This is a genomic window from Faecalicatena contorta (genome assembly GCF_003149105.1).
Taxonomy (GTDB): domain Bacteria; phylum Bacillota; class Clostridia; order Lachnospirales; family Lachnospiraceae; genus Muricomes; species Muricomes contortus_C.
The window spans coordinates 392,360-450,030 of the sequence record NZ_QGDS01000003.1; the positions used below are offsets into that span (position 1 = coordinate 392,360).

The 57,671-nt window shown below is 42.3% G+C and carries 48 protein-coding genes, 1 pseudogene and 1 riboswitch (1 of these 50 cut by a window edge); of the genes and pseudogenes, 10 read left to right on the forward strand and 39 right to left on the reverse strand.

What is annotated here, in order from left to right:
- Positions 1 to 11: 11 nt before the first annotated feature.
- From A8805_RS07590 to A8805_RS22095, 3 genes are all read right to left on the reverse strand, one after another.
- Entirely contained in the window at positions 12 to 842 is an 831-nt protein-coding gene (locus A8805_RS07590; RefSeq protein ID WP_109709598.1) for a PHP-associated domain-containing protein, read from the reverse strand.
- A gap of 98 nt (positions 843 to 940) precedes the next feature.
- Positions 941 to 1,720, reverse strand: coding sequence for a DUF4203 domain-containing protein (locus A8805_RS07595; RefSeq protein ID WP_109709600.1), 780 nt, complete (start codon positions 1,718 to 1,720; stop codon positions 941 to 943).
- Between the two features lie 665 nt (positions 1,721 to 2,385).
- On the reverse strand, positions 2,386 to 2,526 hold the full coding sequence (locus A8805_RS22095) for a hypothetical protein (RefSeq protein WP_181392764.1): 141 nt from the start codon (positions 2,524 to 2,526) through the stop codon (positions 2,386 to 2,388).
- A gap of 285 nt (positions 2,527 to 2,811) precedes the next feature.
- Here A8805_RS22095 and asnA point away from each other — a divergent pair, with 285 nt between their 5' ends.
- Positions 2,812 to 3,822, forward strand: a complete 1,011-nt coding sequence (gene asnA / locus A8805_RS07600) for an aspartate--ammonia ligase (protein ID WP_109709603.1) — start codon at positions 2,812 to 2,814, stop codon at positions 3,820 to 3,822.
- 262 nt (positions 3,823 to 4,084) lie between these two features.
- On the opposite strand, the gene A8805_RS07605 is transcribed toward asnA, so the two are convergent.
- From A8805_RS07605 to A8805_RS07705, 21 genes are all read right to left on the reverse strand, one after another.
- Positions 4,085 to 5,071 (reverse strand): inorganic phosphate transporter, encoded by a 987-nt coding sequence (locus A8805_RS07605; RefSeq protein WP_109709605.1) that lies wholly within the window; start codon positions 5,069 to 5,071, stop codon positions 4,085 to 4,087.
- A 13-nt stretch (positions 5,072 to 5,084) separates the two neighbouring features.
- A complete protein-coding gene (locus A8805_RS07610) occupies positions 5,085 to 5,699 on the reverse strand; it encodes a DUF47 domain-containing protein (protein WP_109709607.1) in 615 nt (204 codons plus the stop codon).
- Positions 5,700 to 5,966: 267 nt separating this feature from the next.
- Complete coding sequence (locus tag A8805_RS07615) at positions 5,967 to 6,701, reverse strand: ABC transporter ATP-binding protein (RefSeq protein ID WP_109709609.1); 735 nt, start codon at positions 6,699 to 6,701, stop codon at positions 5,967 to 5,969.
- 11 nt (positions 6,702 to 6,712) lie between these two features.
- Positions 6,713 to 7,726 (reverse strand): ABC transporter substrate-binding protein, encoded by a 1,014-nt coding sequence (locus tag A8805_RS07620; protein WP_109709611.1) that lies wholly within the window; start codon positions 7,724 to 7,726, stop codon positions 6,713 to 6,715.
- Positions 7,727 to 8,563 (reverse strand): ABC transporter permease, encoded by an 837-nt coding sequence (locus A8805_RS07625; RefSeq protein WP_242992298.1) that lies wholly within the window; start codon positions 8,561 to 8,563, stop codon positions 7,727 to 7,729.
- Positions 8,532 to 8,828 carry a thiamine-binding protein gene (locus A8805_RS07630; protein ID WP_109709616.1) on the reverse strand — a complete coding sequence of 99 codons (297 nt, stop codon included), beginning with the start codon at positions 8,826 to 8,828 and terminating at the stop codon, positions 8,532 to 8,534. Before A8805_RS07630 ends, A8805_RS07625 begins: the two co-directional genes overlap by 32 nt.
- 222 nt (positions 8,829 to 9,050) lie before the next feature.
- A riboswitch (TPP riboswitch) is annotated at positions 9,051 to 9,161 on the reverse strand.
- A gap of 120 nt (positions 9,162 to 9,281) precedes the next feature.
- Positions 9,282 to 11,639 (reverse strand): FtsX-like permease family protein, encoded by a 2,358-nt coding sequence (locus A8805_RS07635; RefSeq protein ID WP_181392765.1) that lies wholly within the window; start codon positions 11,637 to 11,639, stop codon positions 9,282 to 9,284.
- 1 nt (position 11,640) lies between these two features.
- Positions 11,641 to 12,396 carry an ABC transporter ATP-binding protein gene (locus A8805_RS07640; protein ID WP_109709621.1) on the reverse strand — a complete coding sequence of 252 codons (756 nt, stop codon included), beginning with the start codon at positions 12,394 to 12,396 and terminating at the stop codon, positions 11,641 to 11,643.
- Between the two features lie 99 nt (positions 12,397 to 12,495).
- Positions 12,496 to 13,776: a HAMP domain-containing sensor histidine kinase gene (locus tag A8805_RS07645; RefSeq protein ID WP_109709623.1), complete on the reverse strand. Its 1,281-nt coding sequence runs from the start codon at positions 13,774 to 13,776 to the stop codon at positions 12,496 to 12,498.
- A complete protein-coding gene (locus A8805_RS07650; protein ID WP_109709625.1) occupies positions 13,773 to 14,447 on the reverse strand; it encodes a response regulator transcription factor in 675 nt (224 codons plus the stop codon). The genes A8805_RS07645 and A8805_RS07650 overlap by 4 nt, the downstream gene beginning before the upstream one ends.
- Positions 14,448 to 14,754: 307 nt before the next feature.
- Positions 14,755 to 16,503, reverse strand: coding sequence for an ABC transporter ATP-binding protein (locus tag A8805_RS07655; RefSeq protein WP_109709627.1), 1,749 nt, complete (start codon positions 16,501 to 16,503; stop codon positions 14,755 to 14,757).
- On the reverse strand, positions 16,496 to 18,271 hold the full coding sequence (locus A8805_RS07660; protein WP_109709629.1) for an ABC transporter ATP-binding protein: 1,776 nt from the start codon (positions 18,269 to 18,271) through the stop codon (positions 16,496 to 16,498). The genes A8805_RS07655 and A8805_RS07660 overlap by 8 nt, the downstream gene beginning before the upstream one ends.
- Before the next feature lie 172 nt (positions 18,272 to 18,443).
- Positions 18,444 to 19,451, reverse strand: a complete 1,008-nt coding sequence (locus A8805_RS07665; protein ID WP_330405855.1) for a helix-turn-helix domain-containing protein — start codon at positions 19,449 to 19,451, stop codon at positions 18,444 to 18,446.
- Entirely contained in the window at positions 19,402 to 20,952 is a 1,551-nt protein-coding gene (locus tag A8805_RS07670) for an ABC transporter ATP-binding protein (RefSeq protein ID WP_109709634.1), read from the reverse strand. Before A8805_RS07670 ends, A8805_RS07665 begins: the two co-directional genes overlap by 50 nt.
- A 12-nt stretch (positions 20,953 to 20,964) precedes the next feature.
- Positions 20,965 to 21,702, reverse strand: a complete 738-nt coding sequence (locus A8805_RS07675) for an energy-coupling factor transporter transmembrane component T (RefSeq protein ID WP_109709636.1) — start codon at positions 21,700 to 21,702, stop codon at positions 20,965 to 20,967.
- Positions 21,702 to 22,283 carry an MptD family putative ECF transporter S component gene (locus tag A8805_RS07680; protein ID WP_109709639.1) on the reverse strand — a complete coding sequence of 194 codons (582 nt, stop codon included), beginning with the start codon at positions 22,281 to 22,283 and terminating at the stop codon, positions 21,702 to 21,704. The genes A8805_RS07675 and A8805_RS07680 overlap by 1 nt, the downstream gene beginning before the upstream one ends.
- A gap of 308 nt (positions 22,284 to 22,591) precedes the next feature.
- Positions 22,592 to 23,791, reverse strand: a complete 1,200-nt coding sequence (locus A8805_RS07685; RefSeq protein WP_109709641.1) for an MBL fold metallo-hydrolase — start codon at positions 23,789 to 23,791, stop codon at positions 22,592 to 22,594.
- Positions 23,792 to 23,808: 17 nt separating this feature from the next.
- On the reverse strand, positions 23,809 to 24,489 hold the full coding sequence (locus A8805_RS07690; protein WP_109709643.1) for a DUF542 domain-containing protein: 681 nt from the start codon (positions 24,487 to 24,489) through the stop codon (positions 23,809 to 23,811).
- A 130-nt stretch (positions 24,490 to 24,619) separates the two neighbouring features.
- Positions 24,620 to 25,309, reverse strand: coding sequence for a Crp/Fnr family transcriptional regulator (locus A8805_RS07695; protein ID WP_109709645.1), 690 nt, complete (start codon positions 25,307 to 25,309; stop codon positions 24,620 to 24,622).
- A 110-nt stretch (positions 25,310 to 25,419) separates the two neighbouring features.
- Positions 25,420 to 25,764, reverse strand: a complete 345-nt coding sequence (locus A8805_RS07700; RefSeq protein ID WP_330405858.1) for a P-II family nitrogen regulator — start codon at positions 25,762 to 25,764, stop codon at positions 25,420 to 25,422.
- A gap of 46 nt (positions 25,765 to 25,810) precedes the next feature.
- The gene (locus A8805_RS07705; protein ID WP_109709650.1) at positions 25,811 to 27,055 is read right to left on the reverse strand and encodes an ammonium transporter; all 1,245 of its coding nucleotides are present in this window, start codon (positions 27,053 to 27,055) and stop codon (positions 25,811 to 25,813) included.
- Positions 27,056 to 27,376: 321 nt separating this feature from the next.
- Here A8805_RS07705 and A8805_RS07710 point away from each other — a divergent pair, with 321 nt between their 5' ends.
- From A8805_RS07710 to A8805_RS07725, 4 genes are all read left to right on the forward strand, one after another.
- The gene (locus A8805_RS07710) at positions 27,377 to 28,003 is read left to right on the forward strand and encodes a TetR/AcrR family transcriptional regulator (RefSeq protein ID WP_109709653.1); all 627 of its coding nucleotides are present in this window, start codon (positions 27,377 to 27,379) and stop codon (positions 28,001 to 28,003) included.
- Between the two features lie 214 nt (positions 28,004 to 28,217).
- Positions 28,218 to 28,916: an ABC transporter ATP-binding protein gene (locus A8805_RS07715; protein ID WP_109709655.1), complete on the forward strand. Its 699-nt coding sequence runs from the start codon at positions 28,218 to 28,220 to the stop codon at positions 28,914 to 28,916.
- 50 nt (positions 28,917 to 28,966) lie between these two features.
- Entirely contained in the window at positions 28,967 to 32,080 is a 3,114-nt protein-coding gene (locus A8805_RS07720; protein ID WP_109709657.1) for an ABC transporter permease, read from the forward strand.
- Between the two features lie 91 nt (positions 32,081 to 32,171).
- On the forward strand, positions 32,172 to 33,839 hold the full coding sequence (locus A8805_RS07725) for a S8 family peptidase (RefSeq protein WP_109709659.1): 1,668 nt from the start codon (positions 32,172 to 32,174) through the stop codon (positions 33,837 to 33,839).
- A 73-nt stretch (positions 33,840 to 33,912) separates the two neighbouring features.
- Here A8805_RS07725 and A8805_RS07730 read toward each other — a convergent pair whose 3' ends face one another.
- Positions 33,913 to 34,809 carry a helix-turn-helix transcriptional regulator gene (locus A8805_RS07730; RefSeq protein WP_109709660.1) on the reverse strand — a complete coding sequence of 299 codons (897 nt, stop codon included), beginning with the start codon at positions 34,807 to 34,809 and terminating at the stop codon, positions 33,913 to 33,915.
- A 321-nt stretch (positions 34,810 to 35,130) separates the two neighbouring features.
- Between A8805_RS07730 and A8805_RS07735 the strand changes: the two genes are divergently transcribed.
- Positions 35,131 to 36,012 carry an AraC family transcriptional regulator gene (locus A8805_RS07735; protein WP_109709661.1) on the forward strand — a complete coding sequence of 294 codons (882 nt, stop codon included), beginning with the start codon at positions 35,131 to 35,133 and terminating at the stop codon, positions 36,010 to 36,012.
- Between the two features lie 74 nt (positions 36,013 to 36,086).
- Here A8805_RS07735 and A8805_RS07740 read toward each other — a convergent pair whose 3' ends face one another.
- The 4 genes and pseudogenes from A8805_RS07740 to A8805_RS07755 form a co-directional block, all read right to left on the reverse strand.
- Positions 36,087 to 37,409 carry an alpha-glucosidase/alpha-galactosidase gene (locus A8805_RS07740; RefSeq protein ID WP_109709664.1) on the reverse strand — a complete coding sequence of 441 codons (1,323 nt, stop codon included), beginning with the start codon at positions 37,407 to 37,409 and terminating at the stop codon, positions 36,087 to 36,089.
- Between the two features lie 43 nt (positions 37,410 to 37,452).
- Positions 37,453 to 38,237: pseudogene (locus A8805_RS22940) on the reverse strand (carbohydrate ABC transporter permease).
- Between the two features lie 59 nt (positions 38,238 to 38,296).
- On the reverse strand, positions 38,297 to 39,205 hold the full coding sequence (locus A8805_RS07750) for a carbohydrate ABC transporter permease (RefSeq protein WP_109709666.1): 909 nt from the start codon (positions 39,203 to 39,205) through the stop codon (positions 38,297 to 38,299).
- 2 nt (positions 39,206 to 39,207) lie between these two features.
- Positions 39,208 to 40,491 (reverse strand): ABC transporter substrate-binding protein, encoded by a 1,284-nt coding sequence (locus A8805_RS07755; protein WP_109709668.1) that lies wholly within the window; start codon positions 40,489 to 40,491, stop codon positions 39,208 to 39,210.
- Positions 40,492 to 40,770: 279 nt separating this feature from the next.
- On the opposite strand from A8805_RS07755, the gene A8805_RS07760 reads away from it, so the two are divergent.
- The 3 genes from A8805_RS07760 to pepI all read left to right on the forward strand — a co-directional run bounded on the left by A8805_RS07760 (position 40,771) and on the right by pepI (position 42,821).
- Complete coding sequence (locus A8805_RS07760) at positions 40,771 to 41,286, forward strand: MarR family winged helix-turn-helix transcriptional regulator (protein WP_109709671.1); 516 nt, start codon at positions 40,771 to 40,773, stop codon at positions 41,284 to 41,286.
- Positions 41,283 to 41,828, forward strand: a complete 546-nt coding sequence (locus A8805_RS07765; protein WP_109709674.1) for a flavodoxin domain-containing protein — start codon at positions 41,283 to 41,285, stop codon at positions 41,826 to 41,828. The genes A8805_RS07760 and A8805_RS07765 overlap by 4 nt, the downstream gene beginning before the upstream one ends.
- A 111-nt stretch (positions 41,829 to 41,939) precedes the next feature.
- Positions 41,940 to 42,821: a proline iminopeptidase gene (gene pepI / locus A8805_RS07770; RefSeq protein WP_109709676.1), complete on the forward strand. Its 882-nt coding sequence runs from the start codon at positions 41,940 to 41,942 to the stop codon at positions 42,819 to 42,821.
- A 78-nt stretch (positions 42,822 to 42,899) separates the two neighbouring features.
- Here pepI and A8805_RS07775 read toward each other — a convergent pair whose 3' ends face one another.
- The 7 genes from A8805_RS07775 to A8805_RS07805 form a co-directional block, all read right to left on the reverse strand.
- Complete coding sequence (locus A8805_RS07775) at positions 42,900 to 43,256, reverse strand: DUF1667 domain-containing protein (protein WP_109709678.1); 357 nt, start codon at positions 43,254 to 43,256, stop codon at positions 42,900 to 42,902.
- Entirely contained in the window at positions 43,253 to 44,524 is a 1,272-nt protein-coding gene (locus A8805_RS07780) for an NAD(P)/FAD-dependent oxidoreductase (RefSeq protein WP_109709680.1), read from the reverse strand. Before A8805_RS07780 ends, A8805_RS07775 begins: the two co-directional genes overlap by 4 nt.
- Positions 44,525 to 44,551: 27 nt before the next feature.
- Positions 44,552 to 45,991: an NAD(P)/FAD-dependent oxidoreductase gene (locus A8805_RS07785; protein ID WP_109709806.1), complete on the reverse strand. Its 1,440-nt coding sequence runs from the start codon at positions 45,989 to 45,991 to the stop codon at positions 44,552 to 44,554.
- Positions 45,992 to 46,009: 18 nt separating this feature from the next.
- Positions 46,010 to 47,506, reverse strand: coding sequence for a glycerol kinase GlpK (gene glpK / locus A8805_RS07790; RefSeq protein ID WP_109709683.1), 1,497 nt, complete (start codon positions 47,504 to 47,506; stop codon positions 46,010 to 46,012).
- Entirely contained in the window at positions 47,499 to 48,623 is a 1,125-nt protein-coding gene (locus A8805_RS07795) for an ethanolamine utilization protein EutH (RefSeq protein ID WP_109709685.1), read from the reverse strand. The genes glpK and A8805_RS07795 overlap by 8 nt, the downstream gene beginning before the upstream one ends.
- 225 nt (positions 48,624 to 48,848) lie before the next feature.
- Positions 48,849 to 49,607, reverse strand: coding sequence for a DeoR/GlpR family DNA-binding transcription regulator (locus A8805_RS07800; RefSeq protein WP_109709687.1), 759 nt, complete (start codon positions 49,605 to 49,607; stop codon positions 48,849 to 48,851).
- Positions 49,608 to 49,708: 101 nt separating this feature from the next.
- On the reverse strand, positions 49,709 to 50,614 hold the full coding sequence (locus tag A8805_RS07805; protein WP_109709689.1) for a LysR family transcriptional regulator: 906 nt from the start codon (positions 50,612 to 50,614) through the stop codon (positions 49,709 to 49,711).
- Between the two features lie 376 nt (positions 50,615 to 50,990).
- Here A8805_RS07805 and A8805_RS07815 point away from each other — a divergent pair, with 376 nt between their 5' ends.
- The gene (locus tag A8805_RS07815) at positions 50,991 to 51,998 is read left to right on the forward strand and encodes a YeiH family protein (RefSeq protein WP_109709694.1); all 1,008 of its coding nucleotides are present in this window, start codon (positions 50,991 to 50,993) and stop codon (positions 51,996 to 51,998) included.
- A 40-nt stretch (positions 51,999 to 52,038) separates the two neighbouring features.
- On the opposite strand, the gene carB is transcribed toward A8805_RS07815, so the two are convergent.
- The 3 genes from carB to A8805_RS07830 all read right to left on the reverse strand — a co-directional run.
- A complete protein-coding gene (gene carB, locus A8805_RS07820; protein WP_109709696.1) occupies positions 52,039 to 55,242 on the reverse strand; it encodes a carbamoyl-phosphate synthase large subunit in 3,204 nt (1,067 codons plus the stop codon).
- A complete protein-coding gene (locus tag A8805_RS07825; RefSeq protein ID WP_109709698.1) occupies positions 55,242 to 56,312 on the reverse strand; it encodes a carbamoyl phosphate synthase small subunit in 1,071 nt (356 codons plus the stop codon). The genes carB and A8805_RS07825 overlap by 1 nt, the downstream gene beginning before the upstream one ends.
- A 348-nt stretch (positions 56,313 to 56,660) precedes the next feature.
- On the reverse strand, positions 56,661 to 57,671 hold the 3' portion of the coding sequence (locus A8805_RS07830) for a PD-(D/E)XK nuclease family transposase (RefSeq protein ID WP_242992299.1). The gene runs 87 nt beyond the window's last position; only the last 1,011 of its 1,098 coding nucleotides appear in the window; its start codon lies beyond the right edge, outside the window; its stop codon occupies positions 56,661 to 56,663.

Sequence of the window (57,671 nt, forward strand, 5' to 3'; positions counted from 1 at the left end):
TTCCGTCACCTTTATGACAGGCTTTGCTCACCTGTATAATACATTTCAATGGGATCAATCGGGTCAATCGGATTCTCGACTTCCATTTTCTCATTCCTTCCGTGGCGTCTGAGAAGCTCGCCGCCTTTATTATAAACCCAAAAGGAATAAACTAAAACCTTATTGACTTTTCCCATTCTTTCCTTTGCCGTTTTCTCATAGAGAGTTCCGCCAGTTTCGAACTTTGTCTTTTTGTGAATCATGGAAATCAGCTCCGTCTCACAGGTGACAGGCTCCGGCAATATAGTATAGGCCCGCCCGACACATCCTATCCTGTGGGAATCGCTTCCTCCTATTGTAACCTTCCCATACTTTTCTGCAAGCTTTAGTGCCCCTGCATTGGACGCTGCTGACTCACAGCAATTATAAGCTTCAACAAAGTCAAATCTCTTCATCACTTCCGGATTCGTATAGAACCGCTTCGTATTTGTGATGCTCAAATACTTCTCCCCGCATGGATGAGCAGGTCCCAGAACCCCTCCATTGCGGTGTACCAGGTCAATGAGTACGGATACAGGCAGTCCCCGCATCTCAAGAATTCTCATCTTTACACCTTCCGGCATAATCACTAAAATATGTCCGGCATCTCTTGTGTCATATTCAATCCCTTTTAACACAACAAAATCGGTATGAACTTTTCCTTTCAGGTGGTTCTTCCAGTAACGGTATCCTTTATACGTATTATGGTCCGTAATCACCATTCCTTGAAATCCCTTACTTTTTAAAGCTGTTATATATTCATCCACACTTATTTTGCTGTCAATAGAACCTTCTTTTACATGGCAATGCATATCTATTTTCATAAGCAAGCCCCCTTTACTTGAACTAGTTTATGACTTTATTATACAACTTTGTCCAAAGACCCGCAATAAATTAATTTTTTCTCCATTTTTCTCCATTTTTACTTATCATCATCTAAATCCAGAATCTGAATATCTCCGTCCTCCTCCGTCTGACTGGAAGGTGTCTCTTTATCAAAATCTTCCAGTATGGCTCTTGCTTTATCCACTTCATTGGCTGCCGAATGTTTTTTACGTATCTCCTCGGCTCTTTTCAAATGAAGTCTTTTTCGCCTTTTGGATTCCATGAGGAACTGAGTAACAACCCCCAAAATAACAAGTACTGCTATCACTGCTATCTGTATGATTTCATTCTCCATCGGAAGAAACCCATAAATTGCCTGTCCTGCTGCTGCACCGCCCAGAAGTGCAGTAATTACCATTGTAACCGGCTCCGCAAGCTTCAATGTCAGCAGAGCAATGGCCAGGCCAATTCCTACACATACCAGTGCATATGCCCAGTCTGCCGGCCGCAGGAAGTATGCGCTGCCTATGATTCCCATAACCCAGCTTACAAGAAATACCCCTGCCAGATAGAATTTAGCTCCAAGAACTGCTAAAACACAGCCTGCCACAAGCCCAATAATCAGTGAAATATTATCGCTTACGTTAAAATAATCAGCCAGATATGCGCCTCCTGAAAAACCAACTGAAAAGCCAAACAGTGCCGCCCAGATACGGACCATCTTCAAACCAAAGAAACAAAACAACAGTCCAATCACTGCTATGACTGCCAGTGTAATCATATCATACTGAGACAGATTCTGACTCCTTTCTGACAACGTATTTAACCCCGCATTCATCTCAACCTGTATTTTTTCAAAAATAAAGCTAACTTCCATCTTATTTATTCTCCTTTGTCCCCTGTTAGTCAAAACAGCATCCCCGTAATCCGCTTTGCTGTCATACACTCATCTCTACTTAGATATTTTCTCCCCACATCTATATCATTTTAGCAATTTTCATAAAAATATACAACATAAAGGTGCTGAACTGTAACAAATAAGAATGGATGCTAATCTGTACTTGATTAACACCCATTCTTATTCTGATATTTCTATCATTTTCCTTTTTACCTCTTTCTCTATCTTGCGATAGATTTTAAATTTTGATTTTTTAAATTATTGTTGCTGGTGGTCCGTACCTCCTATTCCTAAACTTTCCTATTGGACTTAGATTCTCTGATCCTTTCGATAGATTTTGCTTCTCTCATAACTTTCTCGTCATTATGATTATTTCTCCATCTTTCTTCTTTTATCATTCACTGTTGTCCAATAAGATAAAACTTTTCGAACTTTCATTTCCTAAGAATTTTCTTCTTAATTTAAAGACTACTTCTTCTTTTGAATCGATTGTTCATTTAGTTTTATTTGTTATCATCATAATACTACACATTCCAATGCTTGTCAACATATTTTTTGGTTTTTTGTATTTTTCGTTTTAATTATCTGTTAACTCTTCGTTTCCAATCCCCCTTACAGAATCCATCCGGTTTCCTTACTTGTTTTCACTCTGCAGGTTCCAGCCTCCCGGTCTCTGTATCTATGACAGCCCCCTCAATCGTTACTGTCTCAGGAATCAGCGAATGATTTCTTAAAAGCTGCACTGTTTTTCTGACAGATTCTTTTGTATCTTCAAATCCATCCACCGCTTAGGTTCTCTGTTCCACAGTCGGTGTGCCCTATCACCATTACCTTCATAATTTTTACATTACCTTATATTTTTTCTCACATCACCCCTTTAAAGAATAAAATTTAATCCAAACACCATAAAATGTTACAGTTCAGGCACAAGCCCGATTGTACATAGCTCAACTGCAGCATGATAATTGGCTGAAACACGGACATTGACTTCTTTCCTTCAAAACTGTAAAATAAGAATGTTCAATAGGATAGATACACTATAATATAGAAAAATAAAAGGAGTTTACATTATGGAACAATTGACAATTCCCCAGGGGTACCATGCTCCCCTTACCATACGGGAAACTGAGGTTGCCATTAAGGAAATCAAGGATTACTTTGAGCGTTCCCTGTCTAAAGCACTTCATTTAACCCGTGTATCCGCGCCTTTGTTCGTGCGCCCAGAATCAGGTTTGAATGATAACTTAAACGGAGTAGAACGCCCTGTGTCCTTCGGAATTAAAGAACAGGATGACGCAGTTGCAGAGATTGTACACTCTCTGGCAAAATGGAAGCGTTATGCATTGAAGAACTATGGTTTTCACTCAGGCGAAGGGCTATATACAGATATGAGCGCTATCCGGCGGGATGAGGATACGGACAACATCCATTCCTTATATGTGGACCAATGGGACTGGGAAAAAATCATATCAAAGGAAGAACGCAACGCAGAAACACTGGAATATACTGTCCGCAAAGTATACAGCGCTTTAAAGGAAACTGAGGATTACATATCCAGACGCTACAATTATATAGAACCCCTGCTTCCCGAGGATATTTTCTTTATTACTACCCAGGAGCTTGAGGAAATGTTTCCGGACAAAACACCGAAAGAAAGAGAGCACCGTATTGCAAAAGCCAAAGGAGCTGTTTTTATTTCTCAGATTGGAAAGACCCTTGCTTCCGGTGAGAAACACGACGGGCGTGCACCGGACTATGATGACTGGGAGCTGAACGGAGATATTATTGTATACTATCCTGTTCTGGATATTGCGCTGGAACTTTCTTCCATGGGCATCCGTGTGGATGAGGAAGCATTAAAAAAACAATTAAATCTTGCCGGCTGTGAGGATAGAGCAAACCTGCCTTTTCAGAAGTCACTGCTTGACGGAGAGCTGCCTTATACTGTAGGCGGGGGAATCGGGCAATCCAGAATTTGTATGTATTACCTGCGTAAAGCACATATCGGTGAGGTACAGTCTTCCCTCTGGCCGGAAGACGTATTAAACAGGGCTTTGGAGAACGGAATACATCTGCTGTAAGAGACCAGAAGAAATGGATTCGGGGAGAATAGCTTCCTCTCCATAATCAAAAAGTAAATGAGGTACCCCTTCTGGCATTGGATGCCCAAAGGAAACACATCAATACTCTTGCTGCAGATGACAGATCGAAAGTGCTGTTTTATATGAATACAGCGAATAAGTAAAAATATTGTGTCTTATAAAAAAGGTAAAGCCACCGTTTTGGCTTTACCTTTTTTCAAGTCAGCAAAATACACATAATAATATTTTTCAATCACTTTTCTTATAAGAACAACTTAAATATTGTAAAGATTCCGGAAGATATGATAATTGTAATCGGAATCGTTGTAAACCATGCTGTTATCATTTTCTGAGCAGTACTCCACTTTACGCCTTTAATTCTGTTTGCAGCACCCACGCCCATGATGGAGGAAGAAATAACATGAGTTGTGCTGACAGGCATTCCAAAGTGTGTCGCAGCTTGAATGACCAGTGCGGAGGAAAAATCTGCTGCCACTGCATTTACAGGTTTCAGCTTCATAATCTGCGTACCTACTGTTTTAATAATACGCCATCCTCCAATTGAGGTTCCTAATGCCATCGCCAGAGCACAGGCGAACTGTACCCAATGGGGAATGACCATTTCCTTAAGATAGCCATGTGTAACCAATGCCATTGTAATAATACCCATAGACTTCTGCGCATCATTTGTTCCATGTGAAAATGCCTGAATTGCAGCAGTTACTATCTGCAGTCTGCGGAAAATAAAATTTGCCTTTCCTAAATTCGCTTTTTTAAATACTACCTTAAAAATGGAAAATACTATGTAACCGGCTGTCAAAGCTAGAATAGGCGAGATAAACAAAACCAAAACTACTTTCCCTAATCCCCCCATCTTCACAGCCGAAGCACCTGCATCTGCCAGTGCGGCACCTGCTAAAGAGCCAATCAAAGCATGGGAAGAACTGCTTGGAATTCCAAAATACCAGGTAGCCAGGTTCCAGATAATTGCGGAAAGAATCGCAGCAATCATTACCATTGAGCCATTTGAGATATGAGCAAGATCCACAATGTCCTTAGCAATTGTCTGAGCCACATTTGTAGAGACAATTGCTCCAAAAAAATTCATAACGGCAGCAATGAGGATTGCCTTCTTCAAGGTCATAGCCTTAGTGGATACTGCTGTTGCAATAGCATTAGCAGTGTCATGAAAACCATTGATAAAGTCAAAGGTCAGTGCCAGCAGTACAATCAAAATAACAATAGCCATTATCTGCTGCCTCCTATAGGTTCTTCATGATGACGATGTCCAGCGCCTTTGCAACAATCTGACAGGCATCAACTGCATTCTCCAGTACTTCATACAAATCTTTATACTGAATAATCTTAATCGGATCCGTATATTTCTTGAACAGATTCCTGATAGCTTTACGCTCCAGAGTATCGCATTCTTCTTCATTCGTCTTAACGTTGATTGTATGCTCCCTGATATTTTTTAACTGCTTTTTAACAAGCAAGTCAATTGCAAGGTACAGCTCGTCCGTACAAGTTCCGATACGGGTCCGGAACTCTGACATATAATCATCCACTTCTGTCAGACGGTACATATAAAAATAAACTGCGGTCTCCTCAATACAGTCCACAACATCATCCATTTTTTCTGCTAAAACCAAAATATCTTCATGATCAATGGAAGTAATAAAAGCGCGGTTAAGTTCCACGTTAATTTCGTGTAAAATTGTATCTCCGTTACTCTCAAAATCCTTTACCTTTTCAGAAAAAACTTTTAAATCTGATGGTGATTCAATACTGAATTTACTAAAATAATCCCCACATTCCTTCATGTTCTGTGCAAGATCAAGCATCAGACTCATTATTTTATCTGGTTTTGTCTTCATAGTTTTTTTATCCTCCGATAGTTCTGCCCATGGCAAGTAAAATCAATGCACTTAAATGTTGCATTTCAACTTTCTGATTTTAACACAGATTTAACACAAATTCAATCATGTTATTACATATATAAGGTATGTTAAATTTATGCTAAGATTCTGTAAATATCAGGAAAATCGGAGGTGAAAAGGAAGGCACTGCTGCAAATCTAAAAGAAAAAAGGAGCTGCGCACCTTGATCAAAAATGAATCAATTTGCAGCAGCTCGAGCTCCATCTATAATTTTTCTATAATTCTTTTTTTATATTCCAGGAATTCCCTGGACATGTGAAAATCCTTACGTCTGGGTTTTGGCTCCCGGATGATGATTTCGTCTGTGATTCTTCCCGGTATCCCTGTCAGCAGATAAATCCTGTCCGACAATAGGATGGCTTCATCAATATCATGTGTAATGAACAACGTAGATAATTGAATCTTATCCATTACGTTCAGATACCACCTGTGCATATCACTTTTCGTCAAAGTGTCCAACGCACTAAAAGGTTCATCAAGCAATGCAACATCTCTGGAAAACATATAGGTCCTAAGCAGGGCGGCCCGCTGGCGCATTCCCCCGGATAGCTGATGAGGGTACTTCTTCTGGGTATCCTGTAGTCCAAACTCTTCAAAATAAGTCTTTACCTTTTCTCTTGCAGAGCGCTTTTTTTCTCCCTTCAGCAATAAAGGGAGAGCAACATTGTCTTCAATCGTCCGGTAAGGCAAAAGCAGATCCTTTTGCAGCATATAGCTGATATGTCCCGGCTGCCCGGTAATGTCTTCCCCATTCAATGTTACATTTCCCGTATCCGGCGTATAAAGCCCTGATATTACATTGAAAAGGGTCGTTTTGCCGCCTCCGCTGGCACCCAAAAGGCATACCAGCTCATTTTCATGCAACTCTATGGAAATATCTTCTATTACATGCCGGTTCTCATAAGAAAGAGTCACATTCGTTACAATCAGTTCTGCCATTCTTTTGCTCCTTATTCCAGGTACTCATTGGTAAATCCTGTGTTATCAGGTATCTCTGCAGGAGACAGCCCGTTTTCATTCACCCATTGATAGAAAGCATTCCATCTCTCCGGATTTATGTATCCCCACTGCTCTGCCTCAGCTTTGTATTGCCCTTTCATATACTCCTGGCTGGCCAAAACCAGCTCTTTATCCAATTCAGGAGATGCCTCACATAAAATATCCGCTGCTTCCTCCGGGTTCTCAATTGCGAACTCATACCCTTTTTCAGCGGCAGAAAGAAAGGCTTTTGCTGTATCTGGGTTCTTCTTCATCCAGTCACTATTTCCAATGATAACCGGAGTATAGAAATCAAATGCGCTGTTTATATCTTTAAAGGCAAAATAATCTGTTTCCAGTCCTGCTACTTCTGTGGCAATCCCTGCCCAGCCGTAGAAAATCCAGATGGCATCCACGGATTTGCTTTCCAGCGCCGACACTTCGTCTGTCACCGTACTTGGAATCAACTCAACTTTACTGAAATCCCCTCCGTCCTCTTCTACCACATTCTTCATCATTGCCTTTTCTAAATCCAGTTCCCAGGTAGCATACTTTTTACCCTCCAGCCCCTTCGGCCTGTCCATGCCTTCTCCTTTACGGGAAATAATCCCTGATGTGTTGTGCTGTAAGACGGCTGCCACGGCCTCTACAGGCAAGGAATTATCTCCTGAAATCGCAGGCATCATACTGTCCTGAAAAGAAATTCCAAACTGGGCCTTTTCAGAGCCTACCAATACTTCTGCACCGTCCTCCGGAGGCTGTACGATCTCTACCTCCAGCCCCGCATCTGCAAAATATCCCTTCTCCTTTGCCACATAAATTCCTGTATGGTTCGTGTTGGGAGTCCAGTCCAGCACAAACGTAACTTTTTTCAGTTTCTTATCTTGTCCGCCCTCTGTATCTGTTTTCTCTTCTTTCGCACCGCATCCAATTACTCCGGCTGCCAAAACAGCCGCCAGCCAGAATGCAAATATTCTTTTTTTCATTTATTCTCTCTCCTCCCAAGGCATACATTTCTTCTGCAATAAGTTCACAGCCCCCATCAGTAGCAGGCTGATAACAGATATTAAAAAAATTACTGCAAACATTTTATCAAATGAAAATGCCTTCTTCACTCTTGTCATGTAAACACCCAGCCCGCTGAAACCTCCAAGCCATTCTGCAATTACAGCTCCCACCACCGCATAGGAAACTGAAATCCTCAGACTGGCAAAGAACTGTCCTAAAGAACCTGGAAACTTAACAAACCAAAATATCTGTACCTTAGAAGCACCCATAGAGCGCAGCAGATTGACAGTATCCCTGTCCGCAGACTTAAAACCATCCAGCAGACTGACTGTGACCGGGAAAAATGTCACAATAACAATCAAAATGACTTTCGGCAGCATTTCATATCCAAACCACAGCACCAAAAGAGGCGCAATGGCGACCGTAGGTACCGTCTGCGTCAGTACGATCAACGGATAAAATGCCTGGTACATTTTCTCAAACCGGTCCATGAGCACCGCCATCAAAAACCCTACTGCCACGCCCATTCCAAGTCCGATAAAGGCTTCCAGAAGAGTCACTTTTGCATTGCTCATCAAAAGCGGAAAATCTGTAATAAAGGCTTTGGCTACATCAATGGGTGACGGCAGCATAAACCTGGGAACCATTCCGGTACTGCTCGCTGTCTGCCAGATTCCCAATATTATGATTATGGTCAGTACCGGCCATACTTTTTCCCCGGCATAACCTTTTCTGAAAAACTGCTCCTGGCCTCTGCTCCCCTGTATCCTTTTCCGTTCTGGTTTACTGGTGGTGTTTTGTAACTTTCTTTTCAATGGTAAGCACATCTCCTTCCGGCTTGTACGTCACTTTGATGTAAGCCGCTACTGATGGTGCGCCTGCCCGGATAGCAATATGCTGGCACTCCTTGATAATGTCCATCAGTTCATCATAATCTCCTTCAATTGCTGTTTCAAATGGTCCTACATAACAATTTAACCCGGTACTTTTAATATAGGCTATCACCTCATCTACTATACGGATTAACTCTTCGTCATTTGCCGCCTCCGGCAGTGTCTGGATTGCTACACTTGCATTCATGTTTCTTCCTCCTCGCTTTTTATATTTTTTGAATGAATAAGCTTCCCGAACTCGAGAAAGAATCTCGATTGCGAGATTCTCCGCATGTGGCGGGTTGCGATAGCAACATCTTCTTTACCGCCACAGTGTGATCCCTCTGAAGGTTTTTATATAACAGGAAAAGCAGTTTCCTATTATATAACAAAGGCCCCGCCAGATAGATAATCTGACGAGGCCGGTACTTCTAAATATATATCACTTTCCTACGCTGGCATTATCCAGATCAGGTATAAAGGTCAAAGACGCATTAGTCTTAATCTCAGCCAGCTTGCACCAGCCCCCTTTGCTTTATTCAATTCTCCCCTAGTTTACCCTCTTAAATGAGCAGTGTCAAGGAGAATTGCTAAACTATTCTGAAAATGGAATTCAAAAGGGTCAGTCCCCTTTTGAGTTGTCCACTTTTGAGCTCCCTTTTTAATCAAACAATCTGATTGGCACTATTCTTTGGATCTTAAGGGATGTCAGCCATATTGTCACCGCTGAAACTAAAATTACACCAGCAGGTACAAGAATTGCGTATTGATATGGTATAATCAGACTGACTTTACGGATACCATTGCCTGCAAGGAGCATCTGGGTGAAGGGATTGGACATTAGAATCCCTGCTGCCAGACCCAGGAGACTTCCCAGCAATATGACCGGAAGATAGCTGTATCCCACTTGCATAATCAACTGGGATGACGTATATCCCAGGGCCTTATATATACCGTACTGCTTCTGCTCCTTCAGGAGTTTTACCTTGATTAAAAGCAGCAAAATCAGCACGACTGTTACTACCGTGATTCCTCCGCACAGGACGCAAATGGCAAAAATAGATCCATGAAAGGATTCCATGACCGCACTGAGGGTCTCTCCCACATTCACAATCTGTGTGTCCACACCGGAGAACTCACGATTCAGCTCTTTAATAAAGGTGTCCACATCCGTTCCCTCTGTCAGATAAATCAGCGACATTGGTATCTTGTAGTCCGCGTTCAGCCGTTTCACCCCTTCTTCTGTCAGACTTGCACCTCTTCCAAGGTGATTAATATGCTGCTTCACCCCTACAATCAGGTACTGCGCTTCCTCACCAAAGGAGGACACCGTTACGCTATCTCCAAGCTTCAGCTCAAGTTCTTCCATAGTCCGGTTGCTTATTACAATTTCATTGTCATATTGTGCCTGCCTGCCGCTCATCAGAGTATCCGTATCCAGCTTCGAAAAATCCTTCGTGACCTCGATACGTACCTGCACTTCCTTCTCATCACTCTTAAGCAGCATCTCCTCGGCATTATAATCTAAGAGCTTATGGACCTCTTCCTTTTTCCCAATCCGGTCCATTACCCGGCCATAGTCTTTCGCATCCACCCACATTTGAAGTTCAGCAGTAGGTATGCCTACAAGGTTCAGCATCGCAGTATCATTGATTACAAAATTGTAATACATTCCAATGGCATAGACACAGGCAAAGGTCAGAAGAGAAATAATAACCGTCATCACCGCATTCTGCTTTCCGTTATAAAGAAGTCCCTTCATCCCTATGGAAAGATTTAAAGGTAATCCTACTTTTTCCAACGGCAGGTAATTCTTTTTAAAGTTGTGGGTTTCAATACCGTCCCTCAATGCTGTCAGAGGTGTGATTTTTTTAAGTCTTCCCGCCGTTATATTTGTTACCGTAATAATCAGCAGCAAATTCACCAGGATACTGGCGAGGATAGCCAAACCGCTGATACTTCCTGTCCACCGCAATCCGATAGAAGCAGATATCATATTTCCAACCGGAGCAGAAACTGCCGCCGCCAGAATTAACCCTGCCAGTGTCCCTATCGCGGTAAGCAGCAGGAACTCCAGAAGTACGGCGCATTTAATCTGACCTGCCGTGTACCCTACCGCCTCCAGGGCACCAATATTCTTTATATTTTTTTCCAGATACACCGTCACGGAAAACTGAATCACGACCAAGGCAATCAATAGAAGAATCAGGGAAAATGCAATTAACACAACCATTAAAATTTGAGGAAACATTGTGACGCCTTGTTTGAGTGTATCATAAGGGAAGAGGACGAGGTACTCATTCGCATCACTTCCCCCGCTCCTGAACTCATGCATAAAGCTTTGTTCAAATTCCCCTCCTTCGATTCCGTTAAGGTTAAGATGAATTAAGTTTTGCCTGGAAGCATCCCCGGCCTCTGCTCTCATTTTCTCAAACACGGAATCATAGACAAAAAACTGATACATTGAGAGATTGCTCGGCGAAGAGAATATTACATTCTCATAAAATCCGGCAACTACAAAAGTATACTTCTGATTCTCAACTATTATCTCCATCTCATCTCCGGTCTGATAGTGATTGGATACCTTCAATATATAAGGAACGATAATCCCATTGTCCGGAATCGGAGACACCTCCTCAATAACAGACAGCCGGCTGATATTATAAGTATCCTCCGCATTGGATATGATTGCCATAAGATTGCTCTCTTTTTCCTCTCTCATTTGATTACGGATTTTCGGAGAAGTATATTGGATGCTGTCATGGATTTCGTACTGGCTGATATCCTTATTTTGTTCCAGAATGGGAAGTACTTTCTCCATGCTCGGCTGTCCGGCCAGCAATGTACAGTCCGCCCCAGAAAGTTCTTCATTCTTTGCATCTACAAATCCTTCCATCTGGCTCTTAACGGTGATTCCGGTATACATCAGCAAAGTAGACAGTACCACCAAGAGTACCAGTACAATCGAAGAGGCGCGGGAACTTTTAATATTGTTCTTAACGATTAAACAAAGCTTCATGCTACCACCCCATTTCCCGGAGAAATTTATGAAGCACAGTCTTACGTTCAGAATCATCTTTATGATAAGTTCCCAGGCTGCATTCATCCAAAATCATGCCATCCTTCAAGTAGAGAATGCGGTTTGCCCTCCTTGCAGTCCTAATGTCATGGGTCACCATAACGATGGACTGCCCCTGCTCATTCATTCTGGTCATAATGTCCAGAACATTGGCAGCATTCTCTGAATTCAGTGCCCCGGTAGGTTCATCTGCAAATACAATCTCAGGCTCATTAATCAACGCCCTTACAATTGCTGCACGCTGTGCTTCCCCGCCGGAAAGCTGAGAGGGAAATTTATGATAGCATCTTTCATCCAGCCCAACCTGATTAAGCAGTTCCTTCCCGCGCCTGACCACCGCTTTCCGGTCTTTGGAAACCAGCAGACCGCTGACCAGTATATTGTCCAGGACACTCATAGTTTCATTCAGGTACATCTGCTGAAAAACAAAACCGCAGTGGGACCTGCGGAAAACAGCCAGCTTATCATTGGAATAGTTGCTAATCTCATTGCCCCAAAAGATAACCTCTCCAAGAGTGGGGTGGTCCATTCCCGACAGCGCATAGAGCAAGGTAGACTTCCCCGAGCCTGAACTGCCCATGATAACAGTGAAATCCCCCTCTTCTATCTGGATATTAAGATTTTTTAATACATGCTGCTGTAAACTTCCAGTGGAGAAAGTCTTACACAGCATTTTGGCCTCTAGTATTATTGCCATTTCGTATCCCTCCGTATAATTTTGATAACTTCATTATACTTGCAGAACCTTACTTAGTCTTTTTCCATTCCTTATGAAATCCTTATCTGTTTCTTAAACCTATCCGCCAGCATTAAATTGGCTCCCGGCTATGCGCAGATACAAAGTGACTACAAAACCCTTATCACAATAGATATCAATACTTCCCTTCATTCCCTCCATAAACTGCCTGGCCAGATATAATCCAAGCCCCGAACCACTCGTGCCGGAGCTATTCTTTCCACGATAAAATTTTTGACATAGCATAGGAACCTCACTATCCTCCACTCCTTCTCCAAAATCACGAAGTGTCATCCTCAGATACCCCTGCTCTATCCCGCTGCTGACTTCAATATGGCTTTTTGTATACTTATAAGAGTTATGAATAATATTATCAATGACTTGGCTAAGCCGGAGGGCATCGCAGAAGATTAAGCATTCCGGAATCGGATTCACCTTATGTATCCTTTTTAAATGGTTCATCTGGCCCAGCATATCATCAAGGATGGTGCTCATCTCTTCCCTGCAGTTGATTTTCAGAACAGTTAAATCTTCCAGAGTCGCATGGAACATGTCACTGATCAGATGATCAATCATATCGGCCTTCTCATTGATAATTTTTGTTTTTTGTATTGTATCTTCCTCACTGCTTTTGAGGGTAATCAATTCGCAATGTGCCTTTATAGTTGATACCGGCGTTTTAATATCATGGGACAGGCCGGCCACCATTTCTTTCTTACTCCTGTTCGCTTCATACTCTCCCTGTCTTGCCTGTTTTAGTTCCTCCCTCATTAAATCAAAGCTTTCTGTAAATGCCCCGAAATAATTTCTCTTGTGTATTGGAAGAGGAAAATCAAGATTTCCTGCCGCCACATGAGAGGCAAAGCCTTTCAGCTTCAGAAAGGGCCTGACAAAGCGGACATAAACAACTGCCCCCAGTCCCCAGATAAATAATAACAAGCCTGCAAACAATATCACAATCATCCAAAACAAATGGTCTTTCAAAGCTTCCTCTGCTTCTGTCTCCAATGGGAATACAATCTTTCCAATCATTGCATCCCCATCCTTGAGGTCCAGGATGGTCGCCCTGTTAGCCAGACCTTCGTAAATTATCTTTTCATATTCAGGATCATCCAGAAGTACAATCTTAAAATCTATCGCCCTCCCTATTTCCGCCGCTATCTTTTCTCCGGTCTGAATTTCCGTCTTTTCCTGTATGCTTTTCTCTGCCTCTTTTGCAGCAGCATTCATCTGAGCGATATCTAATACAGGGGTTTCCTGTCCTCTGAGATATCCTATTATCAGGCAAAAGTATACCAGCAGAAATGCAGTAATCCCAATCATCCATCGTCTCGGCTTCATAGTTCTAACCGATATCCTGTTCCCCAGACTGTTTTAATGAGTTCGGGGTGATTCGGATCCCTCTCAACTTTTTCTCTTAGCTTCCGGATATGCACATTCAAGGTTCCATCACTGAAAAATCCATCCCCCCAGACATTCGCAAATAATTCATCCTTGGTTATTACAGTATTGGGACGCCGCAGCAGATAAAGAAACAGCTTGAATTCTCTATTCTTTAACTCTATTTCCCTGTCCTCTATGTACAATTTTCTGGCTTTATGGTCTATCCGTATCCTGCCCTCCTGCACCGTGGTAAGTTCCCTTGTTTCTTCAAGGCGCTTCAATACTACCTGAACCTTGGCAAGCAGCACGCTAAGTGTATAAGGCTTCTTTATATAATCATCACCGCCAATATTAAGTGCCATCAGGATATCGTCATCGCTCTGCCTTGCACTGATAAAAAAGATGGGGATGTTAGAAAAAACCCTTATTTTTTTGCACAGCACAAAGCCGCTTTCCTCCGGCAGATTGATATCCAGCAATACCAGTCTGACCTCGTGCTCTTTTAGAAATTCCAGACAGTCTTCCGCCTTAGTCACATAAGCTGCCGGCACGCCAAACATATTAAAATATTCACAGGTTGCACTTGCAAGCTCCTCTTCATCATCCACTATCAGACAGGTATAATCCATTCTTTTTCCTCCTCTTAACACACGACATGCCGCACTATGCAAACAAATGTCTGAATGTCATGTAAAGGCTCCATATTTTTGTTGTTCCAATCATACCATATGATAATTTAAGTGTCAAAAGCCCGGAGACTCATAGCAAGTGCAAAGTAAAATCACGGTTACTTTTCAGACCGTGCCGTGCACTCCGCTGCACGGCATCGGAGCCATTAAAGTATCGGCTTCAGGGCATCCAGCCCCTCGCCTTAGGCGACTTAAATGGGCTGGATGTCGTTACAGTGGGCACCCGCAGAGTGTGAGCTGTAACAAATCACGCCAACTTCCACCCCTCTGCCTTTTCACGCAGTCCTACAAAGCGGCTGTACAGTCCTTCCTGCCCAATCAGTTCCCTATGTGTTCCCTGCTGGACAATTTTTCCTTCATCCAGCACAATTATTTTCTGCGCATTTTCAATGGTCGCAAGACGGTGGGCAATTACAATCATGGTTTTTCCCTTTGACAGAGCGGAAATAGCCTGTTGAATCAAGTGCTCGTTTTCAGGGTCCACGCTGGCAGTCGCCTCGTCCAGTACAATAATTGGTGCATCCTTTAAAATAGCTCTTGCAAGAGAAATGCGTTGTTTTTCGCCCCCCGAAAGAGAAGAGCCGCCTTCCCCCACAACCGTAGCGTATCCGTCGGGAAGCTTTTTAATAAAGTCATGGCAGCAGGCTTTCTTTGCTGCTCTCTCAATTTCCTCCATAGAGGCATCCGGCTTTCCAAAACGGATATTATTTAGTATCGTATCATGAAACAGATATACATTCTGGAACACCATACTCACATTAAAAAGGAGACTGTCACAGGTCAGTTCCCGGATATCCGTTTTTCCGATAGAGATACGTCCCTGGTCCACATCATAGAACCGTGCCAGAAGATTACATACCGTAGTCTTCCCTGACCCGGATGGCCCTACAATTGCAGCGGTACTGCCCTGGGGAATCTGAAATGAAATGTCATCCAGCACCCGCCGTCTGTCATATCCAAAAGATACCTTCTGAAATTCAATGTCGTAAGAGGAAATCTTTTTATTCGTAGAATCTGCATCAATAAAATCAGCGTTTTCAATTGCTTTAATCTTATTCATTGCTGTTTCCATCAGTTCCATGGTATGTGCAGAGTTATTGACGTGTTCCACCTGTGAGAATAACTCAAAGGAAAAGATTTCCATCATCAGAAAAACCGGCACCGGCATTGAGCCATTCATAGCCACCATGGATGTCACCAGTACAATAACAACTCCTGCCAGCTTCAGGCAGAGCTGGTGCATTCCATTACATCCCACATAATCCAGCTCAATTTTAACATTGATTTTTTTGTGGGCCCGGTAAGTATTTTTAATTCCCTCAACCGACACCCCCTCCTGACCATACGCTTTGACAACAGCAATACCACGGATATATTCAATAACAGATGTAATCAGTTCATTCTGTGCCTTCTGGTGTACTACTGCATTTCTGCGGCTTCCTTTACTTAAAAGATGCAGGAAGAATCCCGAGCCGGCAATACCCAGTATAGCAATTACTGCCGCCTGCCAGCTAAAAAATACAAGACATAAAATCATAGTGAAAGCATGGATATATGCCCCGACTAAAGTGTCGGTCATCTTCATCGCATACATTTCAAAAACCGATAAGTCTGTTGTAACAGCACCGCTGATTTCTCCTGTATTATTTTTATCAAAGAAACCAAGAGATACCCGCTTTAAAATATCGCCGATGCGAATGCGTTCTTCAGCTGTTTTTTCAAAAGCTATACTCTCCTGGAAGGTTGCCCGCAAATATAAAAACAGGAAACGCCCCAGAATTGCTGCAATCATAAACAGGAGTGCCCAAAGTGCAAAAATAGGCTTTAATTCAATCTCGCCGCGGCTGTCCTTAATCATTAAATCTAAAAAATATGCTGCCCCTACAATGGGCATAGCCGTAAACATAGTCTGTAAGAATGACCAAAGAAAGCCCCAATACAAGCGGTTTTTCCGTTCTCCGGTCCATGCAATAATCCGTCTCATTGTTTTAAACATAACTAAATCCCTCCCCCTTGTCTGTAGTTGCAGACCATTGTCTGGCACCAATGTGGGACTTCCACATTTCCTGGTAAAGAGGACAATTTTGCAGAAGCTCCTGCTGGCTGCCCTGTGCTTCAATCTTTCCGTCTTTTAAGACCACAATGTTATCGGCCTCCTTAATCGTAGAAAGGCGGTGTGCAATCACCAGCAGCGTTTTCCCTTTGGTCAGGGCAGCAATCGAAGCCTGCAGCTGTGCCTCATTCTCCGGGTCAGTAAATGCAGTTGCTTCATCCAGTATAACAACCGGAGCATTTTTCAGGATAGCACGTGCAATGGCAATTCTCTGCCGCTCACCGCCCGACAGCCTTCCGCCCGCCTCTCCTGCTGATGTATTCCAGCCATTTTCGAATCTGCCGATAAATTCATCACAGCAGGCTGCTTTTGCAGCTGCAAAAACTTCCTCATCCGAAGCTTTTGGATTGCCCAGCCGGATATTCTCCATCAGAGAGCAATTGAACAAAAAGTTATCCTGGGACACAAAGCTGACCGTATCAGAAAGCTGGGAAAAAGGCATTTCCCGAATATCCCTGCCGCCGATTGTAACAGCCCCCTGGGATACATCCCAGAATCTTGCAATCAATCGTGCCACCGTAGATTTCCCGCCCCCTGAAGGACCTACAAGGGCGGTAAAACTGTCCTGTGGAATTGTCACGCTTAGGTCATGCAGGACATTGCCGTCTCTATCATTATAGGCAAAGGATATCTCCTGGAGTTTGATGTCATACCCCTCTAATTTAACCGGTTCATTTACTTCCGTCAGCTCTGGCATATCCAAAATCGTATTTACATCCTTTATGGCATACTGAATGGATTTATAATCGTTGACCGCAACAGTAAACCAACTTACGGGCCCAATCATACTCATGGAGAGAATAATGGCCAGCGTCACCTGTGCAGGCGTAAGTGCTCCGCTTAAATACAGAAGAACTCCTGCGGGCAGCACACCAAGCAATGTGGACGGTAAAATGGCATTGCCCAGATTCATCAGTCCCCAGGTAGAACGGAACCAGTCCAGCGTAAAGTCTTTGAAGCTTTTCACTGCATCCGTATATTTTTTATAAGATCCTGTAGACTGGTTGAAAGCCTTGATAACCTGAATCCCTTCGGTATACTCAATAATCACACTGTTGACATGATTTGAGGCTTTCATATATTTATCATACTGAGAACTGTAGTTGCGCATCATAACCGCGTAAACTCCCCCGCCTATCGGTACACAGGCAAGGGCAGCCAGGGCAATTCTCCAGTCCATGAACAGCATATAACCGAACACGCAGATTGGCAGAAGCAATCTGGAAATACCTTCAGGAATCATATGGGCAAGGGGCAGCTCAATAGTTTCAACCCTGTCCACAATGACATTTTTCAAATTTCCCGCTGTTTGGGAAAGCACAGTTCCAAGGGGTGCCCGCATCAGCTTATTTGACAGCGCCAGCCGTATACTTTCCAGAATTTTATAGGCAGAAATATGGGAGAAGCTTGTAGATATACCGTGAAACAGAAGCTTTATGACATATCCGGCAGCCGATATACCGGACCATAAAAGAATGTCCCCTGTAGTGGGAGTCCCCTCAAAAAATAAAAGGATAATCTTATATACCCCCAGATAAGGGATCAGTCCTCCTGCCACACTGACAATAGCAAAAATGACAGATAAAATCATCCTCCCCCTGCACTCGTCCGCAAAGGAGAAAATAGATGCAAACGTTCCTTTTTTCTTCATATAAATACCTCCTCTTAATAAAGAGTCTGGCTTGCCAGACTCACGTGCCGAAGCGCGGTCGCTTTAGCGGCCATTTTCTTTATGCGCGCAGTACGCATCCCCATGATGGGTTTTTATATAATAGGAAAAGCACTTTCCTGTTATATAAAAAAAGATGTTTCCACGAAACATCTTAATTATACAATGTGCAATTTTTCCTGTCCGCTCTAAAAATCTCCAAACACTCCATTCGGACATTAGATTTCCTGTATTGTGAGGGACTCATTCCAATTACTGACTGAAAAGCTGCAGCAAATTTGCTTGCATTTCCATAACCTACTTTTCCTGCAACTTCCATAATAGAATTCCCCGAATCTTTCAGCATCAGCGCCGCTGCATTCATACGGTATGCCTTTATATATGCATAGATTGTGGTCCCATATACTCCTTTAAAACAGAGCTTCATGGAGGTGAGGGGAAAAGCAAAACGCTCAGACAGCTCCTCCAACGTATACCACTGCTCCAAATCAGCAGTAAGCAATGCCACAATATCTTTTACCTTTTCTACCTGCGACTTATAAAAATACGGACGTTCCTCATTATCTTTTGGTACCTCGGTTGCTTCTAAAAACAAGAGAAGTTCCAGCACTTTGATTTTAAAATACTGCATCCGCACCTGGTCCGCAAGATCATACAATTCTGAAAAGATATGTTCTATCTGTTTCCCGGCACGTATAATAAACGCTTTATTCTCCGGGCAGAATTTTTCTTTTAGCTTTCTCAAGTCCACGGAAAACCCATCCATGACATGGAGGAGCGATTTTTCTGCCTCTTCCACACAGAACCCTATGGTAATACCATGATAATGACTGAGAGGAAAGCGGTAATCCTGGCAATGATTGACTCTGGAATTAATCTGCATATCCCCTGCTTTAATATAGATATATTTATTTTGCTCCATCTGCCACTCAATCCTGCCCTCCCGGCAATGATCAATACAGAACATTTCTTCCTTTGGCTGAAACCCCGAAAGACAATGCTCCATATGAAAATCGTTATATAAAATATATACTCCGGGAAACACATCATAAACGGTCATCATGCCTTCTCCGCCTACATCCTTTAGCTGAAACACAGCACAGTCTTTATTTTCACATACCTTGTATACATTGCTTCCCATATCCTTTGCTTCTAGAATCACAGAATGCCTCCCTCTCATAGGGGATTCCAAAGGAACTCCCTGCACAAACAAAAAAATCCATCATTCTCTTCTTCCCGGCTTCATTCAGAAGATAACTCCCCTCTGCCCGCCCCTTTTTGATATGAAGTATGTGCGTGCAGCAGAACAGAATCAATTCCGGATCATGAGTCACGATAAACACGGTCTTTCCCTGCTGCCCTAATTGGCGGATACATCCTGCCACTTTCTCCATATGCCGCAAATCCAAACCACTTGTAGGCTCATCAAACACAATAATATCCCTCCCGGAGGCCAGCGCCTGGGCAACAGCAACCCGCTGTTTCTGCCCTCCTGACAATGCCATCGGATGATGATCCTTAAAAGCAAGAAGCTCCAGACTATCCAATATTTTTTCAGCACTCTCCCAATCTTCTTTCTTCATGGATAACAAAACTTCATCCAGTACACTTTCTGTAAAGAGCTGATGGTTTACATCCTGCATAACCATATAACAGGAATCAAGACGTTTTCTTGCTTTTAATGCGCTTTCATTATATTTCAGTATACTCTTGTCTTTTTTGAGCAGCCCGCACAGGCTTCTTACAAAGGTTGTTTTCCCTGCCCCATTATGTCCAATTATAGCAATGATACCAGCTTCCGGCAATTCAACCTGGGGAATGTCTATCAGCTTTTCAGCTTTTGAATAAGAAAATTCCAGGTTTTCAACTGTTAATTTTTTCTGCTCCGGCACAGGGCATACCCTCTTTTTGTTCAGCTTTGCCAGTGCGGAGATACGAAGCCCTCTCTCCCGAAAGAAATAGGAAGGTTTTTCATAAAATTCTGCACCTGTATATTCCTCACATATTTCTCCGTTTTTCATATACAATACCCTGTCGGCAAGCCCCTGCATAAAATACAGACGGTGTTCTGCAATTAATATTGTTTTGCCCTGGGTTTTCCATTCAGAAATAATATTTTTAAGATCATTTATCCCTAAAATATCCAGATTGGAGGTCGGTTCGTCCAGTACTATAATATCAGGCCCCAGGGTTCCTACTGAACCGCAGGCGATTTTTTGCTTTTCGCCCCCGGAAAGTTCAAAAATACTTCTGCCAAGCAGCGGGTTCAATGACAACGCTTCTGCCGTCCGGTCTATGCGGTTCAAAACTTCCTCCTCGTTCATGCCAAGATTTTCACAGCCAAAAGCAAGCTCGCTGGTGGTATCCACGTTAAAAAACTGAGAGCGGGGATTCTGAAAAACAGACCCCACCGTTTTTGCCAGGTCATACAGCGGTGTATCCGATATGCTTTTACCGCATATCATCGCTTCCCCTGTGAGTGTTCCTTCGTAATAATGGGGAATCAGCCCGTTTATCAACCTTGTCAGCGTCGTTTTTCCACATCCCGATTCGCCGCACAGCAGCACCGTTTCGCCTTTTTTGATATGTAGATTGATCTGTTTTAAACCGGAAGCTTCATCTGTACCGGTGTAGAAAAATTGAATGTCCTTTAAGTTTATCATACTTTTTTATCCTCATATTACAGAAAACTTGTCAATGAGCAGAAAAATAATACTTACCACACAAAGCAGCATTGCAGCCAAGTCATATGGCCTAATGCCGATTTTACAGATATTCGTGCGGTGTATGGGTGCTCCAAGCCCTCTGGTGAGCGCTGAGGCTGACAATTCTTCTCCAATTTTAACACAGGAAACCATCAGTGGAACCATACGGTATTCCAGCATTTTACCTGGCTTTCCGCCCCCAAACCGGATTCCCCTCATCCTCATGGCATCACCGATTGCCCCATACTCCTCGCCGACTGTGGGAAAGAAACGGAACATGACAGACAGCGGTATGGACAATTTCTGCGGCAGATGCATCCGCTCCATGGCTGCCATAAATTCACTGACAGTTGTCGTGTTCACCAGATAGCTGCCCATGGCGATTCCGGGCATAAAACGTGCAAACATACCACAGCAGGCAACAATCATAAAATTCACAAATCCTGTTGTAACAGGAACCAGAAACAACTCTCCGGCAAAAGCGCATGAATATGCAGCAGCATAAATTGCTGCTGATTTCCATTTCCCCGAAATGCAAAATAAAAGCAGAGGCACCAACACCAGCGCCGGCCTTATTATATTCATGATGCCTCCGCTTCCTCCTCCGATCAATACGGAAGCAATGGTTACCGCCAAAAGCATTTTTGTACGGGGGTCTAACACAATCTTGTTGTTTTGGGATGTGCTCTGCATAAATTCCCTTGCCATTATACAATTCCTGCCCTTACAAAATGTTTTTTCAAAAGCGCTCTCCCTAGAACCGCTCCCAGCAGCCCGGAAATAAAGCAGGCGGCAAGCAGTGGAATGAGGCTCCAGTCCGGTATGTATTTCATAAGAGTCTCAGCATATTCCCTGCCATAGCCTGAAATCAGCATATTAAAATAATTGTCGCGGGTTACTACAATCGGAATGAAGTTGCCTATTACCCATATGGAAAACACACCATATCCGAGAATACTCTTTTTCGCACTGGCATACCCGCCTGATTTGAAGATAAAGTCCGCTAAAATCCCGGACACCGGAGCTACTACGATTACCCATACCCCCATTCCCATTAATCCAATAAGAATACCAATCAATATTGACATAATGGTTACCATTCCAAACTTCTTCACCTTTGTCAGGAAAAGCATAAATGGAATACCGCCAATTAGAGGAACCAGCACAGATAAAAGAGGAATAAAAATAGGAATATAGCCAAGCATGGCAACACCCATGCAGACCACAAACATAATTGCTGTAAAGATTCCAACATTAATTAAATCTTTTGCCTGTATCCTTTGTTTCATGATGAATACCTCCTAATTCAGTTAGTTTCAGCTAACCTTTATGCTTAATTTAAAGGCTTTGTATGTACAAAGCCTTCAGAACAAAGAGTTTGCGAAGCAAACTCTTGCGCCTGGGTTGGTTGCATAGCAACATCTACCACTTACGCCGCAGTGCGTATCTCCCAGAGGGTTTTTATGTAATAGAAAAAGCGGTTTCCTATTACATAAAAAAAGTATATCATCATGCCTGCACTTCATCTGCCCCAAAAAGTCGCAAGTAATCCAAAAGGACATTTTCCCCTATCTTTAGTGTCTATTCTGGCTCAAATTTACTTTTCCTGCTGCCTGCAAAGTGCCTTTGCTATCTCTGCTGCGTTATTAAAGTCTTCTTCCTCCGGGTTCCAGTGGCACTTTGCTTCTTCTTCAACCACTGAAAATCCTGCACCTTCCAGTCTTTCACGGAGTACCTTTGTTCCTTCTCCGCTCCAGCCATAACAGCCAAATACCGCAGCTTTCTTCTCTTTAAACTTCAATTCCTTTAAAAAGTCAAGCCATCCGCCCATGGAAGAAATAATACTGCCGCCTACAGTCGGTGCGCCTACTGCGATTGCTTTTGAATTAAAAACTTCAGTCATAATGTCATTTTTATCTGTTTTGGAAATGTTAAATATCTTCACTCTTGTATCCGGTGAAATCTGGGCTATTTCCGCACCAATTTTATGAGCAAGCTGTTTTGTTCCATCCCACATCGTATCATAAATAACTGTAATCTGATCTTCCTGGTAGTTCTGTGACCATTCATAATATTTTTCCACAATCTGCATTGGGTTATCTCTCCAGATGGAGCCATGGCTTGTAGCAATGATATCAATCGGCAGATTCAGAGCCTGAATTTCTTCAATTTTCTTTTTTACAAGCATGGAAAACGGATTTAAGATATTTGCATAATACTTCTTTGCTTCCTCCCATAAAAGACACTGGTCCGCTTTATCGTTAAACAATTCCTCCACTGCATAATGCTGTCCAAAGGCATCATTTGAAAACAATATATTATCCCTGGTCATATAGGTTGCCATACTGTCCGGCCAATGAAGCATTTTCATTTCAACAAAAACAAGCTTCTTTCCATTTCCGATATCTACAGAATCCCCTGTTTTCACAACCTGGTAATTCCATTCAGGATGATGGTACTGCCCGGTCAGTGACTTCACACCGCTAGCAGTGCAGTAAATGGGCGTTCCCGGTATCTTTTCCATCAGGGCAGGAAGAGAACCGCTGTGGTCAACTTCCCCGTGATTTGCAACAATAAAGTCAATTTCCTTTAAGTCAATCTCCTTTTCCAGATTATCAATAAACTGGGTGGAATGGGGTTTCCATACTGTATCAATTAAAACGTTCTTTTCTTCCTTAATTAAATATGCGTTTTGACTTGAGCCATGATGAATTGAGTATTCATCTCCATGAAAAGACTCCAGCTCCCAGTCCATAAATCCCAACCAGTATACATTATTTTTTACAAGCTTCTTCATGATGGTATATTTCCTTTCTATTTTTGAAATAACAGTGAGTTTTCGATGAATATATGAATATAAATGTCCTTTACTAACTCATGAAGCTTTTGGAAGGTCAGATGATATGTGGCACATCCATCCTTTGGTACCGTAAACTCATTGGTGCAGGCCTCTATCTGCTTTATGAGGTTTCCTGCTGCTTCATGTTCGTCCTCAAGTTCTTTTACATATTCATCATTGCTTCCGGTTGCTTTTTGCCTCATATACGGAAAAATAAGTTTTTCCTCTTTCGCAAAATGCTCTTGAAGCTCTTTCCTCAGATCAGAGAAAAGTTCATGCAATGGAACAAGTTGTTCTTGATGATGCACATAATGGGCAAGCAATACTTTATTTAGCAATTCATCAACTTCTGCGAGAAGCACCCTTTCTTTTGTATGATGAGTCACAATAATGTAATCAATCAACTCAGGTACACTCATTTCCATCAATTTGTCAACTTCAAGTATCTGACCCTTTTCCGGTGATGCCCCTTCCCCGGTGAGCTTTCTATTCAATAGTTCAATAAAACTTTTTGAATCTATTCCAAGCTCCTCTACCGCATCCTCCAAGAGCTCTTTTCCTCCGCAGCAATAGTCAATGTGGAAATCATTGAATATTTCAATCGCCTTAGGATATGCCTTTACAATATCAGTTATTTTCATATTATTTGTAATCATCTTATTTTCCTCCTTATTATCTGCCGCTTTTTGTTTTCTTTGTAAGCCCAGTATATCTATAGAAGAAAAATAAAAATGTGATTCAAATCATTATTTAAAAATAATTTTAAAATATTTAACGGGTTCTGCTTTAATCCCCGTTTTCAAAAACATCCCGCAGCATGTCCGTATTCAAAATATGCACCTTCTTGTTCCCTTCCAGCTTAATTGCACCTTCTGATTGAAGTTCGCCAAGCTTTCTGCTGATGGTCTCTCTCCGAACATTAATATAAGCCGCCATATCCTCCCTTGTTAACTCTATGATTTTCCCTTTTATCCGGCTGCTCCGAAATAAAATAAAACCTGCCACTCTTGCCTTTGCATCATTGATAGATAATAGCTGGACCAGCTCATTTGTCAGGGATAGCTTTTTACCGACAACATTTAATATCTTAATGCCAACCTCGGGCCTTTTCAGAATTAAGTTCTGAATATCACTGTGGGAAATCAGACATACGCCCGATTCCCCCAGCGACACAGCATTCGCTTCAAAACTCTTTCCTCCAAAGATATTCTGCTCTCCATATACATCCCCTTCCATCAGTATATCCAGAACATATTCTTTTCCTTCAAGAGAATAGCGGTTTATTTTAATCTTCCCATAACGGATAATCATAATTTTGTCTGCTTCATCTGTTTCACTAAAGACGATATCACCTTTTTTATAATCCAGATGCTGAGCCTTTACAACAAGTTCTTTTTGTTCTTCCTGAGTAAGAGATTCAAAGAGTGTAATTTTAGAGGTACATAGTTGATTGCAGTTATCACATGTATATTTCATAACTCTCTCCTATCGGCACTGCAGTATTGACGTTCTCTCCGGCTGCACTGTTTTTCATATCATATCAAATATTTCCAAAAAAAGAAAGTTCATAAAGGGGAATTTCTGCTCTAATAGATTGCTTCATTCCCGCGCTGTCCCGTCCGTATACGAACCGCATCCTTTAAGTCACACACAAATATTTTCCCATCTCCCGGATTTCCTGTATAGGCAATTTCGCAGATTACATCCACTACTTTATCTACCCACTGCTCAGTGGATACTACAATTTCAAATTTAATTTTAGGAAGCATATTGATATCTACTTTTGTTCCCCTGACAATGCTGGAATAACCCTTCTGAATGCCGCATCCCATTACCTGTGAAACTGTTATTCCATGTACATTTATTCTATTTAATGCATCTTTCAAATCTTCGTACACTTCTTCATTTACGATTGCATCTATTTTAACCATAATTCAAACCCCTTTCTTCTTCCATTTATATGTATCGCTGTTTCATTTAGTCAAGTCCGTTAAATGACGGATATGCGTCCTCTCCATGCTGTGTAATATCCATGCCGCGTTTTTCTTCCTTTTCTGAAACACGCAGCGGGATAAACAGTTTAATAACAGATGCGCAGACTAATGTCCCGACAACTGCAACTGCGATTGTAAGAAGAATACTTATAATCTGTGCGGTAAACAAACGGTAATCTCCAAATACAAGGCCATCCCATCTGGCCACCGAATTGATAGAGGATTTTGCAAACAATCCTGTTGCAATTCCACCCCATATTCCTCCAATGCCGTGACATCCAAAGGCATCCAGAGCATCGTCAAAACCTATGCGTTTTTTAATAACTGATACTGTAAAGTAGGCAAGGGGACTGACAACTGCACCAATAATAAAGGCGGACCAAAGCGGTACGAAACCTGCTCCCGGTGTAATTGCTACCAGTCCCAGCACTGCACCTGTGCACGCACCCACAACAGTTGGTTTTCCCTGCTTTACCATATCAATAATCATCCAGGAAAGCATTGCCGCAGCCGCTGATGTGTTCGTCGTCATCAATGCATGAGCTGCAAGGCTTCCCGCCGATAATGCACTGCCTGCATTGAATCCAAACCATCCGAACCAAAGAATGGATGCTCCAAGCAGGACGAACGGGATATTGTGTATACGGTAAGAAAGTCTGTCATAGCCGTTGCGCTTTCCAAGCATAATACAGAGTACAAGCCCGCTGACACCAGAACTGATATGAACAACATTACCTCCTGCAAAGTCAACTGCGCCAAGTACGGAACCCATAAATCCGCCTGCTCCCCATACCATGTGGGCCAGTGGATAGTATACAACTAAAGACCAGAGGACTATAAAAATAAATAATGCTTTAAAATTCATTCTGCCTGCCACAGAACCTGTAATCAAGGCCGGTGTAATAATTGCAAACATCATCTGAAATGCAACAAATGCAAATTGAGGAATGGTTGACGCATAGGGGCTGACTGCGTCTTCTGCTATTCCATTCAAACAAAATAGTTTCAGATTCCCGATAATTCCCAGGTTATCTCCTGAAAAACTCAGGGAATATCCTATCAGAACCCATAATACGGATGCCAGCCCCATAATAAAGAATGATGACATCATTGTATTTAATACATTCTTTCTTCGTTCAAGACCCCCATAAAAAAATGCCAGGCCCGGTGTCATAAAAAATACCAGTGCTGCTGAAACGAGAATAAAAGCAGTATCTCCTGTATTCATAATCTTACCCTCCATCAATGATTAACGTTTTCCTTTAAAAAGTGTCCAGATTTTTAAACTACCATGGTTTTGTTTAAAAACAGAAAGGCAAAGGTGCTTGAAGTTGTAAAACCTCAGGCACCTTTGCCTTAACAATACTTATAATACATTGATATAGTTTTGTCAATATTTTTATTCATTATTTTCTTCAATTATCAGAAAACTTTTCAAAATAATGGTTGACATCTTATTAAAAACACAGTAAAATAACATTGTTATTTTACTATCTATTCATGCCTGCTGTATTGCAGCAGCATACTTAATTTTTGTGAGGTGAACCCAATGTCGAGAAAGGCCGGAAGCATTTCAGAAGAGACAAAAACCCGGCTGCTAAAGGCAGCGGCAGATGAATTTTCAGAATATGGCTTTCAGAAATCCTCCCTTCGCAGGATTTGCACTAATGCAGAAGTAACTACCGGGGCATTGTACTTTTTTTTCCGGGATAAGGAGGATTTATTCATAAGCGTTATCTCTCCTGTCACGGATGGGATATATGAGATGATGAAGGCACATTATGAACACGAGCTGCTCAGTCAGGGTCCGGGCAGCGCTCAGGCAGAAGATGCGGATCTGCGTATGGGCGAAAAGTTTCTGGAATTTTTTTATCAAAACAGAACAATCTGTAATATCGTCCTCAATCACCGCACCCATTCGGCCGTCTGTACTTTTTTTGACCGTATAGCTGCATTGGCAGACAGACAGACTTTGCTGCTGCTGCAATTGGATTCTGCAAAGATACCACCGGATTCAGTATTCAATGAATGTACGGTTCACTGGATTTCACATCTGCAGATTGACATGGTGCTTCATATACTATCCCATGATTTTGATGAACAGAGGGCGAAGGAACAACTAAAGATTATGATACGCTTTCTAAGAGGCGGATTTCTTTCACTCCTGCCGGAGTGAATTTAATAGAACGAAGAGTTTGCAAGCAAACTCTTGCGCCTGGGTTGGTCGCATAGTTACATCTACCTTTTACGCCGCAGTGCGATCTCCCCGGAGGGGTTTTGTGTAATAGGAAAAACATTTTCCTATTACACAAATAAGGGCTTTCATGCCCTTAAAAAATAACATTAACATAACATTGTTATTTATTTTGAAAGGAGGAATAAAATACGTCATGTATATTGAGGTAAAAAACATCAAAAAGAGCTACGGTCAAGGCAGTAGTTTCGTCCAGGTACTGGATGGAATCAGTACACAAGTCGAAGAAGGGCAAATGTGTATTATTTTAGGGCCCTCCGGTTCCGGAAAATCCACTTTCTTAAATGTAGTAGGAGGTCTCGATACGGTAGACAGCGGAAGTATTCAAATTGCGGGGAAAGAAATCACCGGATTAAAGCCGGAGGAACTTTCCGATTACCGCAGGGATGCCCTGGGTTTTGTTTTCCAATTTTATAATTTAATCCCCAACCTTACCGTGAGGGAAAACATAGAAGTCTGCCGCTATCTTTCCAAAAAGCCCCTCTCTTTGAATGAACTCCTGGAGACTCTGGGACTTACAGAGCATCAGAACAAGTTTCCCTCACAGCTTTCGGGAGGACAGCAGCAGCGCTGCGCACTTGCCCGGGCACTTATAAAAAACCCCAGACTCCTGCTATGTGACGAACCAACCGGAGCGCTGGATTCCAAGACAGCAAAAGAAATTCTTATTCTGCTGGAAGAAATCAATCAGAAGTACGGTACAACTATGCTGATTGTTACTCACAATGACATAATCAAGAGTATGGTCCATAAAGTCATTCACATCCGGGACGGACAGATTTACAGGGAATCTGAAAATAAAGCCCCTGTTCATGCCGCTGTTCTTGAATTGTAAAAAAGACGTAACTGTTCATGGTTCTGAACAGATAAAGGAGGAATCATTCTATGCAGAAACTATTGCTGCGCCGTGTCCTTAGGGATATGAAAGCAAATCTTTTCCGGTACCTTGCTCTTTTCCTGCTGATTGTTCTTGTCATGTTTGTCATAGTAAGCATGGTTGGCTCAGCAGAAAGTATCATTGGAACCGTTGATAAAAAAGCCCAGAAAAATCATTTGGAAGATGGCCAGTTCGGTGTCTTTGTTCCGCTTGATAACAATACAATCAAAAAACTTAAAAATAAAGGCGTGACTTTGGAGGAATGTTTCTATCTTGACTTCCCTGGAAAAGGTGGATCGACTCTCCGTGTTATGAAAAACCGGGAACAAATCAATCTGGTAGAATTAACAAAAGGCCGCCTTGCCGAAACGAAACATGAAATTGTCCTGGAGCGCATATACGCTGCCACCCATAAAATTAACTTAGGGGATTCACTGGATATTGGAGGCAGTTCATATACCGTCACCGGTATCGGCACTTCGGCTGATTATGACCACTGCCTGAAAAATCTGTCCGATATGTCCTCTGACGGACGGGTTTTCGGGACTGCTTTTGTTACCGCCCCGGCATATGAAGAACTGCTTCAAAGCGGAAAGGCACTGCATACCCAGGAATACCGCTACAGTTATCTGCTTACGGGGGGTATCACAGACACCGGTTTAAAAGACGATCTATCAGATCTGAAGCTTAGTCCAAACGAAATAAACGATACTTTCTTTCAGGAAATGGTCAATCGTGAAATAGGTCCCCGGAATGAAACTAAAGACGGAGTGCAGACCCTCGCCGATAGCACCAATGAACTTTCAAACGCCCTTAATACATTTAAGGATGGCGTTGGCAGCTTAGAAAACGGTATCCAGACTATATATGACGGCCTGAAACAACTAAATGAACAATCCGCCCCCCTAAGTGCAGGTTCAGATGAGGTCCTTTCTGCTCTAAAAGAGTTAGAAACCAATGCCCAGGCATTGTCTTTCTCTGTTTCCTCCGTACAGGAGCTAAAAGAAGCTTCTTCTGCGCTGCTTGCGGGTACAGAGGAACTAGATAACAACTTGCAAACCTTATCGGAGCAAATCAGCCTTGAAAACTTTGAGGCTGACATGAATTCTACTTTTGCACAATATGGAATTGCCTCCTCCTTGTCTTTAGACGCACAGGTACTGCTGGGTTTCACACAGGCTTACCTGACACAGGTGGATAGCGGCCTTGCTGCTATTTCAGAAGGCTCCGGAGAATTACGCAGAAATCTCAAAACCTTTGACGAAGCAATGAGTATGCTTCCTGCTTCTATGGAAGCACTGAATCTTGGGATGGACCAGTTTCATTCTGCAATTGCTACGCTGCTTTCAGAATATGGGAAGCTTAACGATGGTGTTTCTGCTTACACAGCAGGGCTTCATCATATTTATGAGGGCTATTCTGAGATTTCAGAAGGTGCCGGAAGATTAAGTGAAGGGGCCCAAAAACTTTCAGATAGCGGTGAAGAGTTCCGCGGAGGTGTGGTGGAATTACAGGATAAGACAAATGAGCTCCTTGAGGAATATTTCCCTTTTGAAACCGGGAATCTGACCGATTTTGTAAAAGCAGCAGACAATCCCAGAATCAAAGCTGCCAATGAGGATGTAGAGATTAACCGGAGTGTGGGGAAGATGGCAGGTATCATTCTCCTCGTCTTAATTACCTATGTGATTTCTATTTTTATTATCCACTCTATTGAGCAGGAAAGTTCTATAATTGGCGCTTTATATGCACTTGGTTTGAAACAGAAACAACTCCTTTTCCATTACACCATGCTGCCAGTAATCCTCTGTTTCTTTGGCGGAGCAGCGGGGACTCTTCTTGGATACTCAAAGCAGGGAATATCCTTTATGACAAGGGAATCTTCCGCCTATTATTCCATACCGCCTATTGATACAGTTTACACTCCTGGCTTACTCATTTATGGGTTGATAATTCCACCCCTGACTGCGTTTGTAGTTAACGCTTTGCTTATCCGTAAAAAGTTAAATCAGAATGCCCTTTCTCTTCTCAGGAAAGAGCAAATTCACAAGGGTAATTCACACAGACAGCTCAAATCAGGAGATTTCATCCATATGTTTCAGATTCGGCAGTTTTTACGGGAAAAACGGAGCTGCCTTGCAGTTCTTGCGGGAATGTTCATATCCTTGTTGGTTCTGGTGCTGGGGCTGAACTGTTATGCTCTCTGCCGTAATCTGCAGACGCAGAATGTGGCAGATACCAAATATGAGTATATGTATCAGTATAAATACCCTACAAAAACGGCTCCCCGGGACGGCTATACTGCATACGTGAAGAGCCTTAAAAAAGAAGTGATGGGATATGATATGGAAATCAGCATCATTGGCCTAAATGGAAAAAGTTCTTTCTTTCCGCCTATCACAAGCAAAAAACAGAACGAAATCAGTATTTCTTCCTCTGTAGCTGACAAATATGGAATCCAGGTAGGTGAAGAGCTGATGCTTCATGATGAAGTAAATGAAAAAGTTTACGGATTTACTGTAAAAGAAGTAATAAATTATTCCCCGGGATTATGTTGTTTTATGGATATTGGAAGCATGAGGGAACTATTTGGACAGGACAGTGATTTTTATAATGTTGTCTATGCAGACCATGAACTGGATATAGATGCCGGCAGGCTTTATGCTGTTTCTACAAAAGCCGATATAGAAAAAAGTTCTAATATTTTTCTGGAGAACATGATGTCCCTGATTGTGACAATGTCCTCTGCTGCTATTTTAATTTTTATCATTGTCCTTTACCAAATGATGAAGGTAATGATTGACCGCGCTGCTGTCAGCATTTCTCTGATGAAAATATTTGGCTATCGGGACAAAGAAATCCAAAGGCTCTATCTGGATGGAAATTTTCTGCTGATATCCATAGGAGCACTGATTATGATACCTGCTGCCAAATGGCTGATGGATGCAATTTACCCCACTTTTGTGGCAAATGTTGCCTGTGGTCTTGATTTATCCTGGCCTCCGGTAATGTACGTATTTACATATTCCGGCATTTTGCTCAGCTACCTGCTGATCCGCACTGTGCTGTTGGGCAAATTGAAAAAGACAACTCCTGCAGAAGTACTAAAAAACAGGGAGTAAAAAATGTTCTGGCAAAAGAACCTAAAGTATGTTTATACATAGAATATCTTGAGACATTCTACTTCATTGTATATGAAAGGAAGTATATACTATGTATAAAATATTAGATGAAAATTACATTGATTTAATGATTGAGAATTCATTCGCCAGTGCTCTTCAAAAAGAGTATGATATAACAAGAATCAATGCAAGATATTCAGTTCTTCATTCACCTGCCAGTAGATTTAACATGTGTGAACTGGGTAATTATCCGTACCATATATTCCCAACCCTATATGCCCTTAATTCCACTATCAGCCTTGAGAAATCTAACGTAATCGCAATCCAGAATAACGTCAATTTATCGTTATTTGGGGAAGGAGTTGTAATTGGCTTTGTGGATACTGGAATCGATTATAGCCATGAGGCCTTTTTGAATGCCGATGGCTCTACAAAAGTTTTTTCGATTTGGGATCAGACAATAGAAACGGATGCACCGCCCGAAGGCTTTACATTTGGTACGGAATATGACAAAAATATGATTAATATAGCATTGACAGCAGAGGATCCCTTTTCCATTGTTCCCAGTAATGATGAAAACGGCCACGGTACAATGCTGGCAGGGATTGCTGCCGGAAACCAAAATCCAGCAGCCGGTTTCAGGGGCGTTGCGCCTCAATCTGAATTGATTGTGGTTAAACTGGCCCCTGCAAAAAAATTGAATAAAAAGATTTTTAGTGTCAGGGAATCTGTCCTCTGCTATCCTGAAACTAATATTTTTTTAGGAATTGAATATATACTGTCTGTGATTCAACGAATCCAACGCCCCCTGGTTCTTTGTATCGGGATAGGCTCAAGTCAGAGTGCTCATGATGGTCAGAGTGCTCTCGGTATGTATTTGAATACCTTGTCCACGATGCCCGCAATAGCGGTATGCGTTTCTGCCGGAAATGAAGGAAATACTCAAAGACATTACCGGGGCACAGTTTCAGGCACTAAATATTCTCAAACTATTGAATTCAAAATTGGTGAGAAAGATTCCCAATTTCCTCTGGAAATATGGCAGAAATCACCCAGCAGGCTGTCGGTAGAATTAATTTCACCTACAGGAGAACATATACACAGCATCCTGCCCGGATTCAATACATGCAGAGAACACACTTTTGTCTTTGAGACTTCAAAAGTCTATATCAATAATTTCATTATGGAAGAGGAAACCGGAGAGCAATTAATACTGATAAGATTTGAAAATGCATTTGGCGGTATCTGGAAACTTAGCGTTGCCAGTATTGATAACATTGCCTGTCTGTTTGATGCCTGGATGCCTTCGGGAGATATCATCTCTTCCGAAACCTTTTTCCTGGAATCTGATCCAAATATAACAATTACCTCTCCCGGCAATTCGCCTAATCCGATAACTGTAACCGCATATGACCAGGTACAAAACAGCATCCTGCTTACATCAAGCCACGGCTTTACATCCACAAACATCATGAAGCCCGATATTGCCGCTCCCGGTTATGCCCTGACATGTCCCCTCCCCGGACAGAATTATGGTATAGCTACAGGAACCGGAGCCGCCTCCGCCCATACATCTGGAATTATTGCTCTGTTGATGGAATGGGCTGCCTGGAAAGGAAACTACACAACCATTACAGGCAGGGATATCAGCCGACTCCTTATACGGGGGGCAAGAAGGGATAAGAATGTCGAATATCCCAATCCTGTCTGGGGCTATGGGCAAATTGATATTCTGGGACTGTTCAAAAGCCTTACTTAGAAACAATTTTTATAATTTTCAGTAATAAAAGAGAAGTAGAAAGAGGGATATTGCTAAATACAAACATATCTCTCTATTCCTTCTTTGTAATTCCCTGAATGATGATTGTAGCTATCCCGCACAGCAGCCCGCCTACAGGAAATACAATCCAGCATCTTGCCCACATATCGTATCCAAGGCCCGCTATAAGAAACAGTGCTGTAGCCGCCAGCATAATGCAGCCGCACCATATACCGATTCTTTTATCCATCTCTCGTTTCTCCTTATCAGGACGGTTTTCCTCATTATAGGCATCTATATCATATTTTGACTTCTGCATACCGGAGTAAATAAGAATAGATATACCCACAGCCACAAACAAAAGGAAAACAGCCGTATATATATCTGCAGTATACCCTGCAGGTACCGGAAGACAATCACTGACAATCTGGAATACCAGACCTAAAAGTATCACACCTATTCCTGACGCAACCAAAATAGGGTACCGCTGTTCAAATTTTTCCAGTACATTTTCCGTATAAAAAGGCTGGATTACCGGATGTTTTTTACAAAACCGCTCTTTCTGAAGCCCCGCCACCACAAAAATCAGAACAGCAGGTATAATAAACAGCATTAAAATTGCAGAGGACAGATTGTCATCAAAATATATAGCCGATAAAAATACTTGCACACTTGCTCCAAGCAATATCAAACCAACTCCAATCATAATACTTGCGCAAAACCTGTTCATATGCCTGTCATACCCTGCAGTGTCCTCGGTAATACTCCCCTCCGCATTTCCCCGCAGCATCAGATCCATAGAGCATCCGAACATATCACAGAGCTGAAGAATCTTCTCCATCTCAGGATAAGATGTTCCTGCCTCCCACTTTGAAATTGTCTGCCGGGACACACCAAGTTCCTCCGCCAATTGTTCCTGGGTAATCTCCTTATTCTTTCTATAAAATTGTAAATTTTCAGCTAAACTCATTTTCTTTTCCTGCCTTTCCACTCTTTATATTTTTAAGATATTTTTTCTGATGCCGGCTAATCAGAATCATATTTGCAAATGTTTATCTTTCACAAATTATAGTGTGGCATGGATGTAAACTCAAGCAAATTCATGTAGCATTTGAAGAAATCTATGTAAACTTATGGTTGCAGCCTTGTAAATCCAGGCTTTTTCACCGTTTACCATGAATTCTAATATTTACACTGCCGTATCTAGAGTTTTTATACCATATGTGTTAATCTAGTCATAGAAAGAATCTTTTGCAGATACTCCTGACAAGGTCGGAAAGGATGTAGCGGGATGGAAAATGCGTATGTACTCCAGTTAAATGAAAGTGATAACAGATATCAGGAATATTACCTCTGTTTTTGCGGATATGCGAATTGCTCCCCAGGGCATAGCTTTGGACCGGCAGTGAGGAATAACTATCTGATTCATGTAGTGTTGGAAGGGGAAGGAGAATTCCGTTTTGATGACAAAGTGTATTATTTGAAAAAGGGACAGGGATTTCTGATTGAGCCACATGTACGAACCTTTTATAAATCGTCAAAGGAGCTGCCCTGGACCTATATATGGATCGGATTTAATGGCAGCAGATGTGAGAAGTATTTAAGAGATCTGGGACTGGGAATGAGTCATCCGATTTTCAAAACAAATTATGCCGGTGAATTAGAGGCACTTTTATTAGATATGTTGAAGCACAGTAAAATAGGCCAATATCACGACTTCTTTATTCAGTCGTACTTATATCAGTTTCTCGGATATCTGGCCAAGGAACTGACCGTAGAATTACCATCGGCACCCAATGAGAGAAAAACTTATTATATCCGAAAAGCGGTAGAGTATATCAGCAATAATTATGTATATGAAATCAGCGTTCAAGATGTGGCCGATTTTGTATGTATAAACAGGAGCTATCTGTCCACGCTTTTTAAGAAAGAGCTGGGAATATCGCCACAGAAGTATCTGGCCGATTTTCGGATGGACAAGGGAGCAGATATGCTTACCCTGTCTGATCTGTCAATCGAAAATATTGCAATATCCTGCGGCTATAGAGACCCTCTGGTATTCTCCAAGACATTTAAGCGGAAAATGGGTGTATCACCAAATCAATACCGGAAAAATTCATGGAAGAATAATAAGGAAAAGCTAGAAAATATGGAGTTTAAGCTTAATCATTAAGAGGAACACAAAAAGAAGGTACAGCAACATATTAGATGCTGTACCTCTTGTTGTTTCTAATGCCTTTTTAATGCTTATTGGAAATCAGCCATATATTCGTTATGAGCTTCGATCAGTTCATCACACATCTTTTTGATATCTGGAATACTTAACTCAGAAGAAGTATGAGGATCCAGCATAGCAGCGTGATAAATGTGCTCACGGTTCTTAGATACTGCAGCCTCAATTGTCAACAATTGTACATTGATATTGGTCTGATTCATCGCAGCAAGCTGAACCGGCAGCTTGCCGACATGACATGGTATAACCCCATTACCGTCGACCAGGCATGGAACTTCCACACATGCCTCGGCTGGCAGATTGGTAATCAGATTCGTATTCAGGACATTTCCGCCAATTTTATAAGGGGTATTGGTAACGATTGATTCCATAATATACGATGCATATTCTAAAGATCGTTTATGGGTAATTTTACCGTTCTTTAAAATCCGGTCTCTTTCTTCCTCCCACTCAGCAATCTGTTTTTTACACCGGCGGGGATATTCGTCAAGTGGGATATTAAATTGTTCAATCAATTCCGGATATTTACTCTTAATAAAAAAGTTGTTGTATTCTGCATTATGCTCACTTGATTCGGTGCAGTAATAGCCAAGATTGTTGATATATTCAAAGCGGACCATATCGTCATGTTTCATCCCGGCATTTTTTGCTGCTGCCATTTTTCTGATTTGGGGGTACATATCCTGGCCGTCTTTGTCCCGGATATCCAACAACCACGCCATATGATTGATTCCGGCAATCAGTTCAGTATGCCCGTCAAGCTGGCCTTTGATATCCAGATTGGTGAATAATTCCTCAGTACATTTTTGAACACTGTGGCACAGACCGACTGTGCGCACCTTCGTGTAGCGCTGCATATAGCCCGTCAGAATCGACATTGGGTTGGTATAATTGAGGAACAGGGCTTTTGGGCAAACTTCTTCGATATCTTTGGCGATATCACGAAGGACCGGAATTGTCCGCAGTCCCCGCATAATTCCGCCGATGCCCAGTGTATCGGCGATTGTCTGGTTCAGACCGTATTTTCGGGGAATTTCAAAGTCGGTAATGGTGCAGGGATCATAGCCTCCGACCTGGATTGCATTAACCACAAAGTCAGCGTTTGCCAGTGCCTTTTTTCTATTTACGGTGCCTAAATAGGTCTTAATCACAGCCCGGTCTTGATTGATGTTTTTATTTAGTGTCCGCAAGATAATTTCAGAATCATTCAGACGCTCTTCACTAACGTCATACAGCGCGATTTCGCTCTTACACAGAGCGGGTGTGCACATGCAGTCGCCCAGTACGTTCCGGGCAAAGATTGTGCTGCCGGCCCCGATAAAAGTTATTTTAATCATAGTATACCTCCTGGTTGTAATGTTTTATATTGGTATGTGGAAGTTAGAGCTTCCCGCCTGACGTAGCAATACCCTCGATAAATTGCCGCTGGAAAATCAGATATATCACAATTATGAGGATGCATGAAATCAGGGCAGCCGCCATCAGCTGCGGGTAGTTGGCCTGAAATTGTCCCTGAAGCTTGGCCAGTGCACTGGACAGCGGCATTGAGGACTGCTCGGTATTAGCGACCAGCGGCCACATCAGGTCTTTATAGGCGAAAATCGCTGTGAAGATTCCCAACGCCACCATATTTGACCGGGCCAGCGGCATCATAATGTGCAGAAATGTCTGGCCAATATTGCATCCGTCTAACCGTGCTGCTTCTTCCAGGTCTTTCGGCAAACTCTTAAAGGACTGACGAAGCAGAAAGGTACCAAAAGCAGATACCAGGCCGGGGAATATCAGTGAAAATATGGTGTTAAGCATCCCCAGTTTGTTTACAATAAGATATTGGGGAATAATAAATATCTGCGGCGGCACCATCATCTGAAAAAGAACCAGTGAAAAGCAACATTTTTTCCTCTGAAGTTCAGCCTGCCAAACGCATATCCTGCCATGGTTGCAGTCACCACTGCACAGACTATCCGTCCTGCCAGCATTAAGATGGTGTTAAGGTAAAGGCGGACAAAGTCCATTTTAGACCAGGCATCTTTAAAAGCGTCTAATCGCCATTTGCTGGGAAAAACAACAAAGGGATTTAAGCTGGTCGACTCGGTCACCGTTTTAAAGGCAGTCAGGACCATCCAGATAAAAGGAGCAATCATAATGAAAGCGCCTAAGACCATAACTGCAAAAATTATATAGTTTGCATATTTTTTCTTACTCTTCATCATTCTATCCTCCCTTAATCGTAATTAACGTGCTTTTCAATTCTCATCTGGACAAATGTGATGACCAGGATAACCACTAACAGGAGAATAACAATTGCCGACCCATATCCTTTATTATTCTGCATAAATGAATACTTGTAAAACAGATAGGATAAGGTCTGGGCCTTGGGCAGAGCTGAGTTCGTAGTGTCCATCATCATGAAGATCAGGTCAAAGATCTGAAATGCGGCAATAATCCTCGTGACACAGACAAAAAACATGGTCGGTGAGATAAGTGGTACGGTAATATGAAAAAACTGCCGGATTGGACTGGCACCGTCAATTTCGGCGGCCTCGTAAAAATCTTTCGGGATTTCCTGCAGACCGGCTAAGAATAATACCATGTTATAGCCGATTACCGACCAGATTCCAACGATTGCAATTGAAATAATAGCAATCTTGGGATCAGAAATCCAGTTCACCGGTTCCAAACCAAGCTTTCCCAGCAGGTAATTGAGTAATCCGAATTTTGAGTTATACATCCACCGCCAGACCATTGCGACAGCCGCCGGGGCGGCCACCATCGGCAGGAAAAAGATTGTCCTGAAGATGGTGCGCCCCCGCATCTTGCGGTTTAGCAGTACGGCCGCTGCCAGGCCGATGATGATCGAAAAAGGTACCTCGATAATGGCATATTTTACGGTGTTAATAAGGGATTGCCAGACCGCCTGATCTTCGACCAGATTCCGATAGTTCTCAAGCCCGATGAAGATATTGCCCTTTCCGAAGTCCCCGGTTTTAAAAAAACTTTGGTAAATTGTCTGGAAGATCGGGATAATATTTAAAATAATCAGTCCAATCATAGTTGGCAGGACGAATAGCCAGCCCCATATAAATTCATTGCGGCTCTGACGGGTTTCTTTGATTGATTTGATTTTTGCCATATCTATTCCTCTGCCAGTAAAGCGTTCATTTTGTCTGCAATCTCTTTACAGGCTTCTTCGGTACTAACCTCGCCGTTCCATGCCTTTACCAGAGATTCAAGGGACATATCTTCCCAGGCGGTCGTATTGGTTGAATGAGGGTAGAAAACCAGAGTTTCATCCATTACATCTATGTACGGTGAAAGATCAAAGCCCTCGGCATGGTCTGCCCACTGATCGGATGCGCCTTTGTAAGCAGAGAGTGTAACCCCATACTCCGCTTGTTTTTTCTGGCCGGTTTCGGACCCCAGATATTCAATCAGAGACCAGGCTTCATCAGGTGAAGTCGTATTTGCAGCAGCAGCGTAGCCCAGACCATTATAGATTGACACTCTGGTTCCATCTTCGGTTTTAGGAATAATGGCAACACCGGCATGCTCCTTAACATAATCATTGCCAGTCAGTTCTCCGGCAGTCCATGAGCCCATCAATGACATGGAGATAGCGCCTGATTCAAACAGAGCTATATTATCGGTTTCAGCTGTAACAGTATTATCCGGAGATGATCCATCTTTCACCAGATCAACAAAGAAGTCAATGGCTTCAATGGTTTTGGGATCATCATATCCTGATTTGTCTTTCACCTCGTTAATGACATATCCGCCGTTTCCGTAGATAAGATTATACCAGCCCTCCTGATAATTCTTGATTCTTGAACCAAATCCTTTATGTTCATCATTGGATAAAGTTGCTGCTGCTTCTTTTAAATCTTCCCAGGTCCAACTGTCATCAGGATAAGCAAGCCCTGCTTCGTCAAAATGTGTTTTGTTATACCATAGCGCGATTGAATCAATGTCTTTGGGGATTGCATATTGCTTTCCGTTGTAGTTATAAGCCTGGGCTACATCCGTAAAATAATTATCCATTGATATTTTATCACTGGCATCAATGTTTTCTGTCAGGTCCAAGAGCATGTCGGCCCGGGCATACTTTTCGATTTCACGGACATGCATCCAGAAAACATCAGGCAGAGAATCGCCAGTGGCACCTGCTTCGAGCATCGTCCAATACTGATCCCATGGGGTGATCTGGATATCTACTTCGATTCCGGTTTCGGCGGTAAAGTCATCGCAGATCTTGCGGATACCGGGTTCCTGGACCTTATCCCAGATTGCCAGGACGATTCCATCCGGCTTTTCTTGTTTCTCGTTATTAGCTGAATTATCACCTGATTTGCCGCCGCAGCCGGCTAATGCTGCAATGCTCATTACTAAAACCAGCAAAGTTGCTAAGACTCTTCTTCTCATAAAAACCCTCCCTGAATTTGTTTGATATGTTACGTGATACTGGAAATGAAGCGAGATATTTGTGCACATATTCTCCATTCGTGTTAATTATAGTAAAACACCAAGAGGATTGATAGACGTTTATGTTATATGTACCAGTCTAAATGTTAAATTCTTTGTGCTATTTGTATAATAAAGAGGATGAAAACAAAGTGTAAAATTATACCTACTATTATATTGACGAATCATCATCCAGACGTTATAATATTAGTAACTTGTTACCAATAAGGGGGGGTAATTATGGAAATCAATGATTTGATACAAAGATTTTCTCATTCAAAAGAAGATCAGACAAAAGCAATTTTCAGCACCCTGTTTATTGCGGGCAACAGACTGCAAACGTTGTTTGACAATGATATTCCAGACATATCACTCAAACAATTTATGCTTCTGACAATGGTCCGGCAATCTAAAGAGCAGCTGACCTTTACACAACTTGGAAAGCTTTTAGGCTGTTCCAGGCAAAATATCAAAAAACTTGCTTATGCCCTCGAGCGGAAAGGATTTGTCAATATCAGACAGAACGAGAAAGATGTCCGTGCAGCATGCATTTATCCCACAGAAAAAATGATTGATTATTTTGAAAATATATTTCGTTTTTATCAGGGCAGATTAAGCTATCTTTTTGAACTTTATACTGATAACGAAGTCGAGGCACTTTTCACTCTATTCATGAGGTTATACGAAGGTATTGACAATTTAGAAAAGAGATTGTCTGATGAAAAAAATTCCATAATAAAGGAGACGGATGTATGAACAATATTTTAGTACTGTATAAATCTAAATATGGCTCAACAAAGAAATATGCTGACATGATGAAAGAGGAGCTCCTCTGTGATATTTTTGATATTGATAATTGTGATTTGGGTAATCTCTCCAAATATAATTTAATTGTGATTGCCGGAGGTATCTACGCAGGCGGTATTTCAGGAGTCAAATTCTTAAAGAAACATTTAAAAAAATTTGAAGGTAAAAAAATTGTAATATTTGCAGTCGGAGCGAGCCCATTTGATGAAAAAGCACTTGAACAAATAAAACAACATTCTTTAAAAGACCTTCCTGTGGGAATTCCTTTTTTTTATGGCCGGGGGGCTTATGATGAAAGTAACATGGATTTTAAAGACAGAACATTATGCAGAATGTTAAAAAAAGCATTATCAAAAAAAGACCCCTCCACGCTTGACTTATGGGCCGCTGAATTCCTGGCAGCAGAAGGAAAAATCTGTGATTGGATTGATAAGGCATATTTAATTCCGTTCTTCCAATATATCAGGGAACAGACCAAAACCCTTTCGTGAAATTAACTATGAAAACCCCAAAATAGTACGGGATATTGAAAACATCTGACAAGTCTGTTATACTTAAAAAGTATTATAGAAGGCCGTAAAACGGCAAGGAGGTACTATTATATGAAGGTCATTGAGGGCTATATGCCATATCTGGGGTACAAGACCTATTACCGTATTGTTGGGGAATGCAAAGGTAATAAAAAACCATTAGTTTTACTACATGGCGGTCCTGGCTCCACACACAACTATTTTGAGGTATTAGACAAACTTGCAGAAGAGGGACGTGCCATCATCTTTTACGATCAGCTTGGCTGCGGCAACTCTTATGTGGACGGACACCCTGAGCTTTGGTGTTCTGAGACATGGGACAATGAGTTGATTGAATTAAGAAAACATTTGGGGCTGGATGAAATACATATGCTGGGACAGTCCTGGGGAGGAATGCTTGCAATAGAATATCTCTGTGATTACAAACCAGCAGGTATCAAGTCTGTCATTCTTTCCAGCACCTTGCCGTCCGCTGAGCTCTGGGCTCAGGAGCAGCACAGGATGATCAGACATATGTCACAGGAAGACCAGGATGCCATTGCCAAGGCAGAAAAAACCGGGGATTTTGATGATCCGGCTTACCTGGCTGCTAATGACAGGTTTATGCTGCTTCACTGTGCAGGCGAAGTAACCGAGGATTCACCGGAGTGCCTGCGCCGCCCTAAGAAAGTAGGAGTGGAAGCTTATGTTGCAGGATGGGGACCTAATGAATATAATCCGACCGGAAGCCTGGGCGGATGGGAATACCGCCATAAGATCGGAGACATTAAAGAGCCTGTTTTGATTATCAATGGAACGGATGATTTGTGTACGCCGCTTATCGCAAAGACAATGTATGATCTGATTCCAGGTTCCAAATGGGAATTATTCGCTGGATGCAGACATATGTGCTATGTTGAAGAAAACGATAAATATTGTAAGCTTATCAGTGAGTGGATGGAAAAGCACGATTAATTATAAACAATAGGAGTCTCACAACTCTATATTTAAGGTTGTGTGGCTCCTATTGTTATGATTGCCGAAATTACACCCCTATTTTACTGCTCCTGTAGCTACTATATTTACTCCTGTATCACAGACATCTTCAATCAATATATCATACACGCCTACCGGCACCTTTGCCAGGCATTTTCTGATTTCTGCCATACAATCCATAATCTTTTCTTTCGGAACTGGTTTATCAGAACGAACGGGAATCAATGGGGTTTTCTCACTGTCAGTCTTCACTGTTGTGGTAAGGATTCTTACCGGATGTGCAAACTCTGCATGTGCATACTGTTCTCCTCTTTTACAGCCATATCCTTCCATTGAGATAATATTATCTCCTTCACCCTCTGCTGCTATATGGCATCCTATGGGGCAGACTGTACAAATGATTTCTTTTTTCATGATTCCTGACCCTCCTTTACTACTTCAACCGTCACGCTGCTGCCGCTGATATATCCTGTGTTAAAAGTTATCTCCTCCATTTCGCCCGGATTTACCCGGATTCTCTTTTTAGAAGCAAGAACCTTATCACCGTCTCTGGCAATAATTTTGACATTTTGGTCCGGATGAAGGACTCTGAAGTAAAGGCTTACTTTTTCACTTTCAGGAGATACGCTGATTGACTGGGGACACAGATACCTGACATTTTCCCCGGCTATATTTTCCACTGCCTTTTCTTCCTTGGGCAGAGTATTCATCGCATACTGTGCTGCAAATTTACCAGCCTTTATACTTTCTGTACTAACGTTATCCACAAGATCATTAACATGAACCACATTACCGCAGGCGAATACATTTTCTGAAGAGGTCTGCATATATTGATTGACTTTCGGACCATTGGTTATAGATGAAATATCAATCAATGCTTTTCTCGTCAGCTCATTTTCCGGTATGAGTCCTACAGACAGAAGTATTGTATCACATTCTATGTACTGCTCTGTCTCCTGAATCGGTTTTTTATTCTCGTCAACTTTTGCAAAATAAACACCTTTTACTCTCTGATAGCCCTCAATTTTTGTAATCGTATGAGAAAGATACAACGGAATTTCAAAATCATCAAGACATTGTACTTTATTTCGGGTAAGACCTGCCAGATAATCCATCAATTCAATAACTGCCAGTACCTTCGCACCTTCCAGTGTCATTCTTCTGGCCATAATCATTCCAATATCACCAGAACCAAGAATCACAACTTTTTTCCCTACCATTTCGTTTTGCCTGTTGACAAGTCTCTGTGCGGAACCTGCTGTATAAACACCTGCCGGGCGTGAGCCTGGTATCATAATATTCGCTCTGGTCCTCTCCCTGCATCCCATGGCAAGAATAATACTTTTTGCGGTTATGGCAGTCATTCCATATTCCCGGTTTACACAGGTAACCGTACCTGATTTTTCATCCATTTCAAGCACCATAGAGTTTAATAAAAACTCTACTCCGAGCTCTTTTGCTTCATCTGCAAAACGTCCTGCATACTCAGGCCCAGTCAGCTCTTCTTTAAAATAAGTTAATCCAAACCCAGGGTGGATACACTGCTGTAAAATTCCTCCAATGCTCTCATCTCTTTCAATAACCAGAACCCTTCCGCCGCTTTCCTTTTTTGCAGCGACGGCGGCTGACAGACCTGCCGGTCCACCGCCGATGATTGCCACATCACATGTTAAGTTATACATATCTATTCTCCTTTTCGTCTTTCACGCTTACTTGTTTTTCCCGATTACCATGTAAGAACCTTCCAGATTCTTGGCTATCTGGTCCGTGCGTAGGTCTAATTCCCTTGCGAGAATCTCGATGACCTTCGGTCCGCAGAATCCACCCTGGCAGCGCCCCATTCCGGCTCTTACCCTTCTCTTGATGGCATCAACAGTTTTTGCGCCTATTGGACGATGTATTGCTTCTACAATCTCTCCTTCCGTTATGGTTTCACAACGGCAGATTACAGTTCCATACAAAGGATTTTCTTTGATGATTGACTCCTTCTCTTCCACTGACATTTCATGGAAGCAGGGAATGCCTTTCCTGGTTGCCTTAAAATCATCTTTCAATACCAGCTCACAGCCAATTTCTTTTAGCTTTTCAACTACATACTTTGCCATGGCAACACTTAACGTAATTCCAGTGGATCTGACACCAGATAAATTTACATAGCCCCTCACATCCTCATATATGTCAACATGAAGCCCCTCAGGGTTTCTGTTTGGGCGGAGCCCGCTGTATTGTGTAATCGTATCACAGATATTTACCCCTGGTATCATTTTCCGGACATCTGCATAAATACTGTCAAGCCCCTCTGTTGTCACAGAGACATCCTCTTTGTCCGGCAAGTCTTCCGCAGTCGGCCCCACAAGCATATTGCCATGTATTGTAGGTGTCATCAGCTTTCCTTTTGTTATTTTTGTAGGAATTGGGAGAACAATATTACGAACTTTGCAGCTTGTATTCTTATCCAGGATATAGAACTGTCCCCGTCTTGCCACTACTTTGTAGTCCGCTTTCCCAACCATAGCCGCAATATCATCACAGTGAAGAGCCGCTGCATTAATAATATAACTTGTTTCAATAATTCCGGCGGTAGTCACCACTTCTTTCACTGCACCTTTTTCCATTTTAATGTCAGTTACCTCTGTGTTCAGCATAAAATCCACGCCGTTTTCATTTGCATTTTCTGCCAGTGCCTGAACAAGAACAAATGGATCAATAATACTCTCTCTTGGGATAAACAGCCCGCCTTTTACTTCTGGATTCAATTCCGGTTCTTTTTCAAGTATTTCTTCTTTAGACAAATATTCCACATCATAAACATGATTTTTGAAGGCTTTTTCTTTAATAGCCGGCAGATTTTGAAACTGTTCGTCTGTAAATGCCGGAAGTATAGCTCCGATTTTTTCAAAGGGAATATCAAGGTCTTTAGTCAGCTGCTCATACATCGGGTTTGCTGCCACTACGAGCTGTGATTCCAATGTTCCCGGTGCTGCATCGTACCCTGTATGAATAATGGCGCTGTTGGATTTGGACGCGTCTCCCCCTACATCATCCCGTTTATCCACCACGATGACCTTTACCTTATATTTTGATAGTTCTCTTGCAATAGCACATCCTACGGCTCCGGCCCCGATTACCACTACATCTGTTTTCACCATGATTTCTTCCTCCGTCAATTAATCTTCTTCCCAGTCTTTCGCACGTTCTACAGCTTTGTGCCATTGTCTTAAAAGTTTTGTTCTGGTCTCTTCATCCATCTTTGGTTCGTATCTCTTTTTTAGCTTCCATTTTCCTTTGATGTCATCAAGACTTTTAAATTCTCCGATACCATATGCAGCCAGATAGGCGGCACCCAGTGCGGTTGTCTCAGTGATTACCGGAACGTCCACAGGGATTCCCAGAATATCAGCCTGGAACTGCATCAGAAAATCATTGACTGCCGCTCCGCCGTCTACTCTCATTACCTCAATAGGAATACCTGAGTCTCCTGTCATAACGTCCAGATTATCTTTTACCTGATATGCCATACTCTCCAGAGTCGCCCTGACAATCTGTTCTTTCGTTGTTCCGCCTGTAATTCCAACAATTGTTCCTCTTGCATACTGGTCCCAATGGGGAGCAGCCAGACCGGAAAAGGCCGGAACAAAGAATACACCTCCTGTATCAGGAACACTTTTTGCAATTTCTTCTGTTTCTCCTGCACTCTCAATGATTTTCAATTTATCCCTAAGCCACTGTACTGCTGCACCTGCAATATAGATTCCGCCATCCAGTGCAAATGTAGTCTGCCCTTTATCAATCCCCCAGCCCACGGTTGTCAAAAGGCCGTTTGGGGAATACACCGGTTTATCTCCTGTATTCATCAACATGAAACACCCTGTTCCATAGGTTGTTTTTACTGTTCCCGGCTCAAAACATGCCTGCCCGAACAGTGCCGCCTGCTGGTCTACGACTGACCCTGAAATAGGGGTTCTGGCCCCAAAGAAATCTAAGGGGTCTGTTGTCCCGTATACTTCAGAGCTGTCTTTTATCTGGGGCAGAATGGACCTTGGTATATCGAGGGCTTCTAAAATTTCGTCATCCCAGTCTCCTGTATGTATGTTAAACAACATAGTTCTGGATGCAGTTGACTGGTCTGTTACAAACACCCTGCCATGAGTCAGTTTCCAAATCATCCATGTATCAAGGGTTCCTGCATTGATTCTGTTTCTCTCAATCTTTTCTTTTACACCATCAACATTTTCGATAATCCATTTTATTTTTGTAGCACTGAAATAGGCATCTACAATAAGCCCTGTCTTTTCACGAATCATATCACCATGCTTTTTAGCTATGGCATCCGCGTTTCTTGCAGTTCTTCTGTCCTGCCAGACAATCGCATTATAAACCGGGATACCGGTAACATTATCCCATAAAACTACGGTCTCACCCTGATTGTCAAGTCCCATACAGGCAACATCATCCATGTTGATCTCTGTTTCTTTCACTGCCATATCTACCGCATCTAAAATTCTGTCCCATATTTCCAGGGGGTCATGCTCTACCCATCCCGGCTGTGGGTAATACTGTGTGTGCTCTTTGTATCCTCTTGAAAGACATTCCCACTCCTCATTAAGAATCAATACTGTTGTACCTGTCGTCCCCTGATCGATACCCATATAATATTTACTCATTTTGACCTTCCCTTTCTGATTTCAATTCTTGTAATCCTTGCTCTTCTTTCATTCCCTTTGTCATGAAATATCCCAATATGACAGCTGCTGCTCCTGCAATCAGTTTTCCGGTTACAACCGGTGTAATCATCGTCGGCTGAACTCCAGCCGTGAATCCCAGATGATCTCCCAGCGCTGCTGTTGCCGGAACAAGCCACGCTGTGTTAATAATGATTCCCCTTTTCTTCATATCTTTCATCATCGTATATACGGGAACGGAATTGGCCAGTGTGAATACAAGTCCTGCCGCACTTGTTGCATCCAGCCCCATTTTCCTTCCCACCATATTCAAGGGTTTATCCAGAACCTTTACAAGAATAGCAAGTACAGGAAATGTTCCAAGAAGCACAATGCCGATTCCTGCAATGGAATTCATACCCTCCATGATAGGCGCCATCCCTTTGATAATTACAACTCCTGTAATAAATTCAAATGCCGCGCAGGCCAGCCCCACATAGATAACTATCGTAATAAACTGTCCGAATATGGTACATCCTTTAATCATCTTTTCAGGGATTATTTTCAGTCCCAGTGCCAAAAGCAGGGAAATAATCAAAATCGGCAGTGTGTTTTTTATTATGAGGATAGCAGGAAAACCTGCAATCATGCCTCCAAACACGCATCCAATCGGAATCGTAATAAGCCCTATTAAAAGTCCCTTTGAAAAATAAGGTCTGTCCTTTTTTTCAATCAATCCAAGTCCTACCGGAATTGAAAATACAAGTGTACATCCAAGCATTGATGCTACGATATTTCCCGCAAATAAACCAGCCTGTTCATTTTGTGAAAGTTCCATCGCCAAAGAATATCCTCCCATATCATTAGCAAGAATAGAACCAAATAACGCCGGATCGGCTCCGATTGCCTCACAGGCCGGAATCAGCACCGGACCTAACAGGTTTGAAATTACAGGTGCAAGACAAACAATTCCTACCATCCCCAACGCCAGGGGACCCATAGCCTGGAAACCTTCATCAAACTTTTCTCCTAACCCCAAATGATTTCCAGTGATTTTGTCGCCTGCTCCAATTAAAAGACCTATAGCCATTACCCACAATATAACTTGATCAAATGTCATTGCTATACCTCACTCTTGTTCCTTATTTTTTTTGAATAGATGCATTGATACGGCCGATATCTCTTTCTATCAAGCAGACAATATCACAATATCTTTTTCTTTGCAAACGGCCAATTCTTCACTTTTTTGTGTATTTTCCATAAGATTCCCCATTAAAAAATGTGGGATAAGCTGCAATTCACAACTTTTCCCACATTTTTAGTAAAGACCTTGTTTTCACTTATTTTAGGCTAAAACTACTGTGACCCCCCGTTCCCGAAACTGTTTTAACATCTTTTTGTCCGCTCTTTCATCAGTAACCAGTATATCTACCTGCTCTGTAGAACAGACCTTATTCAATGCAGTGATGCCGAACTTGGTGTAGTCAGCCAGTGCAATCACCTGTTTTGTATGCTTTAAATAATGTCTTCGAAGATTCGTTTCTTCAATATGATAATCCATGATGCCTTTTTCCGGCTCCATACTTCCCACACCGAGAAATAGTTTCTCCACATGGAACTGGTCAACCACATCTTCCGCCCAGTATCCGGAGGTGGTTCCTTCCCCTCTTCTCACAACCCCGCCCAGAATAATAACAGTAATTCCAGGGTCATCCATAAGCTCTACCGCAATCTTTAGTGAATTTGTAAGCACTGTAACATTCTTTTTTCCTTTCAGGAACCGGGCAAACTCCAAAGTGGTGGTTCCTAAATCAATGATTATTGTGTCGCCTTCCTCCACAAAAGATACTGCCTTTTTCCCAATCAGAATCTTTTCCTCAAAATTCTTGATTTCCCGGTAAGAAAAATCCGGCTCCAGACTGTGGGACATATTCAGTACAGCTCCCCCGTGAACTCTGCGGATGATACCCTCTGCCTCCAGTTTAGTCAGGTCCCGTCTGACCGTCTCCATAGACACCTGAAAGTATTCCGCCAGTTCATGAGCTTTCATCATTCTGTTTTCTGATATTAACTTAATAATCTTATCTTTGCGCTGTATCTTCATACTCCTGACCGCCTTTCTTGTGCTCCACAGTCGTAGCCCACATTTTAACCACAAAGTATTTCAGCATTAGTAACAAAGTTTTGCATTATTATCACCTTTTTTTATATATCATATATAAAATATGGAGCGTTTCCAGTAAACTGTTGGAATAGCCCGGAGTAGGTATCCGCATAGATACTTCCTCTTGGCCAGATAAATGTAAAGTCATGATAAATCTGACAATTTTCCAGATTTATCAGCTTCAGCTCACCCTTTTCCAGTTCTTCCTTAACTGCAATTTCATACAGAAACGTAATACCGCAGCCAGCCTTTGCCAACTCCTTAATTGTATGCAGGCTGCCTATTTCTGCCGTTTTTTCAAAATCCTCCATGCCGTAATTCTGGGAATCCAGGAAGCGCTCAAGCACTTCACGGGTCCCGGACCCTGGCTCCCTCAGAAGCAGACGCTCACAAAATACATCCTCAAGCCGTACGGGTATTTTTTGAAACCGGTACGAAGGACTGCATACTGCCACATACTTCTCTGTAGAATAATGAAGAAAATCGTATTCTGTTTTTTTAAAGAACCCCTCTACTATGGCAAAATCTATCTTTCCATTATCAAGTCTATTTAAAAGTTCCTGCGTATTTGCCACTTCCATATGTAAATGTACTTCCGGGTCATTTTGCAGGCACTGTTCTAGTACCCCAGGCATCACCACTTCTCCGACTGTCATTGTAGCACCGAAACGGATATTCTGCCTGCCCTCAGATAAATGTTCTATCCGTCCCTTTAAAGATGATTCATCATGCATCATCGTAAGGGAAGCATTACGAAGCATCTCTCCCGCTTCTGTCAGCCTTAATTTCTTACCCTCATAGTGGAACAGCCTGGTATTATAATAATTTTCCAGATGCCGTACATGCTGGGATACCGCCGGCTGTGTAATATTCAGTTCTTCCGCTGCCCTTGTAAAATTCATACATTCACATACCATCAGGAATGTTTTCATTCGAAAATCCAGCATAATCCTCACTCACTAAAAATCAGGGCGAAGCCTTCTTCGCGCAAAAGCTCCGCCCATATATAAATAACTCCCAACCAAGTATAACATATTATTATCATAAAATAAATATATATAATTTTATTTTATGATTTTGATATGATATCATAATTCTCGGCGAAAGAATTTCCTTTTTATAGCCAGTTTGTATCCGTTCAGAACCCATGAACAGATACCCCGCAAGCCCATGAAAATCGCCTTTGGCGATGGGGCTTGCTATTGCATGTTCCATGTTTTCATACGGACTGTGCAATAAATGCACAGTCCTGCCCTGAACAGTTACGCCAGTTTTTCTTCGCTGCATCAACCTGAAATTAAAAAGGAATGGAGGATTCAAAATATGAACTTTCTCAAACAAAAAGGGCCGGGGATTTTATTTTGCTTTGTTATTGCATTTCCGTCATGGTTTCTTGGAAAAATTTTCCCCGTGGCAGGAGGCCCGGTGTTTGCTATATTATTAGGTATGATTTTGGCCCTTATCATTGGGCAGAAAGAGTACATACAGCCGGGCATTACTTACACCTCTAAAAAGATTTTACAGACAGCCGTTGTATTTTTAGGTTTTGGTATGAACCTGTCAGAAATTCTTGCAAAGGGGAAGCAGTCACTTCCTATTATCATTGTAACTATCAGTATTTCCCTGATAATTGCATTTATCCTGTATAAGGCACTAAAGCTTCATCCGAATAATGCCGTACTGGTGGGAGTCGGCTCTTCCATATGCGGTGGTTCTGCAATTGCCGCTGCAGCACCTGCCATCCAGGCAACAGATGAAGAGATTGCACAATCCATTTCCGTTATTTTCCTTTTCAACGTCATTGCTGCATTGATTTTTCCGGCACTGGGAGGGATGCTTCACTTGAGCAATGAAGGATTTGGATTATTTGCAGGAACCGCCATCAACGATACATCCTCCGTAACAGCAGCCGCAGCTGCATGGGATGGAATGCATTCCAGTAACACTCTGGAAGCGGCTGCTATTGTAAAAATGACGCGTACACTGGCAATCATCCCCATTACTCTGATACTGGCTGCTTATAGAAGCAGAAAAGAAAAAAAGACCGAAGGTTCTTCCTTCAGTCTCAAAAAAACATTTCCCTATTTTGTTTTGTTCTTCGTGCTGGCGTCTGTTGTCACCACAGTGTTCCACCTTCCCGCCGGCATCACCGCTCCTCTGAAAAATCTGAGTAAATTTCTGATTATGATGGCAATGGCGGCAGTAGGGCTTAATACTAATATCATAAAACTAGTAAAAACAGGTGCAAAACCCATATTTACAGGATTTTGCTGCTGGGCAGGAATAACCCTTGTCAGTCTGCTTATGCAGCATCTGATGGGAATTTGGTAAAATAGGGCGGGGCCGGTAAGCAAGTGCAAGTACTGCCTGCTTACTGTACAGTCGCAATATCAATCAAGGTCAGCTTTCTGATATCCGTATTCTCCAGACTGGTAATCAATGCTTTTGCAGTATCCATCGATGTCAGAACATTCACTCCTGTTTCAATTGCATTCCTTCTGATTATGAATCCATCTTTAGAATGGTCTGCTCCCTGGGCAGGAGTATCAATTACCAGGTCAATTTCATGTCCTAAAATCAAATCCAGCAGGTTTGGGGATTCCTGTTCTATTTTACGGACCGGGATTGCTTTTACTCCACCTTCCCTGAGGGCCTCGGCCGTACTCTTCGTAGCAAAAATGCGGTATCCGATTTTCTCAAATCTGCGTCCCACTTCTACGGCCTCTGGTTTGTCCTCATCACGGACCGTCATAATCATATTCTTATATTTCGGCAGATTAATTCCTGCTCCCAGAAATGCTTTATACAATGCCTCGTCAAATGTTTTTGCAATTCCCAGACACTCTCCTGTGGATTTCATTTCAGGTCCCAGACTAATGTCTGCGCCCCTGATTTTCTCAAAGGAAAATACGGGCATTTTGACTGCAATATAATCTGCTTCTTTCTGAAGCCCCGGAGTATAGCCCAATTCTCTAATTTTACTTCCAGTAATAACCTTCGTTGCCAGCGGTACAATCGGAATCCCTGTTACTTTGCTGATATACGGCACTGTACGGCTGGAACGGGGGTTCACTTCGATGACATAGACATCTTCCTCTCCGCATACGATGAACTGAATGTTAATCAGTCCAATAACATGGAGGGATTTAGCCAGTCTTTTTGTGTACTCCGCAATCTTATCCTTTGCTTTTTGTGTCAGGCTTTGAGCAGGATAAACAGAAATACTGTCACCGGAGTGGATTCCAGCACGCTCAATATGTTCCATGATTCCTGGTATCAGGATATCCTCACCATCACATACAGCATCCACTTCAATTTCTTTCCCCTGCAGATATTTATCTACCAAAATAGGATGATCCTGTGCTATCCGGTTGATGATACCAATAAATTCATCAATATCATAGTCATTAATTGCAATCTGCATCCCCTGGCCGCCCAATACATAGGAAGGCCTTACCAGTACCGGGTAACCCAAACGGTTTGCAACCTCCTTTGCCTCCTCAGCGGTAAATACAGTCCCTCCTGTGGGGCGCGGTATCTCACATTTCTCTAAGATTTCATCAAATAATTCCCGGTCTTCTGCTTTATCTACGTTTTCCGCAGAAGTCCCCAGTATGGGTACTCCCATCTTCATCAGACTTTCTGTCAGCTTAATAGCAGTCTGCCCTCCAAACTGCACTACAGCCCCATCTGGTTTCTCCAAATCTACAATGCTCTCCACATCTTCCGGAGTCAAAGGCTCAAAATAGAGTTTGTCAGCAATATCAAAGTCCGTACTTACAGTTTCCGGGTTATTATTTACAATAATTGTCTCATAGCCCTCTTTGGAAAATGCCCATGTACAGTGTACGGAACAAAAATCAAACTCGATACCCTGTCCGATTCGGATTGGCCCGGAGCCGAGCACCAGAACTTTCTTCCGGTCTTTTGTTTCTTCTACTTCATTCTCTCTTCCATATACAGAATAGTAATACGGTGTTGCTGCTGCAAATTCCGCCGCACAAGTATCTACCATCTTGTAAGCTGCCACAATTCCATTTTTATGACGCATATCATGGATTTCCCGCTCCGCCTTTCCGGTCAGAGCTGCAATTACGTTATCGGGAAATTCCATCTTTTTCGCTTCTTCTAATAATTCGGGAGTGAGCGGTTCTGTTTTCAGAGCTTGCTCCATCTCCACAATAATGGCAAACTTATCAATAAACCAGTTGTCTATTTTTGTAATATCGTGAATGATCTCATAGCTTATGCCCCTGCGGATTGCTTCTGCAATTCTCCAGATACGCATATCATCTACAATTGCCAGTTGTTCCGTCAGCTCATCCACGGAAAGGCCCGTGAAATTATAGGACATCAGGCTGTCCACATGCTGCTCCAATGAGCGGATTGCCTTCATCAGTGCCCCTTCGAAATTATCACAAATACTCATCACTTCTCCGGTAGCCTTCATCTGCGTAGTCAGGGTTCTCTTGGCACTGATAAACTTGTCAAAGGGAAGTCTGGGGATTTTTACCACACAATAATCCAGCATAGGCTCAAAACTTGCGTAAGTTTTCCCTGTGATGGCATTTTTAATTTCATCCAGAGTATATCCCAGCGCAATCTTTGCTGCCACCTTTGCAATGGGATAACCAGTAGCCTTGGACGCAAGTGCGGAAGAACGGCTCACCCGTGGGTTTACCTCAATTACACAGTACTCGAAACTCTCCGGATGAAGGGCATACTGCACATTACATCCACCGGTAATATTTAGTTCACTGATAATATTCAGTGCGGAAGTACGCAGCATCTGGTACTCCCTGTCTCCCAAAGTCTGTGACGGAGCAACAACAATGCTATCTCCTGTATGTACACCAACAGGGTCGATATTTTCCATATTACAAACGGTGATACAGTTTCCTATACTGTCACGCATCACTTCGTATTCAATTTCCTTCCAGCCCGCAATGCAGCGCTCCACTAAGACCTGCCCCACCCGGGAAAGCCTCAGACCATTTTCCAGTATTTCCATCAACTGCCTGGAATCTCTTGCAATACCGCCGCCGCTTCCTCCAAGAGTGTATGCAGGGCGAAGTACAACCGGATAGCCAATTTCATTAGCAAATGCAAGGCCATCCCCCACATTTTCCACAACCAGGGAAGGCGCTACAGGCTCATTGATTTTTTCCATAGTAGCCTTAAACTCCAGGCGATCCTCTGCTTTCTTAATTGTCTCAGATGTGGTTCCTATGAGCCGGACATCATTTTCTTTTAAAAAGCCATCCTCGTCCAGCTCCATTGCCAGATTCAGACCTGCCTGACCTCCGAGAGTGGGCAGCACACTGTCCGGCTTTTCCTCCTTTATCAACTGCTTTACAACCTCTAAAGTAAGGGGTTCAATATACACTTTGTCTGCAATATCTTTGTCTGTCATGATTGTGGCTGGATTGGAATTGAGCAGCACAACTTCAATCCCCTCTTCCTTCAGGGAGCGGCACGCCTGTGTCCCTGCATAATCAAACTCTGCTGCCTGTCCGATGACAATAGGACCAGAACCAATGACTAATACTTTTTTAATACTATTATCCTTAGGCATTATTTTACTCCTCCCATCATATCCATAAATCTTTCAAACAGGTAATCTGAATCCTTGGGGCCCGGGCACGCTTCCGGATGAAACTGTACAGTAAATATCTGTTTCCCCTTATATTCCAGACCTTCATTTGTTCCGTCATTTACATTCACAAATGCAGGAACTGCTGTGTTTGAATCCATACTCTTGTCATCCACCACATATCCATGATTCTGAGAAGATATATACACTCTTCCTGTCCTTAAATCTTTTACCGGATGATTGCCGCCCCGGTGTCCGTATTTAAGCTTATGGGTAGCAGCACCAGAAGCCAAAGCCATCAATTGATGTCCCAGACAAATAGCAAAAATAGGAATGTCCGTATGATATAATTTCTTGATTTCTTCGATAATAGAAATGCAGTCTGCAGGGTCACCAGGACCATTAGAAAGCATGATACCGTCAGGATTAGCTGAAATGATTTCTTCTGCAGTTGTATGAGCCGGGTAAACAGTTACCTCACAACCACAATTATTTAAAGAATTGGCAATATTATTTTTAGCACCTAAATCCAAAAGCGCAACTTTCTTTCCGTTTCCTTCCAGCACATATTTCTCGCTGCAAGTCACTTTAGAAACAACATCTCCTACTTTATAGGATTTCAACTTCGGAAGAATTTCTTCCATATTATAATTTTCATTGGTAGTAATCATTCCGTTCATAGTACCCTTTTCCCGTAAAATCTTGGTAAGAGCACGGGTATCCACATCGGCAATCCCAGGAACATCCTGCTCCTCAAGAAAATCCTGGATCGTTTTCTCACAACGGAAATTGCTGGGCATACGGGACAATTCCCTTACAATATAACCATCCGGCCACGCCTTCTTCGATTCCATATCCGGCGTAATCCCATAATTCCCAATCAGCGGATAGGTCATCACCACAGCCTGTCCCGCATAAGAAGGGTCAGTCAGTACCTCTAAATATCCTGTCATGGAGGTATTAAATACAATTTCACTTATCATCTCTTTTTTAGAACCAATACTTTTCCCCGTAAATACGGTTCCATCTTCCAGTATTAGAAACGCTTTCATATGTTCACCTATTCCCTTCCTCTACCTTATCGTGCAGTGCACATCCCTTGAGAATTGTTATGTAATGACATACTTTATTACAAAACAAAGAGTTTGCTTCACAAACCCTTGCGCCTGCGGCGGTCGCATGGCGACATCTACCTCTTACGCCGCAGTGCGTATCCCCCGGAGGGTTGTTATGTAATAGGAAACTATGTTTTCAATTACATAACAAAGGCACTCTTGGAGTCTTTCATTCCAGAGCGCCCTCGTTCTCAAATTGTAAAGATTATACTATATAGCCCTGACTTTTGCAACCTATTTTTTACTCGGTTTCCGAAGATTTTATGAAAGGATATAATACATATGTTACAGCCGCTCATCTTCCAATATCTTTAGTTTTCTTTTCAGCTCCTCAATTTCACTTTCGTTCTCCTGAGACTTTCTTTTCCACTCTTCCGTCTGCTCCCTTTGTTTCTCTAGTTGCTTTTGCTGTGTTTCTAGTTCTTTCTGCTTTTCCGCTATCTCTTTCTGCTTTTCCGCTACCTCTTTCTGCTTTTCTGCTACCTCTTTCTGCTTTTCTGCTACCTCTTTCTGCTTTTCCGCCAGCTTCTTTTCCTGCTCTTCAATCATGTACTGCACCGTATTCCGGTCCAGCTCCCGCAATTCCTTTGAGAACATACCCATCACCCTTTCCATGTTCAAACACATCTGATACATTTCCTCATACATTGTTTTGAATTCCGGATAACTTTCTATCAATTCTATTATCTTTTCCGGGTCATCAAAGCTAATAAACATGAGCCATGCATCCAGCTCATTTTTTATGCCTTTATTGTGCGTGTTTTCCCTAAAGATGTCAAGTGGGATGAGGATATACTCCTGCAAAGTATTTACCCCAAGGCCCGTATCAAACCTCTGTTTTCCTCTATGTATATACTGGTTCTTCACAGCATGAAATTCCTCTGTGCTTTTCTCAAACAGTACAATAGTATACACTGTTTTTATGTCCCTGTATGTAAACTTATCCTTTCTTCTCGCACGCACCCTTTTATACTGTCTCAGCAGTAAATCTGACGAGTAACACGCCATACGTTCACCAGGAAATGCATACCCGATTTTTTGGATTTCAATATTTCCCAGGCTTCCATCCTCCAGCTCCACCACAATATCAGTAACCAACAAAGTACACTCATCTGCTATTCTGACAGAATCATTCGGCAGTATCTGGGCAATCTTCACTTCTTTGTTCAATAAAAGGGAAAGAAATCTCTCAATACGCTCCGGGTGGTATTCCGGACTGAATAGTTCTTTGAAAAAGCTGTCATAAAGAACCTTCACGCCTCTTGCTCCTGTGCAGAAATTCAAAAATTCTTCCTG

What these genes read in the sequence shown, in the direction of transcription:
- A8805_RS07725 (WP_109709659.1), top strand. Translation starts at nt 32,172, where the DNA reads ATGTATAAAATATTAGATGAAAATTACATTGATTTAATGATTGAGAAT.
- A8805_RS07655 (WP_109709627.1), bottom strand. Translation starts at nt 16,503, where the DNA reads ATGTTTAAAACAATGAGACGGATTATTGCATGGACCGGAGAACGGAAA.
- A8805_RS07670 (WP_109709634.1), bottom strand. Translation starts at nt 20,952, where the DNA reads ATGATAAACTTAAAGGACATTCAATTTTTCTACACCGGTACAGATGAA.
- A8805_RS07815 (WP_109709694.1), top strand. Translation starts at nt 50,991, where the DNA reads ATGAACTTTCTCAAACAAAAAGGGCCGGGGATTTTATTTTGCTTTGTT.
- glpK (WP_109709683.1), bottom strand. Translation starts at nt 47,506, where the DNA reads ATGAGTAAATATTATATGGGTATCGATCAGGGGACGACAGGTACAACA.
- A8805_RS07785 (WP_109709806.1), bottom strand. Translation starts at nt 45,991, where the DNA reads ATGGTGAAAACAGATGTAGTGGTAATCGGGGCCGGAGCCGTAGGATGT.
- A8805_RS07685 (WP_109709641.1), bottom strand. Translation starts at nt 23,791, where the DNA reads ATGAAGAAGCTTGTAAAAAATAATGTATACTGGTTGGGATTTATGGAC.
- A8805_RS07800 (WP_109709687.1), bottom strand. Translation starts at nt 49,607, where the DNA reads ATGAAGATACAGCGCAAAGATAAGATTATTAAGTTAATATCAGAAAAC.
- A8805_RS07755 (WP_109709668.1), bottom strand. Translation starts at nt 40,491, where the DNA reads ATGAGAAGAAGAGTCTTAGCAACTTTGCTGGTTTTAGTAATGAGCATT.
- A8805_RS07715 (WP_109709655.1), top strand. Translation starts at nt 28,218, where the DNA reads ATGTATATTGAGGTAAAAAACATCAAAAAGAGCTACGGTCAAGGCAGT.
- A8805_RS07775 (WP_109709678.1), bottom strand. Translation starts at nt 43,256, where the DNA reads ATGAAAAAAGAAATCATTTGTACAGTCTGCCCCATAGGATGCCATATA.
- carB (WP_109709696.1), bottom strand. Translation starts at nt 55,242, where the DNA reads ATGCCTAAGGATAATAGTATTAAAAAAGTATTAGTCATTGGTTCTGGT.
- A8805_RS07730 (WP_109709660.1), bottom strand. Translation starts at nt 34,809, where the DNA reads ATGAGTTTAGCTGAAAATTTACAATTTTATAGAAAGAATAAGGAGATT.
- A8805_RS07645 (WP_109709623.1), bottom strand. Translation starts at nt 13,776, where the DNA reads ATGAAGCCGAGACGATGGATGATTGGGATTACTGCATTTCTGCTGGTA.
- A8805_RS07780 (WP_109709680.1), bottom strand. Translation starts at nt 44,524, where the DNA reads ATGTATAACTTAACATGTGATGTGGCAATCATCGGCGGTGGACCGGCA.
- A8805_RS07760 (WP_109709671.1), top strand. Translation starts at nt 40,771, where the DNA reads ATGGAAATCAATGATTTGATACAAAGATTTTCTCATTCAAAAGAAGAT.
- A8805_RS07765 (WP_109709674.1), top strand. Translation starts at nt 41,283, where the DNA reads ATGAACAATATTTTAGTACTGTATAAATCTAAATATGGCTCAACAAAG.
- pepI (WP_109709676.1), top strand. Translation starts at nt 41,940, where the DNA reads ATGAAGGTCATTGAGGGCTATATGCCATATCTGGGGTACAAGACCTAT.
- A8805_RS07650 (WP_109709625.1), bottom strand. Translation starts at nt 14,447, where the DNA reads ATGGATTATACCTGTCTGATAGTGGATGATGAAGAGGAGCTTGCAAGT.
- A8805_RS07680 (WP_109709639.1), bottom strand. Translation starts at nt 22,283, where the DNA reads ATGAAACAAAGGATACAGGCAAAAGATTTAATTAATGTTGGAATCTTT.
- asnA (WP_109709603.1), top strand. Translation starts at nt 2,812, where the DNA reads ATGGAACAATTGACAATTCCCCAGGGGTACCATGCTCCCCTTACCATA.
- A8805_RS07615 (WP_109709609.1), bottom strand. Translation starts at nt 6,701, where the DNA reads ATGGCAGAACTGATTGTAACGAATGTGACTCTTTCTTATGAGAACCGG.
- A8805_RS07605 (WP_109709605.1), bottom strand. Translation starts at nt 5,071, where the DNA reads ATGGCTATTGTTATTTTGATTGTACTGCTGGCACTGACCTTTGACTTT.
- A8805_RS07630 (WP_109709616.1), bottom strand. Translation starts at nt 8,828, where the DNA reads ATGAATGCAAGTGTAGCAATCCAGACACTGCCGGAGGCGGCAAATGAC.
- A8805_RS07635 (WP_181392765.1), bottom strand. Translation starts at nt 11,639, where the DNA reads ATGAAGCTTTGTTTAATCGTTAAGAACAATATTAAAAGTTCCCGCGCC.
- A8805_RS07595 (WP_109709600.1), bottom strand. Translation starts at nt 1,720, where the DNA reads ATGGAAGTTAGCTTTATTTTTGAAAAAATACAGGTTGAGATGAATGCG.
- A8805_RS07705 (WP_109709650.1), bottom strand. Translation starts at nt 27,055, where the DNA reads ATGAATACAGGAGATACTGCTTTTATTCTCGTTTCAGCAGCACTGGTA.
- A8805_RS07620 (WP_109709611.1), bottom strand. Translation starts at nt 7,726, where the DNA reads ATGAAAAAAAGAATATTTGCATTCTGGCTGGCGGCTGTTTTGGCAGCC.
- A8805_RS07640 (WP_109709621.1), bottom strand. Translation starts at nt 12,396, where the DNA reads ATGGCAATAATACTAGAGGCCAAAATGCTGTGTAAGACTTTCTCCACT.
- A8805_RS07710 (WP_109709653.1), top strand. Translation starts at nt 27,377, where the DNA reads ATGTCGAGAAAGGCCGGAAGCATTTCAGAAGAGACAAAAACCCGGCTG.
- A8805_RS07675 (WP_109709636.1), bottom strand. Translation starts at nt 21,702, where the DNA reads ATGGCAAGGGAATTTATGCAGAGCACATCCCAAAACAACAAGATTGTG.
- A8805_RS07735 (WP_109709661.1), top strand. Translation starts at nt 35,131, where the DNA reads ATGGAAAATGCGTATGTACTCCAGTTAAATGAAAGTGATAACAGATAT.
- A8805_RS07825 (WP_109709698.1), bottom strand. Translation starts at nt 56,312, where the DNA reads ATGAAAGCGTTTCTAATACTGGAAGATGGAACCGTATTTACGGGGAAA.
- A8805_RS07700 (WP_330405858.1), bottom strand. Translation starts at nt 25,764, where the DNA reads ATGGTTAAAATAGATGCAATCGTAAATGAAGAAGTGTACGAAGATTTG.
- A8805_RS07750 (WP_109709666.1), bottom strand. Translation starts at nt 39,205, where the DNA reads ATGGCAAAAATCAAATCAATCAAAGAAACCCGTCAGAGCCGCAATGAA.
- A8805_RS07610 (WP_109709607.1), bottom strand. Translation starts at nt 5,699, where the DNA reads ATGAAGACAAAACCAGATAAAATAATGAGTCTGATGCTTGATCTTGCA.
- A8805_RS07690 (WP_109709643.1), bottom strand. Translation starts at nt 24,489, where the DNA reads ATGATTACAAATAATATGAAAATAACTGATATTGTAAAGGCATATCCT.
- A8805_RS07740 (WP_109709664.1), bottom strand. Translation starts at nt 37,409, where the DNA reads ATGATTAAAATAACTTTTATCGGGGCCGGCAGCACAATCTTTGCCCGG.
- A8805_RS07660 (WP_109709629.1), bottom strand. Translation starts at nt 18,271, where the DNA reads ATGAAGAAAAAAGGAACGTTTGCATCTATTTTCTCCTTTGCGGACGAG.
- A8805_RS07805 (WP_109709689.1), bottom strand. Translation starts at nt 50,614, where the DNA reads ATGCTGGATTTTCGAATGAAAACATTCCTGATGGTATGTGAATGTATG.
- A8805_RS07720 (WP_109709657.1), top strand. Translation starts at nt 28,967, where the DNA reads ATGCAGAAACTATTGCTGCGCCGTGTCCTTAGGGATATGAAAGCAAAT.
- A8805_RS07795 (WP_109709685.1), bottom strand. Translation starts at nt 48,623, where the DNA reads ATGACATTTGATCAAGTTATATTGTGGGTAATGGCTATAGGTCTTTTA.
- A8805_RS07590 (WP_109709598.1), bottom strand. Translation starts at nt 842, where the DNA reads ATGAAAATAGATATGCATTGCCATGTAAAAGAAGGTTCTATTGACAGC.
- A8805_RS07695 (WP_109709645.1), bottom strand. Translation starts at nt 25,309, where the DNA reads ATGAAATATACATGTGATAACTGCAATCAACTATGTACCTCTAAAATT.